Origin of the sequence: Syntrophothermus sp., from assembly GCF_013314835.1 — a bacterium.
GTDB classification, from domain to species: Bacteria; Bacillota; Syntrophomonadia; order Syntrophomonadales; family Syntrophothermaceae; genus Syntrophothermus; species Syntrophothermus lipocalidus.
The window spans coordinates 1-46,538 of record NZ_JABUEX010000024.1 but is presented as its reverse complement, the minus strand read 5'-3'; the positions used below and the strand labels follow the sequence as shown (position 1 = coordinate 46,538).

At 50.7% G+C, this 46,538-nt stretch carries 51 protein-coding genes, 1 rRNA gene and 1 pseudogene; 44 read left to right on the top strand and 9 right to left on the bottom strand.

Translation table 11 applies throughout. The features are described 5' to 3' along the window. The 10 genes and pseudogenes from rrf to rsmI form a co-directional block, all read left to right on the top strand. Nucleotides 1-84 (top strand): 5S ribosomal RNA (rrf, locus tag HPY90_RS08945); the annotation flags it as partial. Nucleotides 85-258: 174 nt separating this feature from the next. Continuing rightward, nucleotides 259-480: a sigma factor G inhibitor Gin gene (locus HPY90_RS08940; protein WP_013174255.1), complete on the top strand. Its 222-nt coding sequence runs from the start codon at nt 259-261 to the stop codon at nt 478-480. 108 nt (nt 481-588) lie between these two features. Continuing rightward, complete coding sequence (locus HPY90_RS08935) at nt 589-2,043, top strand: aminotransferase class I/II-fold pyridoxal phosphate-dependent enzyme (protein ID WP_287193768.1); 1,455 nt, start codon at nt 589-591, stop codon at nt 2,041-2,043. A 169-nt stretch (nt 2,044-2,212) separates the two neighbouring features. After that, nucleotides 2,213-2,884: a dTMP kinase gene (tmk, locus tag HPY90_RS08930; RefSeq protein WP_287193766.1), complete on the top strand. Its 672-nt coding sequence runs from the start codon at nt 2,213-2,215 to the stop codon at nt 2,882-2,884. A gap of 10 nt (nt 2,885-2,894) precedes the next feature. Continuing rightward, nucleotides 2,895-3,353 (top strand): YaaR family protein, encoded by a 459-nt coding sequence (locus HPY90_RS08925; RefSeq protein ID WP_287193764.1) that lies wholly within the window; start codon nt 2,895-2,897, stop codon nt 3,351-3,353. Between the two features lie 33 nt (nt 3,354-3,386). After that, nucleotides 3,387-4,349 carry a DNA polymerase III subunit gene (locus HPY90_RS08920; protein ID WP_287193762.1) on the top strand — a complete coding sequence of 321 codons (963 nt, stop codon included), beginning with the start codon at nt 3,387-3,389 and terminating at the stop codon, nt 4,347-4,349. A 2-nt stretch (nt 4,350-4,351) separates the two neighbouring features. Beyond that, nucleotides 4,352-4,990: pseudogene (locus HPY90_RS08915) on the top strand (PSP1 domain-containing protein); the annotation flags it as partial. A 31-nt stretch (nt 4,991-5,021) separates the two neighbouring features. Further along, nucleotides 5,022-5,309 (top strand): initiation control protein YabA, encoded by a 288-nt coding sequence (locus tag HPY90_RS08910; RefSeq protein ID WP_242649126.1) that lies wholly within the window; start codon nt 5,022-5,024, stop codon nt 5,307-5,309. Next, on the top strand, nt 5,290-6,030 hold the full coding sequence (locus HPY90_RS08905; RefSeq protein WP_013174262.1) for a tRNA1(Val) (adenine(37)-N6)-methyltransferase: 741 nt from the start codon (nt 5,290-5,292) through the stop codon (nt 6,028-6,030). Before HPY90_RS08910 ends, HPY90_RS08905 begins: the two co-directional genes overlap by 20 nt. Continuing rightward, a complete protein-coding gene (gene rsmI, locus HPY90_RS08900; RefSeq protein WP_287193755.1) occupies nt 6,030-6,875 on the top strand; it encodes a 16S rRNA (cytidine(1402)-2'-O)-methyltransferase in 846 nt (281 codons plus the stop codon). Before HPY90_RS08905 ends, rsmI begins: the two co-directional genes overlap by 1 nt. Before the next feature lie 6 nt (nt 6,876-6,881). On the opposite strand, the gene HPY90_RS08895 is transcribed toward rsmI, so the two are convergent. Further along, entirely contained in the window at nt 6,882-7,130 is a 249-nt protein-coding gene (locus HPY90_RS08895; protein ID WP_273698940.1) for an AbrB/MazE/SpoVT family DNA-binding domain-containing protein, read from the bottom strand. A 626-nt stretch (nt 7,131-7,756) separates the two neighbouring features. Between HPY90_RS08895 and metG the strand changes: the two genes are divergently transcribed. From metG to HPY90_RS08850, 9 genes are all read left to right on the top strand, one after another. Further along, complete coding sequence (metG, locus tag HPY90_RS08890) at nt 7,757-9,697, top strand: methionine--tRNA ligase (protein ID WP_287193753.1); 1,941 nt, start codon at nt 7,757-7,759, stop codon at nt 9,695-9,697. Nucleotides 9,698-9,731: 34 nt separating this feature from the next. Next, entirely contained in the window at nt 9,732-10,499 is a 768-nt protein-coding gene (locus tag HPY90_RS08885) for a TatD family hydrolase (RefSeq protein ID WP_287193776.1), read from the top strand. A 216-nt stretch (nt 10,500-10,715) separates the two neighbouring features. Next, complete coding sequence (locus HPY90_RS08880; protein WP_013174267.1) at nt 10,716-11,678, top strand: resuscitation-promoting factor; 963 nt, start codon at nt 10,716-10,718, stop codon at nt 11,676-11,678. A 187-nt stretch (nt 11,679-11,865) separates the two neighbouring features. Further along, nucleotides 11,866-12,333, top strand: coding sequence for a YhcN/YlaJ family sporulation lipoprotein (locus HPY90_RS08875; protein ID WP_013174268.1), 468 nt, complete (start codon nt 11,866-11,868; stop codon nt 12,331-12,333). Nucleotides 12,334-12,418: 85 nt separating this feature from the next. After that, the gene (gene rsmA, locus HPY90_RS08870; protein ID WP_287193751.1) at nt 12,419-13,297 is read left to right on the top strand and encodes a 16S rRNA (adenine(1518)-N(6)/adenine(1519)-N(6))-dimethyltransferase RsmA; all 879 of its coding nucleotides are present in this window, start codon (nt 12,419-12,421) and stop codon (nt 13,295-13,297) included. 2 nt (nt 13,298-13,299) lie between these two features. Then, entirely contained in the window at nt 13,300-13,770 is a 471-nt protein-coding gene (locus tag HPY90_RS08865) for a ribonuclease H-like YkuK family protein (RefSeq protein WP_287193749.1), read from the top strand. 157 nt (nt 13,771-13,927) lie between these two features. Next, a complete protein-coding gene (locus tag HPY90_RS08860) occupies nt 13,928-14,206 on the top strand; it encodes a Veg family protein (protein ID WP_013174272.1) in 279 nt (92 codons plus the stop codon). 198 nt (nt 14,207-14,404) lie between these two features. Continuing rightward, entirely contained in the window at nt 14,405-14,860 is a 456-nt protein-coding gene (locus tag HPY90_RS08855; RefSeq protein ID WP_287193746.1) for a hypothetical protein, read from the top strand. A gap of 251 nt (nt 14,861-15,111) precedes the next feature. Continuing rightward, nucleotides 15,112-15,774 (top strand): hypothetical protein, encoded by a 663-nt coding sequence (locus HPY90_RS08850; protein ID WP_287193744.1) that lies wholly within the window; start codon nt 15,112-15,114, stop codon nt 15,772-15,774. Between the two features lie 63 nt (nt 15,775-15,837). Here HPY90_RS08850 and HPY90_RS08845 read toward each other — a convergent pair whose 3' ends face one another. After that, the gene (locus HPY90_RS08845; RefSeq protein WP_287193742.1) at nt 15,838-16,497 is read right to left on the bottom strand and encodes a CAP domain-containing protein; all 660 of its coding nucleotides are present in this window, start codon (nt 16,495-16,497) and stop codon (nt 15,838-15,840) included. A 258-nt stretch (nt 16,498-16,755) separates the two neighbouring features. Here HPY90_RS08845 and HPY90_RS08840 point away from each other — a divergent pair, with 258 nt between their 5' ends. The 15 genes from HPY90_RS08840 (at nt 16,756) to HPY90_RS08775 (ending at nt 29,221) form a co-directional block, all read left to right on the top strand. After that, nucleotides 16,756-17,622, top strand: a complete 867-nt coding sequence (locus HPY90_RS08840; RefSeq protein WP_287193740.1) for a patatin-like phospholipase family protein — start codon at nt 16,756-16,758, stop codon at nt 17,620-17,622. Between the two features lie 76 nt (nt 17,623-17,698). Continuing rightward, nucleotides 17,699-17,857: a ribbon-helix-helix protein, CopG family gene (locus tag HPY90_RS08835; protein WP_083761916.1), complete on the top strand. Its 159-nt coding sequence runs from the start codon at nt 17,699-17,701 to the stop codon at nt 17,855-17,857. Nucleotides 17,858-18,338: 481 nt separating this feature from the next. Next, on the top strand, nt 18,339-18,743 hold the full coding sequence (locus tag HPY90_RS16340) for a BrnT family toxin (protein WP_502707202.1): 405 nt from the start codon (nt 18,339-18,341) through the stop codon (nt 18,741-18,743). Then, nucleotides 18,626-18,922, top strand: a complete 297-nt coding sequence (locus HPY90_RS08830; RefSeq protein WP_287193738.1) for a CopG family antitoxin — start codon at nt 18,626-18,628, stop codon at nt 18,920-18,922. Before HPY90_RS16340 ends, HPY90_RS08830 begins: the two co-directional genes overlap by 118 nt. 351 nt (nt 18,923-19,273) lie before the next feature. Then, nucleotides 19,274-19,459, top strand: coding sequence for an HTH domain-containing protein (locus HPY90_RS16335; protein WP_287193736.1), 186 nt, complete (start codon nt 19,274-19,276; stop codon nt 19,457-19,459). Beyond that, the gene (locus tag HPY90_RS08820) at nt 19,390-19,650 is read left to right on the top strand and encodes a WYL domain-containing protein (protein WP_502707203.1); all 261 of its coding nucleotides are present in this window, start codon (nt 19,390-19,392) and stop codon (nt 19,648-19,650) included. Before HPY90_RS16335 ends, HPY90_RS08820 begins: the two co-directional genes overlap by 70 nt. A gap of 38 nt (nt 19,651-19,688) precedes the next feature. Further along, nucleotides 19,689-20,702, top strand: coding sequence for a 3'-5' exoribonuclease YhaM family protein (locus tag HPY90_RS08815; RefSeq protein ID WP_287193733.1), 1,014 nt, complete (start codon nt 19,689-19,691; stop codon nt 20,700-20,702). Nucleotides 20,703-21,419: 717 nt separating this feature from the next. After that, on the top strand, nt 21,420-21,725 hold the full coding sequence (locus tag HPY90_RS08810) for a hypothetical protein (protein ID WP_287193731.1): 306 nt from the start codon (nt 21,420-21,422) through the stop codon (nt 21,723-21,725). Nucleotides 21,726-21,733: 8 nt separating this feature from the next. Beyond that, complete coding sequence (locus HPY90_RS08805; protein WP_287193728.1) at nt 21,734-22,066, top strand: hypothetical protein; 333 nt, start codon at nt 21,734-21,736, stop codon at nt 22,064-22,066. Between the two features lie 382 nt (nt 22,067-22,448). Beyond that, nucleotides 22,449-23,111, top strand: coding sequence for an Rv1352/Rv1906c domain-containing protein (locus HPY90_RS08800; RefSeq protein ID WP_287193725.1), 663 nt, complete (start codon nt 22,449-22,451; stop codon nt 23,109-23,111). A 438-nt stretch (nt 23,112-23,549) separates the two neighbouring features. Next, nucleotides 23,550-23,837, top strand: a complete 288-nt coding sequence (locus tag HPY90_RS08795; RefSeq protein ID WP_287193723.1) for a hypothetical protein — start codon at nt 23,550-23,552, stop codon at nt 23,835-23,837. Between the two features lie 507 nt (nt 23,838-24,344). Then, on the top strand, nt 24,345-26,138 hold the full coding sequence (locus HPY90_RS08790) for a GmrSD restriction endonuclease domain-containing protein (protein ID WP_287193720.1): 1,794 nt from the start codon (nt 24,345-24,347) through the stop codon (nt 26,136-26,138). A gap of 21 nt (nt 26,139-26,159) precedes the next feature. Beyond that, nucleotides 26,160-26,996: a DUF4236 domain-containing protein gene (locus HPY90_RS08785; RefSeq protein WP_287193717.1), complete on the top strand. Its 837-nt coding sequence runs from the start codon at nt 26,160-26,162 to the stop codon at nt 26,994-26,996. A 167-nt stretch (nt 26,997-27,163) separates the two neighbouring features. Beyond that, nucleotides 27,164-27,556, top strand: coding sequence for a pyridoxamine 5'-phosphate oxidase family protein (locus tag HPY90_RS08780; RefSeq protein ID WP_013174294.1), 393 nt, complete (start codon nt 27,164-27,166; stop codon nt 27,554-27,556). 90 nt (nt 27,557-27,646) lie between these two features. Next, complete coding sequence (locus tag HPY90_RS08775) at nt 27,647-29,221, top strand: tetratricopeptide repeat protein (RefSeq protein WP_287193714.1); 1,575 nt, start codon at nt 27,647-27,649, stop codon at nt 29,219-29,221. Nucleotides 29,222-29,380: 159 nt separating this feature from the next. Here HPY90_RS08775 and HPY90_RS08770 read toward each other — a convergent pair whose 3' ends face one another. From HPY90_RS08770 to HPY90_RS08740, 7 genes are all read right to left on the bottom strand, one after another. Next, nucleotides 29,381-30,607: an ABC transporter permease gene (locus HPY90_RS08770; protein WP_287193712.1), complete on the bottom strand. Its 1,227-nt coding sequence runs from the start codon at nt 30,605-30,607 to the stop codon at nt 29,381-29,383. Nucleotides 30,608-30,716: 109 nt separating this feature from the next. Continuing rightward, nucleotides 30,717-31,415, bottom strand: a complete 699-nt coding sequence (locus HPY90_RS08765; protein ID WP_287193709.1) for an ABC transporter ATP-binding protein — start codon at nt 31,413-31,415, stop codon at nt 30,717-30,719. Between the two features lie 22 nt (nt 31,416-31,437). After that, entirely contained in the window at nt 31,438-32,886 is a 1,449-nt protein-coding gene (locus HPY90_RS08760) for an HlyD family secretion protein (protein ID WP_287193707.1), read from the bottom strand. Nucleotides 32,887-32,989: 103 nt separating this feature from the next. Beyond that, nucleotides 32,990-34,075 (bottom strand): TolC family protein, encoded by a 1,086-nt coding sequence (locus HPY90_RS08755; RefSeq protein WP_287193772.1) that lies wholly within the window; start codon nt 34,073-34,075, stop codon nt 32,990-32,992. A 13-nt stretch (nt 34,076-34,088) separates the two neighbouring features. Then, on the bottom strand, nt 34,089-34,628 hold the full coding sequence (locus HPY90_RS08750; RefSeq protein ID WP_287193704.1) for a PepSY-associated TM helix domain-containing protein: 540 nt from the start codon (nt 34,626-34,628) through the stop codon (nt 34,089-34,091). Between the two features lie 226 nt (nt 34,629-34,854). After that, nucleotides 34,855-36,624 (bottom strand): ATP-binding protein, encoded by a 1,770-nt coding sequence (locus HPY90_RS08745; protein WP_287193703.1) that lies wholly within the window; start codon nt 36,622-36,624, stop codon nt 34,855-34,857. Beyond that, complete coding sequence (locus HPY90_RS08740) at nt 36,625-37,311, bottom strand: response regulator transcription factor (RefSeq protein WP_287193700.1); 687 nt, start codon at nt 37,309-37,311, stop codon at nt 36,625-36,627. Nucleotides 37,312-38,035: 724 nt separating this feature from the next. On the opposite strand from HPY90_RS08740, the gene HPY90_RS08735 reads away from it, so the two are divergent. The 10 genes from HPY90_RS08735 (at nt 38,036) to HPY90_RS08690 (ending at nt 46,437) form a co-directional block, all read left to right on the top strand. Next, the gene (locus HPY90_RS08735; protein ID WP_287193698.1) at nt 38,036-39,007 is read left to right on the top strand and encodes a CoA transferase subunit A; all 972 of its coding nucleotides are present in this window, start codon (nt 38,036-38,038) and stop codon (nt 39,005-39,007) included. Then, nucleotides 39,008-39,820 carry a CoA-transferase subunit beta gene (locus tag HPY90_RS08730; RefSeq protein ID WP_287193695.1) on the top strand — a complete coding sequence of 271 codons (813 nt, stop codon included), beginning with the start codon at nt 39,008-39,010 and terminating at the stop codon, nt 39,818-39,820. It abuts the gene before it with no gap. 147 nt (nt 39,821-39,967) lie between these two features. Then, complete coding sequence (gene spoIIR / locus HPY90_RS08725; protein ID WP_287193693.1) at nt 39,968-40,546, top strand: stage II sporulation protein R; 579 nt, start codon at nt 39,968-39,970, stop codon at nt 40,544-40,546. Nucleotides 40,547-40,842: 296 nt separating this feature from the next. Next, entirely contained in the window at nt 40,843-41,757 is a 915-nt protein-coding gene (gene ispE, locus HPY90_RS08720; RefSeq protein ID WP_287193690.1) for a 4-(cytidine 5'-diphospho)-2-C-methyl-D-erythritol kinase, read from the top strand. Beyond that, nucleotides 41,714-42,406, top strand: coding sequence for a GntR family transcriptional regulator (locus HPY90_RS08715; protein WP_013174306.1), 693 nt, complete (start codon nt 41,714-41,716; stop codon nt 42,404-42,406). Before ispE ends, HPY90_RS08715 begins: the two co-directional genes overlap by 44 nt. Nucleotides 42,407-42,422: 16 nt before the next feature. Then, a complete protein-coding gene (locus tag HPY90_RS08710) occupies nt 42,423-43,196 on the top strand; it encodes a nucleotidyltransferase family protein (protein ID WP_013174307.1) in 774 nt (257 codons plus the stop codon). 17 nt (nt 43,197-43,213) lie between these two features. Then, entirely contained in the window at nt 43,214-44,602 is a 1,389-nt protein-coding gene (glmU, locus tag HPY90_RS08705) for a bifunctional UDP-N-acetylglucosamine diphosphorylase/glucosamine-1-phosphate N-acetyltransferase GlmU (RefSeq protein ID WP_502707201.1), read from the top strand. A gap of 19 nt (nt 44,603-44,621) precedes the next feature. After that, nucleotides 44,622-45,572: a ribose-phosphate diphosphokinase gene (locus HPY90_RS08700; protein ID WP_013174309.1), complete on the top strand. Its 951-nt coding sequence runs from the start codon at nt 44,622-44,624 to the stop codon at nt 45,570-45,572. A gap of 69 nt (nt 45,573-45,641) precedes the next feature. After that, complete coding sequence (gene pth, locus HPY90_RS08695) at nt 45,642-46,217, top strand: aminoacyl-tRNA hydrolase (RefSeq protein ID WP_287193683.1); 576 nt, start codon at nt 45,642-45,644, stop codon at nt 46,215-46,217. 55 nt (nt 46,218-46,272) lie between these two features. Continuing rightward, nucleotides 46,273-46,437, top strand: coding sequence for a hypothetical protein (locus HPY90_RS08690; RefSeq protein ID WP_287193681.1), 165 nt, complete (start codon nt 46,273-46,275; stop codon nt 46,435-46,437). The last annotated feature ends 101 nt before the right edge of the window (nt 46,438-46,538 follow it).

The window sequence follows — 46,538 nt, the reverse complement described above, 5'->3', positions numbered from 1 at the left end:
CACCCGTTCCCATACCGAACACGGAAGTTAAGCCCTCCAGCGCCGATGGTACTGCTAACGCGGGAGAGTAGGTCGCTGCCAGGATCTATTTTCTAAAACCCAGCCTAAACGCTGGGTTTTTTGATTTGCGAGGGGCAGAAAAAGGACTGTGTACATTTCGGGGCCGAACGGCATATTGTAGGATACGGCCTGATTGAAGTATGCTAAAGAAAACGAGGGGTTACACTAAAAAAAACCTTGAGTAAGGATGTTGAAAAGATGCAGGCAAAATCGGTATTCGCGAAAAATTGTGCCAGGAAAGGGCAAGTGTTGCCTCGTTGCAAGCTTTGTGATGAGGTACCGGAAGAGGGGCTGCGAGGAGGCTACTTGATAAACGGGATATTCATCTGCCGTGGATGTGAGGCGGTGATAATGAGATTGCAGGTGGGGACCCCGGATTACGAGGAAATGTTGAATCGCATAAAAAAACTTTGGGAATAGCGCAACGGTGTTTGCGCTAATTTTTTACATGTGCGTGCCAGTTGAGTAATATTTAATAAGGACCGGGAGGGAAATGCAACTTTGCGGTTAGTGGTGGAGGGAAGGCTTATGTTGGAGGGCCGTGCACCCATCTATGAAGCCCTGGTTCGCTACCGGCAAGAACGTAACGTTTTATTACACATGCCGGGACATGCAGGGGGATGCGGCTTTTGGTCGAAAGAATTCAAGGATATCGGTTCTCTCGACTTTACGGAGATTCCTGGATTAGACGATTTGCATGAACCTACTGGCTGTATAAAAGAGGCAAGAGAGCTTTTAGCTTCAGCCTTTGGGGCGGAGGAAAGTTTCTTTCTGGTTAATGGTGCGACTTCCGGTATTCAGGCTTTGTTCCTTGCAACCTGCGAAGAGGGAAAGCCGGTTTTGGTGCCTAGGAACGGGCACCGTTCGTTCCTGGCCGGACTAGTCTTGTCCGGAGCAGTGCCGGTTTATTACCAGTCCGAGGTCATGGAACCCTGGGGGATCGAGGTAGGACCACGGATACAAGAGATAGCCCGCCTGCTAGAGAACCACCCCGACGCTTCTGGTGTGTTCGTGGTGGCGCCTACCTTTTACGGTACTGTTACCGATGTAGGACTTATCGTACAGATAGCAGGTACATATGATAAGATGGTATTAGTGGACGAGGCTCACGGAGCCCACTTCCGTTTTCATCCAAAGCTACCGGCTCCTGCATTGTCTTTGGGGTGCGCGGCAGCAGTGCACGGCATGCACAAGGTTTTGCCTGCTTTGACCCAGGGGGCAGCCTTGCATCTGGGAGCTGGCTATACACGAAGACGGGAGTTGAGACAGGCTTTTGATTATTTGACCACTACAAGCCCGTCTTATCCTTTGCTCGCTTCTTTGGACCTGGCCCGTTTGTTCATGGAACAACAGGGGCAAGATGCGTTGGAGCGGGCCTTGGGCTGGGCAGAGAAATACCGGGCGGCGATCAGATCCATACCGGGAATGGACTGCCCCGGGGAAGAGTTTCTATCTGTTCCGGGAGTGAAAGCTTACGACGGGTTAAAGGTTTTAGTCGTTATAGACCGGTTCCCTTTGACCGGATACCAGCTAGAGGAGATACTCCGGGAGCGGTTTCGGATTCAAGTGGAAATGGCAGGTAGAGACTACATTCTGGCCATGTTTTCGATGTTTCACGATGAGGATGATTGGAAACACCTGCATAAAGCTCTTGTGAGTATCAGCGCGGATTACAGGATGGACGGCAAAGGGGAAAGACCCCGGGTACCGGTTCCTCCTGTTTCTCAACCTGTACTGACGCCCCGGCAGGCATTTTTTGCGCGCAAGAGAAAGGTTAAGCTGTCCGAGCTGGTGGGAGAAGTCGCCGCTGAAATGGTGGCCGGTTATCCGCCTGGTATACCGTGTCTCGTACCGGGGGAACAGGTAACGCCTGAGGCCTATGATTACCTGGTGTTTCTCAAGAACAGCGGGGCTCGCATTCAAGGGCCGGAAGACCCGGAGCTAAACTACCTGTACGTGGTCGATGAGTTGGACAAACGTTAACCTTCAGAATGTAAGCACCAGGGGCGGAAAATAGTGCCGAGGGGGTGTGTTAGCCAGGCGAGGAGTCTCGGAGCGACCTGGCTAACACTCCTCCACAGTCGCATTTTCATTCTCTAGTGGTGACTCGGATGAGAGTCATGAAGGTCTGTGGCCCGGAAAGGAACTGGTCATGCATAGAAAATGTTTTATAAGCTTTGAAGGAATCGACGGAGCAGGCAAGACTACCCAAGTAGAACTTTTATATAGGAAACTGATGGATGTCGGATTTTCAGTCGTAGCGGTTAGGGAGCCAGGAAGTACTCCCTTGTCGGAGAAAATCCGGGAGCTGCTGCTCGACGTGCGAAACCAAGATATCAGTTCCTCAGCAGAGTCTTTTTTGTACGCGGCTGCCAGAAGCCAATTAGTAGCCGAGATTATCAAACCGGCTTTGGATGCGGGGAAGGTAGTCATAGCCGACCGCTACGTGGACTCTACGATAGCTTATCAAGGGTACGGGCGGGGAATGGACATAGAATTTTTGAAGCGGCTGAATCTTCTTGCTACCGGGGGATTGATGCCGTGCCTTACAATACTTCTCGACCTTCCCCCAGAAGAGGGTATAGCACGAAGGGGGGAACTGCCGCTCGACCGCCTAGAGAGAGAAGGGATTGGTTTTCACAGGGCAGTGAGAGAGGGTTACTTGACTCTGAGCAGGTCCGAACCGGATCGGATAATGGTCGTGGACGCCACACTTCAGGTAGAAGATGTTCACGAGCAGATACTGAAACGGGTTTTAGAACGCTTGCGTCGTTCGAATTGCACCGCCTCGACCGACGTTGAGAAAGAGAAATCTAAAGACTGAGAAGGATGATATGGTGGTTAGGATTGAGGAACACGGGCGAAAAACGGCTGATTATACCCGAAGCGGAGAACCTGTCTCTGCTAAGGGAGTCGAAGGGGCTAACAGCAAATTCGGGCAAAGCCTTAAGGAAAGAGAAGAGTCTTACTGCTACCAAAGGATGCAAGAACTGCTGGAAGAGATTGATAAAATGGCTGACAAGCTAGCCAAGAGCCTGGATCTTTCCAATCTGATGCGTTACCGGCAAATGGTAAAGGAATTTTTAAAAGAAGCCACCAAACGGGCTTACCTCCTGCGAGAAGAGAAGGGGATGTCTCGGCGGGGAGGCAGTTCGCTTTTGGTGACTGTTCGCACGGTAGATACCGAGACAGAAGAACTGTTGAAAAGTTTCGTATCTCGCAAGACAACCCCGGATGAGATTCTCGCTACTCTGGACAAGATACGGGGGCTTCTGGTAGATCTCTTAGGTTGAGAGAGAACTGTGTTTCGAGGGACATTAGGAAGAATGGATGCATTCGCAGGGATTGTGGGGCAACAAAAAGCGGTGTCTTTTTTGCAGACTGTTTTACAGCAAGGTTCACCTGTTCACGCTTACTTGTTCGTAGGTCCTCCGGGTATAGGTAAGACGCGAGCGGCGACGGCCTTTGCCTGCTCTCTTCTGGAAGCTGGTGCCGCTGCAGGCGGCAGAACTTGGGAAAGAGAGAACCATCCTGATCTGTTTGTGGCGGGAAAGACTAGCTCTAAGGTGAGCATTACCGAGGTAAGGCGTCTAGAAGAATGGCTGGCTTACCACCCGTACCTATCCTCTTACCGCGTAGCGCTCTTTCCCGGTGCACATTTGCTGTCCATGGAAGCCGCAAACGCGCTGCTGAAAACCTTGGAAGAACCCCCGGCCTATGCGGTTATCGTTTTGATAAGCGACGAAGCGGACGTACTGCCGACGGTGAGATCTCGCTGTCAAGAGGTAAAGTTTAATCCTTTGCCGGTTCCTCTTCTGGAGCAAACCCTTTTACAGGAGGGAACCGACCTGGTCAGAGCGGGTTTGGCAGCTCGTCTGGCTCGCGGCAGCCTGAAGAGAGCTCGCCTTTTCGCAGACTTTCCCGAATTAGGGGAATCCTTGTTCCACGGACGGGACTTTTTATTAGAAATGGCTCGTGGCGGGGAGTTGATACTTTTAAGAAAAGCGCAAGAACTGGAAAAAGACGAGATTAAACGCGTATTGTTTTTCAGCATCATGGAGGTATTGCTGAGAGATATCGCCGTATACCACGAAACAAAGGATCAGAGGATGCTGGTCTTTCCCGAAAATATGAACCTGGCTACCAAGTTACCGGTCAAGGTTGAGCGGGTAAAAAGGGTTCTGCAGGAAATGAGCGGTTTGCTCGTCCTGCTCGGGCGCAATATCAATCCTTTGTTGATAAACTTGAATATTCTGTTTCAAATTAGACGGGCAGTTAAGGAGGAGTAGAGATGCCGGTCGTGGTTGGAGTTAGGTTTAAACCGGCGGGGAAGATATACTACTTTAACGGAGAGGACGTGGAACTCAAGGTAGGAGACAAGGTAATAGTAGAAACGGCTAGGGGAATAGAGTTTGGGGAAGTGGTTATCGGCCGCCGAGAAGTGGACGAAGGCAGGCTGGTTCTGCCTTTGAAAAATGTTATCCGCAAGGCTACAGAACAAGATATGAGGCAGGCGGAGGACAACCGAAGACGTGAGGTCGAGGCCTACGCTATCTGCGAGGCAAAAATCAAGGAACACGGCTTACCCATGAACCTGATCGACGTAGAATACACCTTTGACCGGGGAAAGATAATCTTTTATTTTACGGCGGAAGGCCGAGTTGACTTCCGGGAACTGGTACGGGATCTGGCCAGCGTTTTTCGTACCAGGATTGAGCTTAGACAGATTGGAGTCCGCGACGAAGCAAAAATGCTGGGGGGGATTGGAACCTGCGGCCGGGTGCTGTGCTGTGCAACTTTTTTGGGGGATTTTGAACCGGTGTCAATACGAATGGCTAAAGACCAAAACTTATCGCTCAATCCCACCAAGATATCTGGGATCTGCGGCCGCTTAATGTGCTGTCTCAAGTTCGAATCAGAGACCTATGAAGCTGGAGGGGGGGGAGGTACGAACACAATTGATGGAGAAAAGGATGAATGAACTTAAACTTCTTTTATGGGAGTTATTAGGGGAACTCTCAGAACTCAGGGAGAGGGTCAGTCTTTTAGAGCAAAGACTGAACGTACCTGCTTCCGGCGAAACCGATACAAGAGCTACGGTGGGAGATGGACAAAACCTGGTAGACTTGTATTTGGAGGGATATCACGTCTGTCCTATGGCTTACGGACGGGTGCGAGAAGAAGAGTGCTTGTTTTGCGTGGTGTTCTTAGCAAAGAGTGGTGGTCAAAATGAATTGTCGGGAAGATGAGACTTTAGATGATCTTCTTCGGGATAACCTGCGGGTTGTTCAAGGAAAAAAAGGGTACCGTTTTTCCGTAGATGCGGTGTTGCTGGCGGCTTTTGCGACGCTCGGCCGTGGGAGTCAGGTATGTGAGCTTGGGGCAGGCAGTGGGGTCATTTCGGTTTTGCTGGTACAAAGAGACAAGAGCTGTAGTATTAAAGCCTTGGAAGTGCAGGACAGCCTGTGGGATCGGGCTGTTCGTACAGTCAAACTTAACGGTCTTGAGGATAACATAGAAGTTATTAAGGGTGACATTCGCCGGGTGCGCGAGATCTTCCCGGCAGGGGGTTTTGACTTGGTTGTGGCAAACCCGCCCTTTTGGAGGATCGGAGAAGGGCTGTTGCCAGAAGACCCAGAGGTTGCCGCAGCCTGCCACGAGGTGGTTGTAACTCTGGAAGAAGTTATAGGGGCAGCCGCATACCTTTTGCGGCTTGGAGGAAAACTGGCCTTGATCCAACGAGCGGCACGTCTCGATGAAGTTATCCGCTTGTCCCATCAATACCGGGTTCCGGTCAAGAGGATTCGCATGGTGCACCCACACCAGGGACGTCCGGCCAACCTGGTATTGACTGAAGGCACAAAAGGAGCCAAGCCGGGGGTAACGGTTCTTTCGCCGTTAGTAATCTACGAAGATACGGGGATATATACTTCCGAGGTGATAAGCCTTTATTACGGGGAGGAGCGCTGATGGGAACCCTCTACGTATGTGCAACACCCATCGGTAACCTCGAAGATGCCAGTATTCGTCTGATTAAAGTGCTGCGAAAGGTCGACATTATCGCTTGCGAAGATACGCGGCGCACAGCCAAACTATTGCAACGCTACCGGATAACAACCCGTATGACCAGTTATCACCAGCATAACCTGCGCGAAAAGGAAACTTGGTTGATAAACATGCTGCTATCAGGACGAAGTATAGCCCTAGTCTCGGATGCAGGCATGCCAGGCATTTCGGACCCGGGCGAGCTTTTAGTGAAGAGAGCGCTGGCCGAGGGGATTAAGGTTGAAGTAGTGCCTGGGCCCTCAGCCCTGGTGGCGGCCCTGGCCATATCGGGCATGGATACATCTCGTTTTGTTTTTGAAGGGTTTATACCGGCTCGAGCCAGTGAGCGCCAAGCTTTTCTCAAGCGGCTGGCCTCAGAAGACAGAACTATTATACTCTATGAGGCGCCTCACCGTTTATCCCGGACCCTGGAGGACATGGAGGAGATATGGGGGGCAAGAAGACTGGCGGTGGCCAGGGAACTGACCAAGGTACACGAAGAAGTCGTACGGGGCACCCCAGCCGAACTCAAAGAGCATTTTATGTTAAATCCTTGCAAAGGCGAATTGACCCTGGTCGTAGAAGGTTATCGCGAGGAACAGGAAACGGTTGCCAAAGAAACACTGCTCAGAGAAATCGAAGAGCTGATGGAAAAAGGAATAGAAAAAAAAGAAGCCTTCAAAATGAAGGCTCGGGAATACGGTTTGAAGAAAAGGGACATTTATGATCTGTATCTGGAGTCTCAAACCCAAAAGACTTCCGGCCCATGATACCACTTAACCCGCTTGCTTAGCGATATCGATCAAGCAACTGCGGCAAATGTTCTTGCCCTTATAGTTCTGAACTTCCTCGGCATTACCGCAGAAAATACAGGCGGGCTCATACTTTTTAAGGATGATCTTTTCGTTATCCACATAGATTTCCAAGGCATCCTTTTCCTCAATGCCCATGGTGCGTCTCAGTTCTATGGGGATGACGATCCTTCCGAGCTCGTCCACCTTGCGAACAACACCTGTAGATTTCATCATGCCTGTCCCTCCCCCCTGTACAAAATTCAGCAGTCAGCGCTCGTATAAACGATACCAAAGCTGGGAGAAACAGTCAAGACATTTTTCGACAAAGGCCCATAGATAGATTAGCCACAGATGAACACAGATTGCCACTGATTAACACAGATGTTATTTATTAGACGCAGATTAACGCTGGTTTGTTTTGAGATTATTTATGGTTGAACTTAGATAAATCCGTGTTTTTTGAGGTTTTTTCATTATGAGGTGGTTTCAGGAAATCTGGATTAATCTTTTCGGAAAACTGGCAACAGAGGAACACAGTCCGCTATAACCCCTAAAGGTGTTATCACTAGAATCTGGAAAACGGGTTTTGATTTCGGGGGTAAATTCATGCTGATGAATATTTCATCATTGTTAAGATACACCAAATATTGTAATGAGAATCTGCGTTAATCAGCGTCTAAAAAATCTGTGTCAATCTGTGGTCATCAGTGTGCATCTGTGGCTGGGTTTTCTTGACATGCAGCCGTTTTTTTTCTATGATCAGGACACATTAGACGGAGGAAGAGGGCCTCTCGAAGCAGACGAGGGGCTTTGTTGTGAAATCGGTCATCTTGCTAAAAAGCGAGGAGGTTTGGGTTATGGGTGATGGCAAGAGTTTTTACATAACGACTCCCATTTACTATCCCAGCGACAACCTGCATATAGGTCATGCTTATACCACGGTAGCTGCGGATTGCATAGCGCGCTACAAGCGGATGCAGGGGTATGACGTGTTCTTTCTCACCGGTTCGGACGAACACGGCCAAAAGATTGAACGCACGGCCCGGGACAAGGGAATGGAACCTAAGGCATACGTAGACAGAATCGTAGACGGATTCAAGGTGTTGTGGGATACTCTGTTAATCAGCCACAATGACTTCATCCGTACCACCGAAGAGCGGCACGAAATAGCCGTTCAGACTATTTTCCAGAAAGTTTATGAAAAAGGCGATATTTACAAGGCAAAATACGAGGGGTGGTATTGCACTCCTTGTGAAGCCTTTTGGACGGAACGCCAGCTAGTTGACGGTAAATGTCCGGACTGCGACCGCCCGGTGGAGCTGACCCAGGAGGAAAGCTATTTCTTTGCTATGTCCAAGTATGCCGAGCGGTTGCTCAAACACATCGAAGAAAACCCGGACTTCATACAACCCGAATCCAGGCGAAACGAGATGATAAACTTCATCAAATCGGGGCTTGAAGATCTCTGTGTTTCCCGGACTACTTTCGAATGGGGAATACCGATCCCGTTTGCCCCTGGGCACGTCATTTATGTTTGGTTTGATGCTCTGGTAAATTATTTGACTGCCGTGGGATACCCCGACGACCAGGAAAAGTTCGGCAAGTACTGGCCGGCGGATGTACACCTGGTGGGTAAGGATATAGTTCGTTTCCATACTGTAATCTGGCCTACCATTCTCATGGCGGCTGACCTTCCTTTGCCCAAACAGGTTTTCGGCCACGGGTGGCTGATGCTGGAAGGCGGCAAGATGTCGAAATCCAAGGGCAATGTGGTTGACCCTCTGATTCTGGTGGAAAAGTACGGGGTAGACTCTATCCGCTACTACCTGTTGAAGGAACTCAATTACGGGATGGATGGCTACTATTCAGAAGAAATGCTGATAGCCCGCATCAACTCGGATTTGGCCAATGATTTGGGTAACCTGGTCAGCCGGACCATCGGGATGATAGAACGGTACTGCCAGGGCGTGATCCCGGTACCAGGCCCACAAGAAGGGCTGGATCAAGAACTGGTGGATACTGCAGCCGCTGTCTACGGCGAAGTAGGCCGGCAGCTGGACCGTTTGGATTTTTCTTCTGCTTTGGGTGCTGTGTGGCGGCTGATTTCCCGGGCTAACAAGTACATCGACGAGTCGGCACCGTGGTTGCTGGCCCGGGATGAAGCTAAGCGAGAACGCCTGAATACGGTTCTTTATAACCTAGCCGAGGTCATCCGCATTACTGGTATAATGTTGGCGCCATTTATGCCCACCCTGCCAGGGAGAATAAACCGGCAGATTGCGGTATTTGACGATCCCGAGCAACTGAGGTGGGGCGAAGCCGGGAAGTGGGGACTGCTAGTGTCCGGCAGAAAGGTGGCAAAAGGCGAGTCCCTGTTCCCGCGGATTGACTTAAAGACTTTGGAAAAGGATGACAAGGAAACCTCGGCCGAACCTATTGCAGCCGAACCGGGGCCCGAGGTGAATGACTTGCAGGAATTCATAACCATAGATGAGTTCGCGCGCGTCCATCTCCGGGTAGCAGAAGTAATAGCGGCGGAGAAGATGAAGAAGGCAGACAAGCTGCTGGTTCTTAAGGTGAGACTGGGGGAAGAAGAGCGAACCATAGTAGCCGGCATTGCTCAGCACTACACCCCCGAGGAGCTCGTCGGCAAGAAGATCGTAGTGGTGGCGAATCTGAAACCGACCAAATTAAGGGGAGTCGAATCGCAAGGGATGTTGCTGGCCGCCTCTAATGAAGAGGGGCTGGCTATCCTCACCTTGGACCGGGATCTTCCCTCTGGTTGCAAGATAAAGTGAGCAGAACAGGGGGCATGAAGAATTGGAGGAAGCGTTGCTCATCGATAGCCATGCCCACTTACAGGACAAGGCTTATCGCAAGGATAGGGAGGAAGTCATAGAGCGCGCATTCAGCGAGGGGCTAGCGGGTATCGTTTGCGTGGGATACGATATCGAATCATCTGCCGAAACCTTAGAGCTGGCCCACAGGTACCCCAACATCTTTGCCGTAGTTGGGGTACACCCTCACGATGCGAAAACCCTTAGCGAAGAAGCGCAAAGCGAATTGTTTAGAATGGCCCGGGACCCGAGAGTAGTGGCGGTGGGAGAGATCGGGCTGGACTTTTACCGGGACCTTTCACCGCGAGACGTGCAGCGCGAGGCTTTCCGCGTGCAGATACGGATAGCCAAGGAACTGGGCAAACCGATAGTCATCCATGACCGGGATGCGCATCAAGAAGTTCTCCAAATAATTAAAGAAGAAAACGCGGGTGAGAACGGAGGGGTTATGCACTGCTACTCGGGGAGCTGGCCGATGGCCATCGAGCTGTTGAAACTTGGATTCTATATTTCTTTTGCCGGGCCTCTGACTTTTAAGAATGCTCGGAAAGCCGTCGAAGTAGCAGGAAAGGTGCCGCTTGAGCGGGTTTTGGTGGAAACTGACTGTCCTTACCTTACGCCAGAACCTTACCGCGGTCGGCGTAATGAACCAGTACACGTTCGCGAAGTTGCTAAAAAGCTAGCTGAGATCCGACGCAAATCGTGGGAAGAAGTGGCTTACCTGACATCGCGGAACACCAAGGAAGTCTTTCGGATAAGGTGACGGCAGAGCGGTTTATGTAGTGTTGATTTTAGAGACGGGCCCCGATCCAAAACCTGTGAGGAATAAATCCTGCACAAACTGATAATAATAAATAGTGATTGAGACGCACCAGGGCGAATGCCAGAAATCGCCAGACAAGCTAGATGATACCATAATTGTCATTGACAGAACGTTTGTTAGCAGGTAAAATTAAGGCACAGTTGGGAGGGGATGCCCGTGCTATTTTTGAGAAGCAAGCAGCTAGCTTTTTGGCTGGCGCTGGTTTTCATGGTAGCTTTTTTAGGAGGGCTCTTATTCTGGCTGGAGAAAGACGTCACTATTGCGGTCGACGGAAAGCTGGTTAGAACGTTAACATTCAAACAAACGGTACAGGATGTCTTGGAGCAAGAAGGCATCAAGCTGGGACCCAAGGATGTAGTGAAACCAGGATTAGATACCAGGTTAGAAAAGGGATCCCGTATTCAGGTGATCAGGGCTTTCAATGTTAAAGTACTGGCTGACGGCAGAGTGCGCCAGATACTTACTACCCCGGTTACGGTAGCCCAAGCCCTCAAGGTCGCCGGTATTGGCCTGGGAGACGAGGACATCGTAACACCAAAGCCGGATGTTGTCATCAAAAAAGGGCAAGACATTCGGGTAGTCAGAGTAAGCCATCAGGTGATAACCGCCAATGCGGTTATTCCGTACCCGGTCCAGAGGACGGCGGACAACACCCTTGAAAAGGGTTTGACCAAGACCGTTCGCCGCGGGCAAAACGGTTTAGCTGTGGATGAAATAAAGATAACTTATCACGACGGAAAAGAGACGGGACGAGAAGTCATAGGGAGAACCATCGTAAAAGATCCTGTACCTCAAGTGATAGCCATGGGAACCATCACTTCAGTATCCCGTGGTAATCTCAGGCTTGACTTTGATAGGGCCATGATAGCCGAAGCAACTGCCTACACTTATACGGGGAGCCGGACATCGTCCGGTGCATATCCTGAGGTAGGATTAGTGGCGGTGGACCCGAGCGTGATACCCATGGGGACTAGGCTGTACGTTGAGGGGTATGGATTTGCCAGGGCTGCAGATTGTGGGAGTGACATTAAGGGAAACCGCATTGACGTTTTTATGGAGACCGAGAGCCAGTGCCGATCTTGGGGACGCAGGACTGTAAAGGTATACGTATTGGAATAAGGCACGTGGTTGAAAAAGCATGTACTTTGCATCGGTAAAAGCAGAAGGGGCTAAGGCCCCTTAATTTGTTTAGGCAAGTGCACATGGCACAGTCTTTGGGAGTTCTGTTTGTGGGAACATTTGCTTCGCGTTTAAAAACTGGCTTTTCCCCAAACAATATCTAATAAGCCACGAAAGGGGGAAGCCTATGTTATCAAATGCACGGGTTAGGTTGGTCGCGATTGGTCTGATTGTAATGGTTGCTCTTACCGGTTGCCAACAGCCGGCGCGAAAGCCGAGAACTGTGACCCCACCTGCGACCTTGGAAATGTCCGAGTTTCGGCAACTGGCAGACAAGCTTTCCAATCAGGCAGTTAAGGTAGAGGGGGTCGAAAACGCCACGGTCATTCTACAGGGGCAGGGCAAGCGGATTAACGCTATCGTCGGACTCATGGTCAAGAAAGGTCAGGGGAACAAGGAAGAGAAAAAGGTTATGGACGAGGTAGCTAACAGGTTAACCCAAGCTGATCCTAGGATAAAGAGGGTTCAGGTTACAGCAGATCCAGACCTGGTCGCCAAGATCCGAGCGATAGCCAAAAAGGTGGCTGACGGGAAACCGGTTAGCCAATTGCAAGGAGACATCAACGAGGTATCTCGTCGTATACCGCCGCGGTAAAGGTTGGCCTGGGAAATCATCCCAGGTTCTTTTAATTTTGAAGCTTTATAGTATAATGCTAGTAGTATGACTAGAGGGTTCGGTGATGGATGAAGGTAGCTTTCACTTAGCTCGGGTAAGAGCCGCTTTGGCAAAGTACAACCTGCACCCGAAGAAGAGGTTGGGACAACATTTTTTGTTGGACCATAATGTATTAACCAGTATCGTCAAAGCTTGCGAGCTTAACCAGAACGAGTACGTAGTAGAGATAGGAGCAGGAATCGGCGCTTTGACCGGATACCTGGCCCAAGAGGCAAAGGGAGTCCTGGCTATTGAAGTGGACCCGGACCTGTCCGAACCGTTAAAGGAAGTACTGGCAGGACGGGACAATGTAAAGACGTTGTTCGGCGACATACTGAAATTAAACATTGAAAGGGAAACAAAACAGGCTTTTTCGCTTGCTCCCGAGGCAAGCTACAAAGTTTGTGGCAATCTCCCCTATTATATAACAACACCTATAATTTTCCATCTACTAGCGACTGCGCCTTCCATGTGCTGGGCCGTCTTAATGGTTCAGAGAGAAGTGGCAGAGCGGATGCTAGCGCCTCCGGGTACTAAGGACTACGGTATGCTAACGGTAATGGTAAGATACCAGGCAGAAGTGGAAATGGTGCGCAGGGTTTCGCCCAATTGTTTTCGTCCTCGCCCCGAGGTGGACTCGGCAGTAATACGCGTTACGCCGCGGCGGGCACGGCCCTGGGCAATCAGGAATGAAGACGTTTTCAAAGGGCTGGTCAAGGAAGCTTTTCAAAGGCGTCGAAAGACTATACATAACATAGTAGCTGAGTTTTTCGGTGTGGATAAGGCGGAAGCAGCCCAGAAACTGGGAATGTTGGGAGTCGAGCCGAAGAGACGACCAGAAACCCTAGAGATCGATGAATTCGGTAAAATAGCTGATGCTTTTTCCGAACAGGAGGCGCAATGACCATGATATTCTTTAGTCCCAGCCGTGGGCGTATGACCCTGGAGCAGGTGGGGGAAGATATCCTCGACTATGTGTCGGAAGATACCAGTTTACCTTACAAGTTAATAGTAGGCTCCGATTCCCAGTTACGGGAAGCAACCTGCTTTGTGACCGCAATCATTATACACAGAATAGGTAAAGGGGCTCGTTATTACTACACGAAGAAGCATATGCAGAAAATGGGCAGCCTGCGTCAGCGTATTTTTTACGAGGCGTCCTTGAGCCTGTCTACGGCAGATCGTTTGGTACATCTGCTTCACCAACACGGGCGAGACGACCTTGAAGTGGAGATACACTTAGATGTTGGGTTGCGGGGGGATACTCGAGATATGATTAAAGATATTATCGGGATGATTGTTGGTAGCGGATTCGATGCCAAGATAAAGCCGGAGGCTTGTGGAGCTAGCAAAGTTGCGGATAAATATACGAAATAGACTATGGAACGGCAAATCCAAGTTTGCCGTTTTATTTTTCGACATAACTTTTGTTGACAGCGATCAGGTTTTTGAGTATACTAATAACCCCATCTTGACAATAAACGGGGGATGGGATAAAATATTTTTGATTACAACTACAAAGAAGGTGATGTAATTGGGTTTGCCCAGGCCGATTTCCGAAATAAAGAAGGACCTCGATTCGTTCGTTGGGAGTCGGATTAGACTAAAAGCGAACCGGGGCCGAAACCGCATCATCGAGAGCGAAGGCGTGTTAGAATCTACTTACCCGAATATATTTGTAATAAAGATTAACGAACGTAAAGTGGAAAGAAGAATTTCTTATAGTTACGCCGACATCCTGACGGAAACCGTTGAGCTCTTCGTATGCAACAACGGTGAAGAAGAGATAAAGATAGCGAATGTTAACGACTAGCTGCCATCAACGGCAGCTAAATTTCTTATGGGGGGCGTTTTGACCATCCTTTTTTCTTTGAAGAGAAACGCGTTGGCGGTTGTCAGAGCCGTGTCCATTCGGGCACGGCTTTCATACTATATTGTGAGGAACAGAGAAGAAAGCGGACAGAGTCTTAGTTTCGGGCAGACAGAACAGAGCTCTGGAGGTGGATGCGCGGTGCAGGGTTATTACACCATAAAAGAGGTGGCAAGACAGCTCGACAGGAGCGAGGCCGAGGTTATTGAGCTCATAAACGCTCACTTGATCCCCAATAGCCTGGTCAGGGTGGATGAAGGGGTCCTCTTGGGACCGGCCGGCGCCAGGCGCCTCCTGCAATTGGTCAAGGCGGAAAACGAGCGGACCCGGAGATCAAGGTGGCCCCAAAGGACGCTAGCTCGTCGATGGCATCCACAGCAAGGAGAAAGAAGCCGGGGTGAGGAGGCCGAATCTTGTAACGACAAACCCTCGGAAGGAAAAGAACTGCCGCTTACGGGAGAGAAAAAAAACGGGAACGAAGGCTGCGATTCAACAAATTTGGAGAGCGAACAGAGAATGAGCAAATCTTGGAGCGAGTATCCCTGGCCTCTCTCCGAGTGGGTCCGCTTAACTGGAAAAGCCCCGGGTCGCAAGTAAGTCACAAGACAGGCGCAGATTAAGGCAGATTATAAATTATTGTGATTTATTTCCCTGTACCGTGTACTATCCCAATTTTCATTCTCTGTTGGTAATACCTCTACGTCTGCTAACTCAGTATTGGCTGTAACAGCAAATCGAGACTGCCAGTAACACCAAGTTTTGCCCCCGCATAGTATATCCTAGAAAGTCTGGAGGCTCGCGGCCCGAGCCGCAGAGCTGACAGGAGTTCAAAGAAAGGAGGGAACAGTATGGCTGAAGTAAGGCCTGGCAAGTGCCCGGTAGTAGACGGCATTCCCCAATGCCCGCCGCCCACGGAAATCGATTGCATAAAGGTAAACAAGGTGTTGCAGGAGTGTAAAGAAGCGGATGTCGAGAAGATCATCTTCGAACTGGAAGTTCCGATTCCCAGGAACACCATCGATCGAATCGATTGCGTATCCGCCAAGATCGTAAGTGACATAATCTGCGATATTCCTCAAGCTGGTCGGGTCAGTGTAGACTTTGACCTCGAGGTTATCTCCAAAGTCGTTCTCATCGACAGCACCACTGTCACCTTACAGAAAACGGTACACGTCTTTAAGTCGGTCCGATTGTCCCGGGCTGGAGAAACCGGGTTGAAGTGCGAGGTTGATGTGCCCCTGGTAGCCTGTCTCGAGTGCTTTATCTCTAAGGTCAACGAAATTGGCGGTGTGACCGAGATCACGTGCTGCATAGGCAAGCTCTTGCTCTTCAAACTTATTTCCGAAGTGCAACTAATGATCCCGACTTACGGTTATTGCGCTGAACCACCCGAATGTCAAAACGGCCTGGGCGAGTGTCCGGAGTTCGATCCTCCTTGGCCTCCTTATCCCCCGCAAGATGATATCTTTGGTGTAAAAGCAGGCGGCAACGGGTGTGGCTGTGGAGATTAGACTGACAGTAAAACCGGTATCCTCAAGGATACTGGTTTTACTGTCCATTCCCGTTGCTTACATTTACCTGGCAATGAAGAGCTGGGTAACCATTACTCCCTGACCTGATTTTTGTGGGACTATGCCTATCCCGACGTGGGTGTAGCTCCGATTCAATATATTCGACCGGTGGATGGAACTATCCATCAGGACCTGGTGGGCGGCACCAACCGTCGCTGCTCGGGCCAGGTTTTCCCCGCACAGCCAGTACTTGATTCCGGCATCTTTTACCATTTTCCCAGGGCTGCCATATGTAGGTGATTGGTGGGCGAAGTAGTTGTTGACGACCATATCCTGGCTCTTCTTGCGCGCGAGGTTGACCAGGGCTGGATCCAGGGTCAGGGGCTTAATACCTCTGCTGGTGCGTTCGCGGTTAATCTGGGTCAACATCCACTGCTCTTCCGAGGCCAGTGGTTGGGAAGTCGAGTTGCTCGGTGTGGTTTGAGTTTGATTGTTCGAAGTAGCGGAGGTAGACGTTGTGGTAGAAGTGGCGGAAGTGGGGGAAGAAGCTTTGGCCTGAGCAGCGTAGCTGGCGATCCAATCAGTCCAGCTATAGGAAGTAGGTGACGACTGCGAACTAGATCCGGTTAAAGCCAGTGCCCCCGGCGGGTTCACTAAGCTGACCGGGCCAAGAACAAGGGACAATAAGACGAAGAAAGAAAACAAACGAATCGCTCTTTTCATGTTATCGCTCCTTTCAAGTTTGGGCTCTATCAAATGTTTGACCAAGGGGTTGTCTTATTTTAACCGTCCATGAAGACGAGGCGCAAACGAGCGGCTCGTTCATTGGCTGCACGAAATATTACCAGCACTCGTACAAGAAATAAACATCAAAAAACGGAGCGGCTTCACCGTGATAACAATACAAGGAAGCCCAGGGAATAGGTGCCACACAAATGAGTGGTTGGTTATTCTTGCCTGCGGGAAATGGGGGGTTAGAAGGTGAGGACGCTGGGGTTAGCTCTCGGAGGGGGAGGTTTGCGGGGAGCAGCCCATATCGGGGTTCTTCAGGTTTTGCACGGGTACGGGATCATCCCTAGCTATGTGTCCGGAACCAGTGCCGGTGCGGTAGTGGCAGCCTGCTATGCCGCGGGAATGGCGCCCAGAGAGATGGAAGAGGCGGTCCTACGGCTCAGGGCCAAGGACTATCTTGACTACGACTGGCAAGGGCTGGGCAAACTCCTTGGACACATTCTTACAGGTAGGCCGGCTCACTTCCCAGCGGGGTTTTTGAAAGGCAGCAGGCTGGAGGGACTTGTGGCTAGGTGGACGAAGGGTAAGCGCTTGTCGGAAGCGGGTTTACCGCTAGCTATTGTAGCTACGGACTTAAACTCCGGCAAAAGAGTGATTTTCACCAACCAACAATTTGAAGTGGAGGACTCGGATACCATAATTATCAGGGAAGCTTCTTTAAGCGAGGCGGTTCGCGCTAGCGTCAGCATACCGGTTACCTTTGTGCCCAAAGAGTTGAATGGGTTGAGTCTGGTAGACGGTGCCCTGAAAGACGCGGTACCGGTTCGGGTTCTTAGGATCATGGGCGCGGACTATGTTCTGGCGGTCAATCTGCAATCGAGACGGTTAGAGCGTCCCGTGCGTGACATTCCCGGTATTGTGACAAGGTCCATAGATATCACGGTGGAGGAGACATCGTTTTTAGAAAGGCAACTGTTCGCGGACATGGAGATACAGCCTGACGTTGAAAAAGCCGGGCTGAGCGAGGTCCACGCGATTCCAGATATCATCCGAGCCGGGCGTAGGGCTATGAGGGAAAGGGTTGGGAAACTGAAAAACGAGCTCTCGACAAGGTAACCGCGAGAGAAATGGTTACATATACTAGCCAGTAGAGCAGGACGTTGTTTCGGTCCAGCCGGAGGGGTGAAAAGAAATGGCTACCGACAAGTTCGAACACGCCACTTTTTACTTGACTTCCAGACAAGTCGAAGAGATCAAGCGTCTGGCGAAAGAAAACCAGATCTCACGCAGTGCCCTGGTAAGGATGATAATCAGAGACTACCTGGCCAAGCAGAGGGAGAACCGAAAATAGTACTGGGCAGGGCTCTACTTATAACTCAAGGGCTGATCAAGGCTTGGACCGGGTCCAGGGATGAAGCCTGGCGTGCGGGATAGTAGCCGAAAAAGGTGCCTATAGCGCGCGCTTCCTATTGCCAGGATAACGGAAGATAAAGATATACTGGTCGGCCATCCCACGATCCAGATAAACACTTTTGTGCTCCTAGCACTTCAACTGGTAAACATCGCCATCGTTCAAGTATTTAACCTTAATCCCTAACCTGTAGTACTCATTTTTCCACCAAAGGCAGGCCTAGATCCACGACAATACGGGTGTCCCCGCTCTGCAGTTCAACGCAGGAGCCGCCTACCTCTTGTGTTCCCCGATGAATTTTGATTTTCATAATTCTTCCCTGTGCATTTAAGGTCTTGAATTCCAGGCCAAGTATTGGCAGGATTTAGGAAGTAGGCCTGTTGACAAGAGCAGAACAAAAGCAGTACGTTGTAAGAGCCAGGTGTTTGTGTTGCGAAAGATAACCGGGTTCATTTGGAATGCTTGGAACGTTGAGCATATCGCCCGGCACGGCGTTACGCCGGAAGAAGCAGAAGAAGTCCTCATCAACCGTCCCTTGTGCCGGAAATCGCGAAACGACACCTACGTGACCCTGGGCTGCACCGAGGACGGGAGATGGCTGACCGTCGTTTACGCCCTAGAGGCAGACGGGAGGGCCTACGTGATCACGGCGAGAAACATGGACAAAAAGAGAGAGGCGGCTATTCCGCAGGGAAAGGAGGTCTTAAGATGGCAGAAAAACCTGTCGTGCCTGAATTCAAGAGCAGAGAGGAAGAAGCCGAATTCTGGGACACCCACAGCGCGGCCGATTACTGGGACCAACTGGAGCCCGTTCAGGTGGAGGTAGACCCGGAACTAGCCGATAAGGTCGCTGAAAGACGCAAGACCAAACGGATTACTCTTCGGCTCCGAGAATGCCAGCTGGAGGCCGTCAAAAGGATAGCTGCAAAGAAAGACATTCCCTACCAGACCCTGATACGCTCCTGGGTAGCCGAAGCCATCAGGCGGGAGGAGAGGGAGAAGTAGTAAACCGAAGTGACCGAAGGTCCATGTAGCCACAAGCCCTGCGAAAGAACCCTGCGTTAAAAAAGTGTAGGGTTCTTCTGTTTTCAGGGGTGATATACGCTACTGACCGGGGGGACGGATTAGTGTCGCCAAACAAGAGAATCTGCGAGTAAGGGTGCCGTTATACAAATAATTTTTCAGTATGCAACGATTACAATTGACACAACTATGTCAACGCCCGCCTGGTACTATGAAAGCGAAAACCCTTTTCCAAAATCGACACAAAACGATTTCCTCAGAAGGAAAATAACGGCACTCCGGTGAAGTAAAGAAGAAAAGCGGTAATAAACCGTGTCGCCGGGAGTGTTGGCAGTGGCAGTCAAGGGCAGAAGGGATGCCACCAAGCTTTTGAGGCTCAACATGATCGTCGAGGTGCTCAACCGCAAGACGCCGTACGGAGGCGTAACCATAGCGGAACTGGCAGAGAGATTCGAGGTAAGCGAGCGACAGATCAGGCGAGACCTGGAAAACTGCTCTGCCACCCGTCTCAGAAAATAGAAGAGGAGCTTTCCGACGGGTCAGTTGTCGTATCGTTTGAAGTATGCGGGCTTTCGGAAATGATAGCCTGGCTCCTGCAGTGGGGCGACATGGCGGAGGTATTGTCCCCGGACAGCCTGAGGGACGAAGTGAGGCAAGCGGCAGAAAAAATCGCCCGCGTGTACACTCAAGCTGAAGGGTGGAAAACCTGACTCGGGAACTGAAGCAAAAAGCAAAGGAGAAACCACGAATGCCTTTCAGAGCGTTGATAAAATCGAGAACCCAGGGGATATCCGCAAAAGGCAACCCGTACATCAGCATGCAGTTGACCGTCAAACCGGGAGCTGTGCCGGAAATGGGGCAGGCGAGGCATATAAAGGCCAACAGATGGACTGCGGGTGAAGATGATATTTCGAACCTGGTTCCCGGCCGTTGGATAAACGTCAACAGATACACAGTAACTGAGAATGAAGGGTACGAAACGTCCTTGTCGATATGGGAATACGAAGTCACGGATCCGCCCGAAGACCCCGACCGCTACGTAGAAACCAGCAAAAGACCGGCAGACGAACTGTGGGAAGACATGCTTTCCCTGGTGCAGAGAATAAACGACGGGGACCTCAAAAACATGGTAAAAGCCCTGCTCGACGAAAACCGGGAAGCCTTCTGCAGGACACCGGCAGCGAAGCAGTACCATCACGCATACTTAGGGGGTTTGGTGGAGCACACCCTGGAAGTGGTGAGAATCGCCCTGGCGAGTGCGGAGGCGATGAACGAAAACGGCGTTGTCGTGGATACGGACGTGCTTGTGGCCGGGGCCGTTCTGCACGACATAGGCAAGACAAAGGAGTACGAGATAGACAGGTATGGCGTCATTACCATAAACGAGTCGGTCAAGCTGAAGGGCGACCACTGCCTGCTGGGCAGGGACATGCTGTACAGGTTCTGGGAAAACGACTGGCCGTTGAAGTGGAAGGTATCCGAAAGTAGGATTGACGCCATAGCCCATCTCATTTTGAGCCATCACGGGCAGCTCGAGTGGAGGGCAATCGTGGAGCCGGCGACAACGGAAGCCGTGATTCTGCACCTTGCAGACATGATATCGTCTAAGGCAAACGGAATCGACAGGGCTATCAAGTCCGCCAGGGAAAACAGAGTGGCCGGGAGGTTCAGGCTGTACGACAGGAGTATATATCCGTGGATAAGTCCGCAAGAGGATAGGTACGAAGGGTTCTCGGAGGGGTCTAGCAGTGAAGACTGGTAAGAGATACCATTAGACCTTGCGCTCAGGAATAAGAACGAAAAAGTCGTTATTAGGGATATTCGAAAGGAGAAATCGGTGTTTGGTGGAAAATTCACAAATAGGACAACGAGTCGATGATGTGGTTTCCCTGGCATATTGGAATCCAGGGGGCAGAATCTACGGAAGAAGAGGAACGGTTCTTCCACAGGAACGAGAGAGATACCGACACATTGTCCAACTTCTCCAAATAAACTACCGATATTTCAGCAGAGCGGGAAGGACAAGGACCTGCTTTTTAGAAGTTAATCTGCCAATAACTTCTGGAGTTTCTGACCCCGGAGTGTGAAAGGTAACACCACTCACGCCGACTTGTGAATTCGGCCGAGTTTAACCCCGACCCAAATCGAACACTAGGCCAGGTTTCTGGAGTCTGTAACTATCAGCGGCCACTCCATCAAATACGAATCATCAGAATCAGAACCATAACTGCTTTCCAATGCAGAACCAAAACAAACGTGGTCTCGCTGGGAACCCTTGGCCGCGCATAGAGACGATGAAACCATGACTAATCTGCCGGATGAGGCTATTACAGAACATTGAGGAGTTTAAGAGGTTCCACCGGGAAGAGGTGAAAAAAGAACGTAAGAAAAAGAGAAAGGACTGACACACTGTTGTCACGAATATCTGGCATTATTTTTGGCGGAGGAGGTTGTAGGACAGTATAGGCAGGTGATCTCATTGCCACAAAAGCTATTCGATTTAGCAGAACAAGAAGGCATCATAGTCAGGTGGTGGGATTTCATTCCCCCTGTAAGGGGCCTATATTGGGCACCGAAGGATTTGCCGCCAGTAATAGGGCTAGATAATTCCCTGCAATATGACCACCGCACTCTCCGATGCGTCCTGGCCGAGGAACTCGGCCATCATTTCACGGCTTCAGTCAACCGCACCTTTTGCAGCTACCGCGATAGGATTTGGTTTTCCAGAGAAGAATTACGGGCACATCGCTGGGTAGCCCTGTATTTGAACCGCAGAAGCAGTTAGATAAAGTTGTGAGAGCCGGAAGCCTAACCCTATGGGATCTGGCCGAGATATTTGACGTGACGGAAGAAATGATAAGGTTTAGATTGGCATTAGCCAAAAGCATGTATGGTCACGTATGGGGAGGAGAGGGCGACCTAACATTGCATAGTTGGAATCACAGAGAATATGAGAAAGAAGTACAGAGAAGAGAAGAAATACAGAGAAGGGACAGGATAGTCTTTATGTTGGTTGTTTTAAGTTTTTTTCTGCTATGGTGGTTCTGGGGACGAGACCCCTATATTGAAATTGGTGAACCGTGGGATCCGGTTCTGATTTACGTGGAACCAAAGTGGTATGGGTGAGAACGCCATGCGCTGCAGTATCACAAAATCGTTCCTGCGGATCGAAGGGATGTGGTGCCAGATGCTGAAGAATGGTGGTACGTTAAGCAACAGATTGCGCCAATCCCAGACGACGAGATTTCGCTTGACAAGCCATTAGAAGAGAATCTGGAAAAACTAGACAAGTATTTTAGATGGGTACCTCTCTAAAGATTTGGAATAAGTCGGTCTTCATATGATTCTTAAGTAATTAACCTACCCTAGAGCAGTTCGCAACCGGGGTGGGAGTGCCGATGGAGTTTATGAGGTATCGGTAGAAACAGAAAGGAGGGATATGTCAGCTCTAAAAAGAACAGTGCGAACTAAGAAAATGTAACATGACAGAGAAAGGGGATGTTTACTGATGGGCCAACCAGATCAGCTTAATGAGATGCCACCTAAAAAGCCCATCTGGAAGCGGTGGTGGTTCTGGGCTTTAATAGCTGTTCTGCTTATCGGCATAGCTTCATCCGGAGGAAGCAATGGCGACAATGAGGCAACTAATACCGAAGATAACGGAGCTCAGACGGTCATGTCACAACAATCAGAATCAGAGAACCCTCAAACATTTAAACAGGGTATGTATAAAATCGGATCCGATATGCCTCCAGGAGAATATGTGCTTCTGGCCAAGGGCATGGGTTATTTCGCCATTACGACTGACTCCACCGGCTCCCTGGATAGTATTGTTGCCAACGATAATTTTTCATCCCGTTCAATCGTCGCTGTTAGTGCAGGTCAGTATTTAGAGCTAAAAGGCTGCGAGGCTGTACCCATAGACAAAGCCCCTCCTGTAAATACAGCAAGTGGGGTTTTGGGGCCTGGTATGTATAAAGTTGGCATTGATTTACCGGCCGGCGAATACAAAGTAGAATCTTCAAATGCCGGCTATGTGGAAGTGAGTTCAAATAGTTCGCATACTTTGGACGCCATTGTCACAAACGACAATTTTTCAGGTTCGAAATATATAACGGTGCAGGACGGGCAATACCTGAAGCTAGTTAATGCGAAATTAAATCTGAAATAGGTAATACCAGTAACCCCCAGTTTGAGCGGGGGTTGTTTTCTATCTCCACACAGGCATTATGTCATGGTTTCGTATGAAAAACGCGTTGTAAGAGAGCGACAAAGTAAGGCGGTTGTATGGGCTTCAAGGATGACATACTCAAGCTGTGAGCCTAGGTTGGAGAACGCAAGGACTACGTAACTAACGAGGACATAACCACGAATGCATTGTTCTGCCGTTTATCTAGACGTTGGGTTTCTACGTGTTGAATCCGTTAGAGGTTAAGGCTGGAATACTATGCCGCACTTGGCGGCGGGAAGAACGCTAGGATAGACTATGCGGAAAGTATTTTCTAAGTTCTTTATAAGTGTAAATATAAAGGGAAAAGAGGCAAAGCTTGGTGGGCAAGGAGGGTGATCACTACTGAAGCGTGATACAACCGTAAAAGAGAGACTTGACTTGGCAGGATTATTGTTTGAAAAGCTTCAATTACACGCTACTGTAAGAATTCATTCTTCAAAACTGGACATAATCGCAAAAGAAATGATAGAAAAGGCAACAAACCGTCACAAAATATTGGATAAGATAATCGAGTTGTGTAGTGACATAGACACCCCGCGGGCATATTATTTAATCGGGAATGCTTATATATGGAAAGGAGCTAAGTATAGGAAAAATGCTACAGAAAGAGCTAATAGCACGACGGATCCCAACCAGGTCTGGGAGATGAACATGACTAAGACCTAGGCAGTCGATGCTATAAAGAATTACATAGAGTTTTACAGGCACGAACGGATTCACTTAGCATTGGATTATCTCACCCGGGCCGAGTATTACCAACTAGGTATTCTAAGAAAAGTTGCCTAACCGTGTTGACAAAACGGTGAGCAGTACTGAAGGATAAACAGGAAAAATGACAAAAACAAAGAATATACGAAAGCTTGCATCGAAATGCATTAAAGATGAAAAGACCACAGCTTTTGTCTAGGCGCATTTTAGGCTCGTGGCGGCAGTTCTTGCAGCCGTAACTATGAGGCCAGAAAGTTAATTGGTGCCTACGCGAAGATGACGCTGCGTGGTGCCAGTAACAATAGCACTTCTACAAGCTCGCTGATGATGAACTTTGGCGAATCGATAGCGTTCGGTGGTCCTACAGTTTGATACCACAGACGGGTAACCAGATGGTGGCCATGCTGACGGAGGCCGGGGAGTAGGTTTAAAAACAAGCAACATCGTGTCGAGAGGAGGTTACACGTGCCTACCCAGCGTTATTCTGTTACTCAACCGCACATCGAAACCCTGTTTGCGTGGATTAAGTCTGGCGAGATAGCCATTCCAGAAATACAGCGGCCGTTCGTATGGGTTCCTGTGAAAGTACGAAACTTGTTGGATTCTCTGTACAACGGTTATCCCGTCGGTTACCTCATAGCGTGGCGAAACCCGGACGTTAAACTGAAGGACGGTACCCTATCGTCTGGCAAACGTATTCTTATCGATGGACAGCAGAGGGTCACGGCACTAATGGCAGCTCTACTGGGACAAGAGGTAGTCAACAAGGATTACCGGAAGGTACGGATACGAATTGCCTTTCACCCGGCAGAGGAAAGATTCGAGGTCCTGAATTCTGCGATCGCTAAAGATGCGGCGTGGATTCCTGACATAGCAGCCGTCTTTGATCCCCACACAAGTATATTTGGTCTTGTCAACACTTATTGCGACAAAAACCCAGGTACTGATAAGGATGAGATATTCCGCAGCATCGAGAGACTGCGCGGTATTACGAGCAACCAAATAGGCCTGATTGAGCTAGACTCCGATCTGGACATCGAAACCGTTACCGAGATATTCATACGCGTTAACTCTGAGGGGGTGCCTCTGGGCCAAGCTGACTTTGCGATGTCGAAGATCGCTGTGAACGAAACTTACGGTGGGTCCCTGCTCCGCAAGGCCATCGACTATTTCTGTCATCTCGCTCGCGCCCCCGAGTTTTACGGCATGGTCGAGAAAGACAAAGAATTTGCTGCCAGCGAGTATTTTACCCAGATGGCTTGGTTGCGCCATGAGAACGATGATATTTATGATCCTTCGTATGCCGATATGCTGCGAGTGGCTTTTACGACCGAGTTTAAGCGCGGCCGACTAGAAGACCTGGTAGCGCTGTTATCTGGTCGGAATTTCGAAACCAAGCAGTATGAGGAGCGCATTGTGGAGGATTCCTTCGAACGTTTAAAAAAAGGCGTAAAAAGCTTTATGAAAGAGACGAATTTTAAGAACTTCGTCATGATAATACGCTCTGCCGGGTTTGTGGATGCCTCTATGATTGGCTCACAGAACGCCCTTAATTTTGCCTACATCTTATACCTGACGCTGCTTGATATGGGAATGCCTAAAGCAGACATCGAGCGCTACGTCCGGCGCTGGTTTGTTATGTCTATCCTTACTGGGCGCTATTCGGGATCCCCTGAGACTACGTTTGACCACGATATTCGCCAGATCCATGCCCAAGGCATCGCGTCATACGCCGACAACCTGATTCGAGGAGAACTTTCAGACGCTTTTTGGGATGTCTCACTTCCCCAAGCCATGGATACTTCTTCAGCATCTAGCCCTTATTTCCGTTTGTTGCTAGCTGCTCAGGTAAAAATGAACGACCTTGGGTTTCTTTCGCGAGACATAACTGTGCAGGACCTGATCAAAGTGAAGTCGGATGTGCATCATGTTTTTCCTCGCGAATACTTGAAGCAGCAAGGGTTTACTCGCGGGCAGTACAACCAGATCGCCAACTACGTCGTTACCCAAAGTGAAATCAACATAGCAATCGGCAAGAAGGAGCCGAGAGTGTACTTCGAACAGCTGCTGGAACAGTGTCAGGGCGGGCCCAGACGTTACGGCAACATAACCGACCTTGATACCCTGCGAGAAAACCTCCGCATGCATTGCATCCCGGACGGCGTCGAGCACATGACGGTGAAAGACTACCCGGATTTTCTGACAGAACGTCGCCGGCTAATGGCTCAGAAGATTAGGGCCTACTTTGAGGCGCTGTGAGCAGGGAATCAACACTAGCAATTGAGCCACGAGCTCACGGCGATTGGCCTGCAAACAGCAGGCACATTGGCTTTTGACCGTCGTTTAGCGACTCGCGAAGCGAGTCTGGACGACACATCTCTCGTAAACAGCTCGATGGCGGAGCTTGTAGAAGGAGCGCTCGAAGCAGGCAAAGCGGCCGGTCCGGAAATATGGATAAAAAACCAGTTTTGCCGCGCATACCCTGGCCGAAAGGATGATAGTCCGCCGTTTCTTTCTCGAAAACGAAGGTGTGGAACAATGGCCTGGAGGTTTCGCAAGAGCATCAAGATCGCCAAGGGGGTTCGCCTGAACCTCTCCAAAGGCGGGATCGGGGTGAGCGTGGGAGGGAAAGGCTTCCGGGTCGGAGTGGGACCGCGCGGGGCCTACACCTCGACCAGCATCCCCGGGACCGGGCTCTACAACATAGAATACTTCGGAGGGAGCAGGAAGGGGAGCAGGAAAGGACGGAATCGGGCGGAGTCGGCCGTAACTGAAGCTGAAACGTACACGGGTGCCCTGCCTCCAGAGCTTGCCTCCGGATCCGCTTCGACCGCCCTCGGGTGTCTTTGGGTGGTGGCGTCCGTGGTGCTCTTTTTTGTGTGGTGGCCTGCCGGGCTCGCTGGTCTTGCGGTTTTTGCGGTGTGGGCAGTGAGATCTCTCAATGCGCCCGCAGCGGAGGCCAGGGCCTGGTACCTCAAGGGCAGGGAAGCGATGGATAAAGGAGAATGGCAGCAGGCCCTGGAAGCGTTTCTCAAAGTCCTGGACAGGACGCTACGTCCAAGGACTGCCGTGAGGAGGAGAAAGAGGCCCCAGAACCCGCCGGAAACAGGAACCTAGGCGCAGGCCGTGAAACGCCAGGCCAAGTGGAAGACGGAAATGAACGGGGCAGGACCGGTGGGAGCAGAGGACCGGGCTTGGCTCCGAGGCTTGTGGTTGTACATTATCGAGGGTTATGTTATAAAAAGAATTGGAAATCAACCCCAACTGAAACGGAGGAATAATTCATGAGAGAGGTTTACGAGTTCTTGAAAAAGTGCGGTGTTTATTTTATCGCGACTATGGATGGTGATCAGCCGAGAGTACGGCCCTTTGGCACGATAGAGATATTTGAAGATAAGCTCTATATCCAAACCGGCAAGTCCAAAAATGTCTCCAAACAAATGCAAGCAAATCCCAAAATCGAGATTTGCGCTTTTAACGGCAAAGAGTGGATTCGTGTAACGGCGACCGTAGTAAGGGACGACAGAATAGAAGCAAAACAGCATATGTTAAATGCATATCCAGAATTGCAAAAAATGTATAAAGCAGATGATGATAATACAGAGGTGTTATATCTGAAAGATGCTACGGCCACGATTTACTCATTCACAGCTGATCCCCGTGTAATCGAGTTTTAAAGTATGGCATGGCAAAAAGGAATCAAGTCGTGTCTAGCGGCTTGATTCCTTTAATCACAACCAGAGTGAAAACGAGCGGGGGATGGGGAGATGTTTGGTTACAGGACAAAAGCAGCAGCCGTATTTTTGGTGATGACGATTGTTATTAGCGTTGCAGGCTGCTGGTCGTTTGACAGAAAGAAAGCGGTTCAGGCTGGGGTAGAAGAGAAGCTGGAATTGGCTGTTAAGTACCTGGCGGAGAAGAAGTTCAAAGAAGCGGTATTGGCCTATAACGAAGTTATAACAATAGACAGTAAAAACATTACCGCTTATAAGGGTTTGGGACTGGCTTATACCTTGCAGAAGAAAGCGGGTGAAGCAGAAAGAGTATTGAAGGAAGGTTTAAAGATACTGCCTAATGATGAACGACTGCGACTGGCCTTAGCCGGATTAATGCTTGATGAAGGGAAAGACGATGAGGCAGAAGCTGTTTACAAACAACTATTAGGTAGAAACAGTTCTTCTGTATCAGTTTATGAGGCGTATTCAAATTATTTGATTCGGCAGGGTAGAACCGCCGAAGCCATAACCTTGCTGGAACAGGCGGCAGCCAGAAATCCGGAGCAGTATCGACTAGAATCGCTTCTGGCGGAGCTATACATAAAGAATGGAGAAAAAGAAAAGGCCCTGGCAGCCATAAACAAATCCCTGAGCGTGGAACCGAATCAGTCGTCAGCCTATAGACAGTTGGGTGAACTGTATAGTCAGTGGTCCGAACTGATAGCCCTGGGTGACCAATATATACGGCAAAATCAAGCCAGGACTGGTTTTTTATACAAACTAACCGGGCTGTATGGGGCGAACCAGTTTGAAAAGCTAATCTCTGAATATGAGAAACTAAGCGGTGATTTAAAAGACAGTTCCCGTATGAAACTTTTGCTTGCTCAAAGCTACCGCAGATTAAACAATCCCCAAAAAGCGGATGAAATTATTAAAACGATAAACTTGGCGGAGGTAAAAGACGCTGGCATGCTGGCGGACCTGGCATACTATTACCTTGAAACCGAAGACAAGGATAGAGCCCGCAAAGCCGCCCTGCAGGGTATTGCGCTAGATAACAGCGTGATAGACAACTATGCGGTTATGTACAAGAGTTATGTCGACGAAGATCAGGAACTGGCCAGGGTTTGGGGGATTAGGTACTTGATTGCTAGTCCGGATTCATATTCGATTGCTTTTAATAAACTAATTGAATTAGAGATAGATCTTGGATATCAGATTGAATCAAAAGAGTCTTCAATATCCAGGGAAATTGTAGAATCAATAGTTATTGATCAAGCCCGGGCGGAAAGGCACTTTAAAAAACATCCAACTTGGAGCCAATGCAATACCTATGTTTACTTAGATACTAAAGACAACATTGCTTACAAAGGTTATTGTAAAAGAGCTTCAATTTTCAACCCGGTTGTTGAAAGGTATCGTTCTCCCAATATCTCTAAGACAATTCCGGAAAATATACTTGAACGGATGAAACAAGAGGGGGAAACAGAAGAGATAAAATACTCTCTGTTTTTGGTAACCGAGACATGGGCCTGGCCCGTGATTTACCAGGGGGACGTGCCATTTGAAGAACACCTAAAAAGAGCCGGTTACTCGGTGGAAAGTATAACCTTTGTTGATAAATGATTTGTGCAGCGGGGCACGGAGGATCAAGTTCAGAATTGTATGTGAAAAAACCTGGTGATGATAATGCCCTATTAAGCCGCAGATATTGATGGAGTGGTCCACTTTTTTGTGAGCATTTCGCCGCTCAGTGGCTCAAGTTTAGTTTAAGCGGTCCCGGCTCTACTCATAGCTCAAGGCCTGGGCCGGGTCCAGGGATGAAGCCTGGCGCGCGGGATAGTAGCCGAAAAAGATGCCTATAGCGCAGGCGGTCACGATTGCCAGGATAACGGAAGATAAAGATATACTGGTCGGCCATCCCACGATCCAGGTGAAGACCTTGGTGGTCCCAGCACCCAAGATGATACCGACCAAAGACCCGGTGAAGCACATCAATACCGCTTCCAGGAGAAACTGGGCCAGGATATCTTCCCGACTAGCACCTATCGCTTTGCGTATCCCGATCTCGCGTGTCCGTTCCGTGACCGACACCAGCATGATATTCATGATGCCGATGCCGCCTACCACTAGAGAAATGCCGGCTACAGCCGCCAGGAAAAGGGTCAAGATACCGGTCACGGACTCTGCTTGTTCTTGGATCTGGGCGTTGTTTATGACCCGAAAATCATCAGTGTCACTGTCCGTAAGGCCGTGGGCCTTGCGCAGCAGGGCAGTTATCTCGGTCTGGGCCTGTTCTGTTGCCTGCGGGCTTTGGGCCTGTATGATAAGGCTATTGATGCGGTCTTGAGTTCCCAGCAGGCGTATCTGGGCCGTGGTGATAGGAACGTAGATGACATCGTCCTGATCCGTCATTTCTTGGGCACCTACCGATGCCAGAAGCCCCACCACCTTAAAAGCTACACCCTGCATTCTGATCTCGGCTCCGATAGGATTGGCTCCGGCCGGGAATAGGTTTTCGTAGGCTGTCTGCCCCAGTACCGCTACCGGCCTCATGGATTTTACGTCCTGCTCGCTTATAAACCTACCTTCCTGGATTACAAGGCTCGAAATCTGGGCTATGTCGGGAGTGGTACCGGTTATGCTGGTTTCCGAGCTGTAGTTGGCTCGGGTAACCAGGGTTCCGAGGCGAACGACCGGTGCCACGGCCTTTACCGAGGACAGCTTGGCGATGTCTTCGGCATCGCTCATGGTGAGCTTGCTCGCTCCCGGGTTGCCCCGGCCGAACTGTCCGCCTCCTCCCGGCATCACCGTCAGGCGGTCGGCTCCCAGTTGATTAATCCGGGAAAGGACCTGTTCCTGGGTTCCGTGGCCGATAGCTGTCATTACGATGACCGCCGCCACTCCGATTATAATCCCGAGCATGGTGAGAAACGACCTGAGTTTATTGGCTTTCAATGCCTGAAAACAGAACTGGGCCAATATTTCTGGCTTTACCGACAACCGATTCATTGTACGGACCCCCCATTTTGGGATTTTAACGCCGATTAATGCAGACTTATATGCCGTCTGCAGAACCAACTTTAAACCTAATCAGCGTAAATCTGCGTCCTCACAACAATTACATATATTTGCTGTCGCTCACGATTATGCCGTCCCGCATCGATACCTGGCGATCGCAGAACTGGGCGATGTTGGCTTCGTGGGTTATGACGACGACAGTTACTCCGTGCATGCGGTTTACCTCTTGGAAAAGCCGCATTATCTCTTCGCTGGTGACCGAATCCAGGGCTCCTGTGGGTTCGTCGGCCAAAAGAACTGCCGGTTGGTTGACCAGGGCCCTGGCTATGGCTACCCTCTGCTGCTGCCCGCCTGACATCTGGTTGGGACGGTGGGAGGCCAACTCGGATATGCCCAGGGTGTCCAGCATTTCCATGGCGATTTTCTCGGCGGTGGCGGAGTCGTGGCCGGCATAATATAAGGGCAGCTTTACGTTTTCGAGCGCCGTGGATCGGGCCAACAGGTTGTAGCGCTGGAAGACGACGCCCAGCCGTTTATTACGCAGGATAGAGAGTTCCCGGTCATCCAGTTGGTTGACCTCGACCCCTTCCAAGATGTAGGTGCCGCTGGTTTGGCGGTCCATGCCCCCCAGTATGTTGAGCAGGGTGCTCTTGCCGGAGCCGGAAGGCCCCATGATGGCTACCATTTCGCCCCTATCTATGTCCAGGTCAATGCCCCGAAGAGCCATCACTTCTACACCGGACAAGGGGTAGACCTTGGTCAGCCCCCGACACTGTATCAAAGGAGCGGATTGTGTCACCGCGTCATCTCCCCCTTCTGCCCTAGTGCATGAACGGGCCGCCGGGGAAGGCTGGCCCAGCGTTGTTCCGGGTGGACGATCTGGTGCTGGTCGAACTGGTGGAGGTAGCCGTCGAGTTGACCTTGCTGGTTATAACTACCTCGCCTTCTTTCAACCCGGACTTGATCTCGATACTCACGTCATCTGACAGGCCCGTTTCCACCCATTTGAGGGCCTCTTTGCCGTCGACCAGTACAACTATGGGTTTTCGATTCGAGGCCTGGTTCGTGGCCCGGCCGGAAAAATTCGAGGTTTCTTTGGTTTGGGACCGGGCCTGGGACGAGCTGGACCTGACGTCAGTCCCAGTCTTTGAAAGCGACCGGTTGGATGCCAGGTAGGTCTCTCCATAGTCGAGGGCGGACTGGGGCACAGCCAGGACGTTTTTGGCCTCGCCAACGATTATGGTGATGGACGCCGGCATCCCGGCTCTCAAATCCCGGTAATCGTCGATGCTGATGACCGCGTCATAGACCTGCACGTTGTTGGAGGTAGTGGCCAGCGGGGAAAGGGACAACAGCTTGCCCGAAAATTCCCGATCGGGATAGGCGTTGACTGTGAACGTTACTTTCTGCCCTACTTTGACTTTGCTGATGTCGGCTTCGTTTACCTGGGCCGCCAGTTGGAGTTCGGTAGACGAGACGGTGATGCTGAACTGGGAAGAGCTGGCTTCGGAGGAGGTCCCGGCCGCAGTCCACTGCCCGGTATTGCCGGTGATGGCGGCGACGAAACCGTCAAACGGGGCGATCATGACGCAGTTGTTCAAGTTGTTTTGGGCTTGAGAAACCTGAGCTTCGGCTGATTTTACCTGGGCGGCAGCTACTTCGATGTCTCCTTTGTCTTTGGTGAGTTCCAGGTTGCTGAGGGCGTTCTGGTACTGGGACAGAGCCGATTGGTAGCTGGCGCGGGCCGAATCTAACTCCGACTGAGAAATTACTCCGGCTTCGAACAAAGGCTCGGACCTTTCGAATTCTGCCTTGGCTATATCGAGACTACTCTTGCTTTGGTCTACCTGGGCCTGAGCCTGGGCTACCTTATGAGGGTAGGTGGAAACAAGTCGGTTGTAGCTGGCCCGGGCATTGTCGAGACTGGCCTGGGCTTGTTCAAGGGCGGTTTCGAGGTCCTCGCTCCTTTCTACAGCCAGGACCTGCCCGGCCTTGACGGTGTCCCCGACTTTGACCTTACATTCTTGAACATAACCCTGGGATTTGAAGGTCAGGGTCACGCTCTGGACCGGTTCAACCTGACCTGAGGCGGTTGCAGTTTGAACGATGTCGGCATAACTTGCCTGGTAGGTTATGTACCCGGTGTCTTTAGACCCGGCCCCAATAAGTTTCCAACCCGCGATTCCGACCAGCAATACGGCTATCGCTACCGCGGCCAGCTTAGTTTTCTTTGATAGCCGCGACCAAACGCCGGTTAATTTTTTCAACATGCGTTTCTCTCCTCTCTCCAACCTGTAACGGGTTACGTTTCGTCAAAGAACATAGAGCCCAACGAAAGGAAGTTATTTTCATTTCTTAATTCTGCATTCTCAATTAACTTCCACTATACGCCCAGGGGGTGGCGAAGGCTTTGGCTAGGACCGCGTGCTGGCATTTGGCCTCGAGCAGGGATTGGTAGGCTTTAGCCGCTTCGGCTTCTGCCTGGGCTACTTCCATGCGGCTGGCGGCTCCGTACTTGAGTTTAAGCTGGGTCCACTCCAGGTTCTGCTGGGCGGTTTGGGACTGGCTGAGCAGGTTTTGGTAGTTCTTCTCAAGCTGGGTTATGCTGCTGTAGAGTGAGCGTACCTGCTGCTCGAGCTGGTTCTTGGCTGAGACCAGGTTCTGCTCGGCCATAGGGATCGACAGTTGTTGGGCTTTGTATGAATTGTATTCAGCATTACTGAAGCTGTATATGTCCAGGGCTATCTGGGCCTGGTTGACGGAGAGCTGGGCCCGTTTTACGGTCGGGCTTTCATCCAGGGCTCGGGATACTTCGGCCTCGATGCTGGTGATTTCGACTGGGTCGTATGCGGGTTCGTCTGTGAGCACGGGACGGGCCGAAGACGACAGGCCTATCAGTTGGTCGAGCTTCAGATACGCGTCTTCCAAATTTTGCTTAGCGGTCTCCAGTTGGGCCTGCGCGGCTTGACACGAATTTTCTTGCTGTTTCACTTCCAAGAGGCTGGCTTTGCCGAACTGGTGCTTGAGAACGGCAGCTCTCTTCTGGTAGTCGGCATAAGCGTAACTCTTTTCGGCTGCCGTTAGAGCTGCCTGGGCTTGAAGCACGTTGAAATATGCCTGATATACTTGGATGGTTACCGAATCTTTTTGGGACGCGAACTCCTTTTTCGCTACCTGCCAGTTGAGGTCTTTCTGAACCAGGTTGTTGAAGGCTTTTTCGGTCTCGGCGTCCGCCTGCCCGGTCGGGGTGTAGCTGACAGCCGTGGCCGCTGCTTCCCGTTCGTACTCCGCCTGTTCCAAAGAAAGCTCTTTGGTCTTGAGCGAAGGACTGTAGGACAAGGCCATTTCAACCGCCTGCTCGAGGGTCAGGGATTGAGTTTGGTCCGCTGCCCTGGCCGCGGGACAAATAGACAGCATGCCGAACAGTACGGTTAAGGCGATTACCAGGGATTTTCGCATGCCATTCACCTCTTTATTCCCCTTTTGCACGATTAGGGGAGTCCTCATTTACGTTCGAGCCGGGTGCATCCGCGCCATTGTCAGGTGTCGTGGCATCCCCGGCTAGAGCTTCGGGGATTTCGTGCCGCGCATCGCCGTTTTTCAATCGTGCTTTTTCTTTTGGCCGTTTAAGCACCTTATAAGCGAGAATAAGCCCGGTTATGGTCACCAGTATGAAACCGATGGCAACCACATCTAAGAGCAGCGAGAAATCATAATTGCCGGCCCGTCCTTTGTGCAGGGCCCTAATCACTGCCAGAGTACCCAGATCTCGGCCGCCCGCGTACGGCCCGCCGGAGCCGGCTCTTCCTCCTTGCAATCCTGGGCCTTCCCATCCTGGCGTGCCTAATTGGGTGCTTTCATTCAAACCGAGGCTTGCATCGAACCCCGCTCTAGGCGGACCTTGACCAGACCAGTGAGCGTTGGCCAGGATGAGGCCGGTTATCGACTGCAGTAAAAGAAATGCGGCTACGATGACCCCTGTCCAGAGGTGTAGTTTACGAATAGTCTTCAAAATTACCCACTCCTCTTGTCAAAAGACTTGGTATTCTGTTTCTACCATAACCAATATCTGTTACTATTTTGTGAACAAACTCTAACAAAAATAAAAACACCGATTAGATATGAATTCTAAGAATCGGTGCTTGCCCATCACTTGAAAAAACGGTTCTATCTCTATCAAGTAAGCGGAGACTATCTTTTCCACCCGGCAACTTAAGGAACAGGCTCTTCGGGCGAAATCAGTTTTCCGCAGGTACTGCCGGGATGGAAAAAAAGAAGGTCGATCCTTGCCCGGGCTGGCTATGAACCCCGACTTTTCCGCCGTGAGCCTCTACTATTTGTTTAACGATTGCCAGGCCTAGCCCGGTCCCACCCAGGCTGCGGGAACGAGATTTCTCCACCCGGTGAAACCTATCCCATATATATGGCAGGTCTTCCTCGGGGATCCCCGGACCTTCGTCGCTAACTTCGATTTGAACCAATCCGTTGTCTGAACCGGCCTTGACGGTCACCGTTTTGCCGGGAGGAGAGTAACGGATGGCATTTTCTACCAGGTTAGTTAACACCTGCTCCATGCGGTCTTCGTTAGCCAGCATCAGCGGCAAGCTCTGTGAAATGTCGACTTTTACCCAGATCTGGTGTTGCTCGAGTTGCGGCCCCAGCTTGAAAAGGACGCGGCTCACCAGCTCGCTAACTTCGATTGGATGGAGTTCCCATACGATCTTACCCGCTTCCATCTGGGCCAGGTCTAACAGTTCGCGGATTAACCGGGTTAAACGGACTGTTTCTTGGTGGATCACCTTTAGGTAGTGTCTTTGGGCCTCGGGGCCGCTGATGGTGCCGTCTAATATGGCTTCTATAAATCCCCGGATCGAGGTCAGGGGGGTGCGCAGTTCGTGCGAGACGTTGGCTACCAAGTCACGGCGCCAGACCTCGAGGTTTTTGATATCGGTTATGTCCTGGAGCACGCCTACGGCACCGCTTATTTTGCCTGCGCCATTGGTCAAAGGAGCAACATGGATCAGGACACAAGTTTTCCCGCCGTTCAGATCCAACTCGGCCGAGCGGGGTTCTCCTGAATCAGTCACGCTCGCAAAAACCTCAGGTATTCCCGAAAACGGCAATTCGGAGAGCGGGCGGTTAATGATGTCTTCCGGCTTCACGGCTAAGGTTCTGGAGATGGCGGTATTGGCGAGGATAACTTGACCTTGTCCGTCCACAGCCAACACCCCTTCTGCCATGTGAGCGAGAATGCTTTCAATCTTGCTCTTTTCTCGGAAAAGAGCGGTTACGGTGGCATCTAAAGACTCTGCCAGGTAATTGAAATCCTGGGCCAGTTGGCCTACTTCGTCACTGGTGGTAACTTCGATTCGCTGGTCAAAGTTACCTTTGGCCATTTCGCGGGTTATCCGGCTCATTTGGCTGAGAGGGCGGGATATGGAGCGAGAGAGCCACGTTCCTACCAGGGCTGAGAGCACCACGGCTGCTGCTGCCGCGTAAAGGATGAGGGACCGGATGGCGTTGATGGTAGCAGTTAAACCCGCGATCGGTGCGGCTATGGCCAGGGCTCCTGCCACCTGGTCTTGCGCATACACCGGAACTGTAACCGAAAGCACGGCTTCCTGAAAACGCTTGTGGTACCCGCGAGAACTGATGGTCTCCCCGTTGAGGATGCGCTCGGCCTCCCCGGCTGTCAGCCAAAGGGGCGGGTGAAGCGGAACACCGGCGCTTGCCAGTTGCAGGTTTTCTTTATCGACTAACAGCACGCGGGCATTCAGAAAATGGCCGAGGGTAACCAGCATGGGATCTATCCGTTGTTCTGTGTTACCTTCGAGGTACGCGGATACCAGTAGCGCTAATTCCTGCCCTTTTCGTTCGAGCTCATGCTGTTTGGATGTGTAAAAATAGTTGGCTAATAGTTGAGAAGTAGCGAACCCGACCGCTATCAAGGTTACCAGGGTTATAGCGAGGTAAGAAGCCATCAACTTGGTAAAGAGGTTTGCACGCATCTATTCTGCCACCTCAAACTTGTAACCTCGTCCCCATACTGTTCTTATGTACCGCTGCTTGACCCCTGATTCCAGCTTTTCTCTTAGCCGTTTGATATGGGTGTCTACTGTGCGGGGGTCCCCCAGGTAATCGTAATCCCACACGTAGGAAAGCAGTTGCTCTCTGCTATACACCTTCCCAGGATGGCTGGCGAGAAACCACAGTAATTCGAACTCTTTGGGGGTAAGGGAAACTCTGCGACCGTCAACCTCAACCAGGTGACTATCGTAATTCACAGTCAGGCCTGGATAGAACAAAACCCTGTTTCCATCTTGATTAGCTAAAGAGGTACGGCGCAGCACGGCTTTGACCCGTGCGACCAGCTCGATGGGGCTGAATGGTTTGCAAACGTAGTCGTCGGCTCCCAAATCCAGCCCCAATACCCGGTCGGACTCCTCTCCTTTGGCGGTGAGCATGATAATGGGAGCATTGCTCATCGCGCGAATCTCCCGGCACACCGTCCAGCCATCCTTTTTCGGCAGCATGATGTCGAGAATTACGAGGTCCGGGTTACTCGACCGGAATTTGCTGAGAGCTTCTTCTCCGTCCCAGGCCGCTTCGACGGCATACCCTTCTTTCTCTAAATACAATCTCAGTAGTTCTTGAACCAGCTCTTCATCTTCTACGACGAGAATGGTGGAAGCCATAGGTTAGCCTCCTTTGCTTAACACCGTTTTGACTTTGATTTATCTGGACATTAACCTGCAACCATTTTCTGCAAACCATGGTCTTTCTGGTTAGCTTCATTATATCCCAAACTCTTTACAGTTTTGTGACGACACCAAATCATTATGTTTTGTTCTAGACTAGGAGGATTTTGACGAAAGAGATCGAATATATAACCTTGGCCTGTCAAGGCATGCATGAATATGCCTCATGTCTTGACACAAGAAGTTACCAGTTTATGGAAGAGAGAGACCGGGTTTTCCTGGGGTCAAAAGTGCAGCTCACGAAGGATCTGCTCCTGTGTTTCTCTTCAAACCTTTCAGGTAAGAGGTAAATAAGGGGGAAGATCTTATGAGCTTCGAACTTAACCTTAAGCTGTTCGATACCGGAGTAGTATCGTAATTGCCCAGCGCGGAAGAAAGATAGCGCCCCTGTGGTGAAGGCGCAGGGCCCCGCGATCAGACTTCATAAGGTTTGTTTTTGCTCAGCAAGGCTTTTTGTTTCGACTTGCAGCGCCTGGGAATGATGGAAAGACGTAACTGCAAGAGAGATGCAAGTGGGCCTGGACTGGGTTTCTGGAAGCGAAACAGCAGGGCAAAAAAGTCAGTGCCGGGACCGGTAGACAGAGAAATGGCGAGCAGTTGAGGTTATTGTTCGGCTTAAGAGCTGCATTGTTTGATAAATTGAGCAGAGGGAGGGTATCAAATGGGTAGACCAGAAAAAATCAGTCTCCAAGAGGCGGCCAGTTTGATCAAAGACGGCGACCTAGTAGCCTTTAGCGGTTTTACCATCTGGCGCCGTCCGGTAGCCCTGTGTTACGAGTTAGTGAGGCAGGGCAGGAAGAATTTGCATTTGTTCGAGGTTCAAGGTGGCTTCCACAGCGACATGCTAGTTGGGGCCGGGTGTGTCAAAATATGGGAAGGCAGCTGGATGGGGCAGGAAATCCTAGGAAAAGTAGGAGAAAACCTGTCTCGCAAGCAGTGTGCGGGAGAGATCCTCACCGAGGACTTCAGCCACGGTCATGCCGTTGCCCGCATAGTGGCAGGGTCTCTTGGGCTCCCCTTCTTTCCGACTGCCTTGGCTATGGGGACCGACATCCTCAATCCTAAGTACGATATGCTGGGGAATGCAGGTTTGAGAGACGGTTCCAATCCCAAGATACCGCGCAAGAAGTACGATATCATGAAAGACCCGTTCTATGACATGGGAGAGCTTTTACTGATGCCGGCTGTGAACCCCGATTGGGCCTTGATTTATGCTCCCTACGTCGGCACCGAAGGCACTGTAAGAGTGCTGGCTCAGAGTTACAATGACATGGACGTCATCAAAGCATCCGACAAGGTTATCGTGATCTGCGAAGAAATAGTGCCTGATGAATACCTCCGTCGAGAACCCGAAAGGAATGTAGCCTCCGGATATGAGATCGACTATATAGTCGAGTGTCCGTGGGCAGCCCATCCCACCGGTTCCCAGTATTTCTATGATACCGATGCAGAGTTTCTGAGGAATTTCAATAAGGTACGGACTCAAGAAGAGTTTGATAAGTGGGCTGAGCAATGGATATTCAGTTGTGACAGTCATATGGACTACCTGAAGAAACTTGGCGTTGAGCGTTTGGAAAGCTTGAGGGCTGGAGTATTGGGCTATTCTAGACGGGTGAAAAGGGGGAAGAGATAAATGAGCGCTAAGACCGAATACGCAAAGCCAGGCGAATTCAAGCCGATAGATCTTTTAGCTGCTGCGGCGGCTAGAGAAGTAAAGGATGGGGACGTGGTGTTTGCCGGTACGGGGCTGCCGATGTTGGCTATTACCTTGGCTCAGTACGAGCATGCGCCAAACGCGGTTTGCATATACGAAGCCGGGAGCATAGGCGGACGACCCATTGACATTCCGACGTCAGTAGGAGATGCTCGTTGTTGTTACCAGGCGTCAAAGGCCGCAGGATTGTTCGAGGCATTTTATGGACAGTTGCATTCCGGGTATGTAGATCTGGGCTTTTTGGGTGGAGCCGAGATCGATAAATACGGGAACGTAAACACCACGGTCGTCGGCGATTACGCTCGTCCTAAGAAGAGATTCAGCGGAAGCGGCGGCAACGCGGACATTAACTCCTTTGCTAGAAGGACCGTATTCATCATGGTTCAGGAAAAGCGCCGGTTTAACGAGCACGTCGACTATATAACCTCGCCCGGCTGGAGGATTCCCAGGTGGCCGAGTGGGGAATTTGTTCATAAGAGAGAAATCTACGGGAAATTCTTCCACGGAGGGCCGGTAGCGGTCATTACGGACATGGCTATATTCCGTTTCGATGAAGAAGGGTTAATGTATTTGGATACAGTGCATCCCGGGTTCAGCGTGGAGGACGTTAAGAACAACGTTTCTTTCGACCTGAATGTATCTAGGGTGAAGGGTGAAACTTTACCTCCAACCTACCATCAATTGGAACTGCTGTATACTAAGGTTGACCCAGAAGGGATATTCTTACCGTAAGTCAGGCTAAAATAAAAAAAGGCCCAAGTATCCCCGGAAACGACCGGGGAATTTTTTTTTGGCTTGATTCGCAAACCTGTAGAACGGGTTTAGATTCGAAGGAGTCTGGTAATACTCAAAGGAAAAGAGGGTAAAGGGGTTTTGAACTTGCACCGCACATTGATAGTACTCTTGCTTTTCGGCACCCTTCTGGGATTGGTGAACATGGAGCAAATGAATCAAATCCAGGTATACAACCAGGTTCTAAGACTGCACGTGATTGCCAACAGCGATTCCCGACAAGACCAAGCCTTGAAGCTGAAAGTCAAAGACAGGATTGTCACTTTGATGCGAAAAGAGCTGAACAACATCCGGGACGTTGAAGAAGCAAGAAACCGGACACGTCAATGTTTGCCTTTGATTCAGAAAACGGCGCAAGCGGAGATAAAAAACCAGGGATACGATTATCCCGTTCGCGTGTTGATGGGAGAGTACGAATTTCCCACCAAGCTCTACGGGGACATGGTATTCCCCCAGGGACGTTATGAAGCTGTAAGGGTAATCATCGGGGAGGGACGAGGACGTAACTGGTGGTGTGTATTGTTCCCACCACTGTGCCTGGTTTCTTCACAGGATCAAGGTTTAACCCTGAATGCGGACTCTCGGGTTGAGGTGAAATTGAAGTTGCGGGAGATCTGGGAAAAAGGGATACGCGTTACGTCCAATAACCAGCCGGGGTCACGATGAACGTACTGCTGGTTCGAGAAAAGACCGGGAAGACGCTCATTCCACCTAGCGATGGCAGCGCTAGAGAACGAAAACCGGGTTGATTCAATCGAATTGATGCTAGTCGGAGTCTTGGAGCGAGCTGGCTAACACTCCTCGGAAATAGACTACTCTCATCTATTTTAATTTTCTAGTGGTGATCCTTTAAGTGTCATGGTGGTCTGTGGCCCGTTTTTGAGGCAGATGGACTGGCGTTTTTTTTTGGGTACAATATAATTGAAGCTGTAGACAAAGCTACGAATGAAGAAGGCAAGACCATGCTCAAAACAGTGACAATAGAAGCACCGGCTAAGATAAACCTCACCCTTGATGTTAAGGGGCGGCGTCCCGACGGGTACCATGAAATCGAAACCGTAATGCACCAGATAGACTTGGTGGACAGAGTATCCCTGCGAGTAAGTTCTGAGGGTATCAAGGTTACTGCCGATTCGCCTGAGCTCCCTTGCGCGGAAGACAACCTGGCTTTCCGGGCAGCTGTAGAGTTTTTTAGGCAAGTTGGTGCTACCGGCGGGGTCGAAGTATTCATCCACAAGAGGATCCCAGTAGGAGCCGGCCTTGCCGGGGGCAGCAGCGATGCGGCTGCTGTTATAAAGGGGCTTAACCGGTTGTATGGGGACAGGCTTACACCGGATGAGATGCTGGGTCTGGGGGCGAAGATAGGCTCCGACGTTCCGTTTTGTATTTTGGGGGGCACAGCTCTTGCCCGAGGGAGGGGAGAGATAGTCACACCGCTGTTCACTGATATGACGCTAGCTTTGGTGCTGGTAAAACCGGATTTTGCGGTCTCGACCAAAGAGGTTTACGAAAGGTTCGACAAAGTGCAGATTTTCGAGCGCCCCGATACAGACGAGGTGATGCGCGGGCTCTTGTGCAAAGACGTAGAAATGATTTGTCGGGGAATGGGGAACGTCCTGGAAGCGGTTACGACTGCATGGTTTCCGGAGGTGGCCCGTATCAAACAGCGGATGAAAGGACTTGGGGCGATAGCGGCTCTGATGTCAGGAAGCGGTCCTAGCGTCTTTGGGGTGTTTCAAGAAGAAGGGGAAGCCAGGGAGGCTTTCGGCCGTTTCAAGCTCGAATACCGAGAGGTATACTTGACGAAGTCTTATAGAAAGGGTGAGGGAAAGGATGCCGGAAAGCAGACTGATTCCTGTGAAACTGGACACGTATAAGCCTTTACGCGAGGTAGTGTTCGAAACCCTCCGGGAAGCTATTATCAACGGGACTCTCAAGCCCGGAGAAAGAATGATGGAGATTCAATTGGCTGAACAACTCGGTGTTTCCCGCACGCCGGTGAGAGAGGCTATAAGGAAGCTGGAACTCGAGGGGTTCGTGGTCATGATCCCTCGCAAAGGGGCATACGTTGCTGGCATTTCTTTAAAGGACATCGCCGATGTTTTTGAGGTTAGGGCAGCCATGGAAGCACTGGCCGCCGGGTTGGCGGCGGAGCGGATTACCGCTGAAGAATTGGAGGAAATGGAAAGGTTGTTGGTACGAATCGGTGAGCATATCGAGGCCAATCGTTTGGAAGAAGTGGTGGAAATGGATACCCTTTTCCATGAGGCTTTGTACAAGGCCAGCCGCAACCTAAAACTAGAACAAATACTTCAAAACCTGCGGGAACAGATACAGCGTTTTCGCAGTACTTCTTTGGCTTTTCCAGGACGGATGAAAGAAGCCTTGGAAGAACACAAGAAGATAGTGGAAGCTATTTCTGACAGGAATACAGCTTTGGCCCAACAGTTGGCTCAGGAACACATAGAGAACGCGGAGAACAGCATGCTGGAGGCATTGCGCAGGAACGGTTTCGACCTCAAGTAAACTGGGGGTGAATCACATGCAGGAATACGATGCAGTGATCCTAGCAGGGGGGGTTAACTCGGCCGAATTAAGAAAGTATGCCCCTTATGACAGTGAAGCGTTGATCGTCATCGGCAGGTATCCCATGGTTTACTACGTTTACCGTGCGGTCCGGGCGTCGCAACGGATAAGAAACATAGTAATAGTTGGGCCGAAACAGTCTCTGCAGGAAATATTTAAGAAGGAAAACAACCTACGTTTTGCTGAACCTGGGCAGGATTCTATAGACAGCTTGGCCAATGGAATCGAAGTGCTGGAGGGGTCCGGGATTACGGACCGAGTACTGGTACTGCCTACGGATATCCCCTTTATCACGGCCGAAGCTATAGATGATTTCATTTCTAGGTGTGAGGGAGAAGAAGCTGATTTTTTTTATTCAATAGTTAACCGAGAGGTGAATGAGAAAAGGTTTCCAGGAGTGAAGCGGACCTACGTGAGGCTGAAAGAAGGTGTTTTCACAGGGGGCAACCTGTTTGTGATAAAGAGCGATAAGATCGCAAGCTGTGTGGCCTTGGCCAAGCAGTTTGTGGCCCGCCGCAAGAACCCGTTCCAGATGGCTCGCCTTTTGGGCTTAGGCCTGGCTTGGAAGTATTTGACTCGCCGTCTTACTATTCCCGATGCCGAAGCCAGATTCTATCGGGTTGTAGGTATTCGAGGGCGGGCTGTAATATCTCCGTTTGCCGAAGTGGGAGTGGATGTGGACAAGCCCAGCGATCTCTGGCTGGCTGAAAGGATATTAGGTGTGGGATAACAGAAGTCGATAACGGGGTGAGGGGATTGGCAGAGATTGCGGTTATTTTGGCCGCGGGTAAAGGCGTAAGGATGAAGTCTAACTTGCCTAAAGTAATGCATAAGGTTGCAGGTCAGCCTATGGTCCTGCATGTGGTAACCGCGGCCCGCAGGGCGGGTTTAAACAGGGCGGTCTTAGTGGTGGGACACGGGCGTGAACAACTGGAGAACGAGCTGGCCGACAGGGGTCTGGAGTTCGTGGTCCAGGACGAGCAGCTAGGAACAGGACATGCTCTGATGCAGGCGGAAAGACTGATTGCCCCTTCCGATACTGTGATGGTGCTGTGCGGGGATACTCCTCTTCTTCGGGCAGAAACTCTCCAGGCCCTGCTCGAACACCATCGGGGCCAAGGGGCAACGGCTACGGTTTTGAGCACGAGGCTATCCGATCCCACCGGGTACGGGAGGATTGTCCGCGACCGTGAAGGGAGGCTGGAACGGATAGTCGAGGAGAAAGATGCTCCGCCCGAAATCAAGGCTATTGATGAAATCAATTCGGGACTTTACTGTTTTCAGGGACAAGCGGTGTTCGAAGCCTTGAAAGAGATAAAACCGGACAATGCGCAGGGAGAATACTACTTGACCGATGTGCTTCCGGTGATGATTAAAAACGGGTTGCAGGTAGAAGTTTTCTTGCATTCTGATGCAGAAGAAGTGCACGGCATAAATGACAGGATCCAGCTGGCTTACGCCGAAAAGGTTTTGAGGCGGAGAAAAAACCAGGAACTGATGAGAAACGGGGTAAGCATGATGGATCCGGACTCCACGTTTATCGACATGCAGGTTGAAGTGGGGCCTGACACCTTAATCTACCCATTCACGTTTATCGAAGGTAACACCCGTATTGGCAGCAACTGCGTCATAGGTCCGGGTACTCACATAATCGATTCGGTGATCGGGGATGGGGTCAGGATAGAGAGGTCCAAGCTGTTGGAGTGCGAAATAGGCGAAGGCTGCAATATAGGACCGTTCGGATATATAAGGCCGGGGACGGTGCTCAAGAGAGGGGTCAAGGTAGGAGATTTTGTGGAGATAAAGAAGTCGGTCATCGACGAAGGCAGCAAAGTTCCACACCTGGCTTATGTGGGAGATGCCCAGGTGGGGAAAAGGGTTAACATAGGGGCCGGAACCATCACCTGTAACTACGATGGAAAAAACAAGTACGTTACGGTTATCGAAGATGACGCTTTTATCGGTAGCAATACTAATCTGGTAGCGCCGGTAAAGATCGGGCGGGGAGCGACAACCGGTGCCGGTTCGACGATAACCAAAGAAGTACCTGCTGAGACTTTGGCGGTGGAGAGGGCCAGACAAAAAAATATTGGCGGGTGGGCAAAGAGGAAAAACCAGGCCCACGACGAAGGATAAGGTGGGAGGGAGGAAAATCATGAATGCTTCCAGATGGAGGATGAAACTCTTTACGGGGACCGCTCATGTTTGTCTGGCCCAAGAGGTAGCCGATTACTTAGGAATCCACGTCGGCGATGCCAAGGTCAAAAGATTCATAGACGGTGAGATCAGCGTAGCCATAGATGAAAGCGTGCGCGGGGTCGACGTTTTTGTACTCCAACCCACTTGTCCCCCTGCTAACGAGAATCTGATGGAGCTTTTGATAATGATCGACGCCTTTCGCCGGGCGTCGGCTGCGCGCATCAATGCCGTTATTCCCTATTACGGGTATGCCCGTCAAGATCGAAAAACCAGAGCTCGGGATCCTATCACTGCCAAGTTGGTGTCGAATCTTATAACCACGGCCGGAGCTGACCGCGTAGTAACGGTTGACCTTCACGCCGGGCAGATCCAGGGGTTTTTTGATATCCCTGTGGATCACCTGCTGGGAGTGCCCACCATCGCAGAGTATTTCAAGAATAAAGGGTTGGGAACGGACGCGGTGGTGCTGTCGCCTGATGTAGGGGGGGTCAGGAGAGCCCGGGACCTGGCCGAACGGTTAGGGGCGACCATCGCTATTATAGATAAAAGGCGACCGGAGCCTAACGTATCGGAGATCATGAACGTTATCGGCGATGTGGCCGGCAAGCAGGTTATCATCATAGACGATATCATAGACACCGGAGGAACCATAGCCAGTGCAGCCAAGGTTATGACTGACATGGGTAGTAAAGAGGTATATGTTTGCTGCACCCATCCGGTCTTTTCGGGGCCAGCCATAGAACGCATGAGGGAGGCTCCGATAAAAGAAATCGTTATCACCAACACCATACCCGTTCCTCCGGAGAAGAAGCTGCCCAATATGGTGATTCTTTCCATGGCTCCCCTTATCGGCGAAGCCATAATACGTATTCACGAAGACCTTTCGGTCAGCAAGCTTTTTGATTGAAGCTCATCGAGGCAGGGCCTTACCGTTTTCTGTTTTTCTAGTATTCTCAGGAGGTTCGGAGGGGGAGCAGTGAAACTGGTAGTCGGGTTGGGGAATCCGGGGAAGGAGTATCAGGGGACCCGCCATAACCTGGGTTTCATGGTGGTGGAAGAACTGGTCCGCCGCCACGGGGTTAAGAGACAGGAATACAAACACAGTTCGGTTATGGCTTGGCTGGAGTGCCATGGAGAAGAGGTGGTGGTAGCCAAGCCTCTTACATATATGAACCGTTCCGGACAAGCGGTAAAACCTTTAGTGTCAGCATTAAAGCTGAATCTGGAAGATGTCTTGGTGATATGCGATGACCTAGATTTGGAAACCGGGCGAATTCGTATTCGCCCCCGTGGGGGTTCGGGAGGCCACCGGGGGTTAGCCTCGGTGATTAGCAGCTTGGGAACCGAAGAGTTCGCCCGCTTGCGAGTGGGTATCGGAAGACCCCCCACGGGAGAAGATGTTATCGACTATGTGCTGGATGGCTTTACGGGGAGCGAGACAGAGACAATGGCCCGGGCCATAGCTCGCGCTGCAGACGCGGTAGAGACGTGGATAGGGCAGGGCATAGAAAAGGCCATGAATACGTATAATTTTTCAGAAAGATGTGAATAACCTTTGCCCCCAGCCTGCCAACCTATAAGCAAACGAGCTTAAGGGGTTGGGTTAGGTGAAGGTGTACTATGTTTGTGAATGTTGTGATAAGGTCTACGCTGAGCTGGAGACCGAAGGTGAAGGTTATACGCAGGTAAACGGGTTATGCGCGGAATGCCTCGAGGAGATAGGCGGCAGGTCCGATTCATTTTCTATCATTAGTCAGTGGTTCTATAACTGAGCCTGAGCCACAGATACACAGCCACAGATGGACACAGATTGGCACGGATTAACACTGATTATTAGATGCAGACTTCAATGACACTTAAAAGTGTCACCACT

Coding starts and splice junctions, on each gene's coding strand:
- HPY90_RS08940 (WP_013174255.1), top strand. CDS start 259: ATGCAGGCAAAATCGGTATTCGCGAAAAATTGTGCCAGGAAAGGGCAA.
- HPY90_RS08935 (WP_287193768.1), top strand. CDS start 589: ATGTTGGAGGGCCGTGCACCCATCTATGAAGCCCTGGTTCGCTACCGG.
- metG (WP_287193753.1), top strand. CDS start 7,757: ATGGGTGATGGCAAGAGTTTTTACATAACGACTCCCATTTACTATCCC.
- HPY90_RS08715 (WP_013174306.1), top strand. CDS start 41,714: ATGCCGGAAAGCAGACTGATTCCTGTGAAACTGGACACGTATAAGCCT.
- HPY90_RS08755 (WP_287193772.1), bottom strand. CDS start 34,075: ATGCGAAAATCCCTGGTAATCGCCTTAACCGTACTGTTCGGCATGCTG.
- rsmI (WP_287193755.1), top strand. CDS start 6,030: ATGGGAACCCTCTACGTATGTGCAACACCCATCGGTAACCTCGAAGAT.
- HPY90_RS08865 (WP_287193749.1), top strand. CDS start 13,300: ATGATATTCTTTAGTCCCAGCCGTGGGCGTATGACCCTGGAGCAGGTG.
- HPY90_RS08770 (WP_287193712.1), bottom strand. CDS start 30,607: ATGAATCGGTTGTCGGTAAAGCCAGAAATATTGGCCCAGTTCTGTTTT.
- HPY90_RS08905 (WP_013174262.1), top strand. CDS start 5,290: ATGAATTGTCGGGAAGATGAGACTTTAGATGATCTTCTTCGGGATAAC.
- HPY90_RS08775 (WP_287193714.1), top strand. CDS start 27,647: ATGTTTGGTTACAGGACAAAAGCAGCAGCCGTATTTTTGGTGATGACG.
- HPY90_RS08740 (WP_287193700.1), bottom strand. CDS start 37,311: ATGGCTTCCACCATTCTCGTCGTAGAAGATGAAGAGCTGGTTCAAGAA.
- HPY90_RS08875 (WP_013174268.1), top strand. CDS start 11,866: ATGTTATCAAATGCACGGGTTAGGTTGGTCGCGATTGGTCTGATTGTA.
- HPY90_RS08800 (WP_287193725.1), top strand. CDS start 22,449: ATGGGCCAACCAGATCAGCTTAATGAGATGCCACCTAAAAAGCCCATC.
- HPY90_RS08730 (WP_287193695.1), top strand. CDS start 39,008: ATGAGCGCTAAGACCGAATACGCAAAGCCAGGCGAATTCAAGCCGATA.
- HPY90_RS08735 (WP_287193698.1), top strand. CDS start 38,036: ATGGGTAGACCAGAAAAAATCAGTCTCCAAGAGGCGGCCAGTTTGATC.
- HPY90_RS08760 (WP_287193707.1), bottom strand. CDS start 32,886: ATGTTGAAAAAATTAACCGGCGTTTGGTCGCGGCTATCAAAGAAAACT.
- HPY90_RS08845 (WP_287193742.1), bottom strand. CDS start 16,497: ATGAAAAGAGCGATTCGTTTGTTTTCTTTCTTCGTCTTATTGTCCCTT.
- HPY90_RS08835 (WP_083761916.1), top strand. CDS start 17,699: ATGGCTACCGACAAGTTCGAACACGCCACTTTTTACTTGACTTCCAGA.
- HPY90_RS08815 (WP_287193733.1), top strand. CDS start 19,689: ATGCCTTTCAGAGCGTTGATAAAATCGAGAACCCAGGGGATATCCGCA.
- HPY90_RS08830 (WP_287193738.1), top strand. CDS start 18,626: ATGGCAGAAAAACCTGTCGTGCCTGAATTCAAGAGCAGAGAGGAAGAA.
- tmk (WP_287193766.1), top strand. CDS start 2,213: ATGCATAGAAAATGTTTTATAAGCTTTGAAGGAATCGACGGAGCAGGC.
- HPY90_RS08745 (WP_287193703.1), bottom strand. CDS start 36,624: ATGCGTGCAAACCTCTTTACCAAGTTGATGGCTTCTTACCTCGCTATA.
- HPY90_RS08895 (WP_273698940.1), bottom strand. CDS start 7,130: ATGAAATCTACAGGTGTTGTTCGCAAGGTGGACGAGCTCGGAAGGATC.
- rsmA (WP_287193751.1), top strand. CDS start 12,419: ATGGATGAAGGTAGCTTTCACTTAGCTCGGGTAAGAGCCGCTTTGGCA.
- HPY90_RS08925 (WP_287193764.1), top strand. CDS start 2,895: ATGGTGGTTAGGATTGAGGAACACGGGCGAAAAACGGCTGATTATACC.
- HPY90_RS08710 (WP_013174307.1), top strand. CDS start 42,423: ATGCAGGAATACGATGCAGTGATCCTAGCAGGGGGGGTTAACTCGGCC.
- ispE (WP_287193690.1), top strand. CDS start 40,843: ATGCTCAAAACAGTGACAATAGAAGCACCGGCTAAGATAAACCTCACC.
- HPY90_RS08920 (WP_287193762.1), top strand. CDS start 3,387: ATGGATGCATTCGCAGGGATTGTGGGGCAACAAAAAGCGGTGTCTTTT.
- HPY90_RS08700 (WP_013174309.1), top strand. CDS start 44,622: ATGAATGCTTCCAGATGGAGGATGAAACTCTTTACGGGGACCGCTCAT.
- HPY90_RS08850 (WP_287193744.1), top strand. CDS start 15,112: ATGGCTGAAGTAAGGCCTGGCAAGTGCCCGGTAGTAGACGGCATTCCC.
- HPY90_RS08780 (WP_013174294.1), top strand. CDS start 27,164: ATGAGAGAGGTTTACGAGTTCTTGAAAAAGTGCGGTGTTTATTTTATC.
- HPY90_RS08910 (WP_242649126.1), top strand. CDS start 5,022: ATGGAGAAAAGGATGAATGAACTTAAACTTCTTTTATGGGAGTTATTA.